Source organism: Methylobacterium brachiatum, assembly GCF_020523825.1.
Lineage (GTDB): Bacteria > Pseudomonadota > Alphaproteobacteria > Rhizobiales > Beijerinckiaceae > Methylobacterium > Methylobacterium brachiatum.
On the sequence record NZ_JAJALK010000008.1, the window covers coordinates 112,849 to 168,824 of the forward strand.

The window sequence follows — 55,976 nt, forward strand, 5'->3', positions numbered from 1 at the left end:
GCGAGAGCGCCATCCAGCCGGCATCGGTGATGATCCAGCCCTTATCCCGCTGGTGACCGATCACCGTCGTCAGGACGCTGAGCGCGATGTCGTCGATCGTGCAGGAGCCGATCCCGGCCTGGAACAGGTCGCCGATCATGAACACGCCGGCGCGAACTTCGGTGATGCCGTCGAGATTGTCCGCGTAGCGCGCCGTCGGGGTCGAGCCGACGCTGACCACCGGGCAGGGCAGGGCCGCCTCGCGCAGGATCGCGGCGGCTGCCAAAGCGGCCTGACGCTCGGCCTCGGCCGCCGCCTTCAGCGCCGCCGGGTCGCTGAGCCCGTAGCTGTCGCCCGCATGCAGGAGCACGCCCCGGAGCGTTGCGCCCGCGGCGAGCACCCGCCCGATCGCCACAAGATGATCGGCGTCGCGGGGATCGACGCCGGAGCGATGCCCGTCGGCATCGACCTCGATCAGGACCGGCAGCGTATCGCCGGCGCGACGGCTCCAGCTCGCCACGGCCTCGGCTTGCTCGACCGAATCCAGAACGATCGCGAGATCGGTACCCCAGCGCCGCCGGATCGCGCCCACCCGATCGAGCTTCTGCGGCGCGATCCCCACGGCATAGATCAGGTCACGGACGCCGCCTTCGGCGAAGTACTCCGCCTCCCGCAGCGTCGAGACGGTCGCCGGACCGGACGGGCTCGCCATGGCGATGCGCGCGACGTCGAGGGATTTGGCGGTCTTCAGATGCGGTCGCAGCGACACGCCCAGCCGGTCGAGCCGCGCCCGCATCCCGGCGACGTTGGCCTTCAGCCTGTCCGAATCCAGGAGCAGGCAGGGCGTCTCCAGCGCCTCGAAGCCATCTGCCTGCCCGATGCGCCCGTCCGTCATCCGCCCGCTCCCGCGCTCTCCACCCGGGCGCGGTTCTAATGAGGGATCGGTGCGCCGTCACGGCGCAGACTCATCTGTTCGCGAACAGGGTGACCATCATCGACCGTCCCTCGGGCGGCAGGACGAGGCCGAAGGCGGTCTCGTCACCGTTGAGCAGGCGCTCGCGCACCCAGCGACCGTCTTCGAAATGACCCTCTTCCACCGTGACGAGTTCGACGGAGCCCGGCTGCCCGAGCTTGGGCGCGAAGAGCAGGTTGGCCGAGGCGCCGGTGACGAGATACCGGTCGGGCGCGGCGCGGGCCACGATCACCCGGCCCGAGAGATCGGGGTTCCCCTGGCCGCGCTTGCCGCCATAGACCTCCTTCACCTCGCCGAAGCGGGCCACGAAATCGACCTCGTCGAACGTTCCCGGCACGTTGGCGAGGCCGTCCTCCTCGATCGCCACGCGGACTTGGCCGGCGTCACGCAGCGGCAGCAGGAAGGGGGCGATACCGCTCAGCAGGCGGTAATCGACGGCGATCGGCTCCTCCGCCGGCCGGCCGTCCTTCAACCCGGATTCCGCGCTGAGGCCGAACCGGGCGATGCCCAGCGCGTGCGGCTGGGCCAGCGTCCAGAACGCATGGCGGGCATGGGCCATCGTCGCCCCGGTCTCCGGCACGAATAGCGGATTGCCCGGAATGTCGTAGGCGCGCGCGATCGCGATATAGGGGGCGATGTTGGTGTCGTAATTGTCGACCCCGACGACGTCGATGGCGGGCGCCAGCGCGCGCCATTGCGGCAGCAGCCAGGAGACCGCACCGCCCGAGGGCGAGCTTTCCCCCGGCCGCAGAAGCCCCGGCTGCTCCCGCGGCCAGACATTGGCGTAGAGGGGAAGCGCATAGACCCGCTTCCCGGCCTCCGCGACGGCGCCGATATATTTGGCGGTGTGATAGGCCATGAAGGCTTCCGGCGCATCGACGCCGTAACGCTCGGTCCAAGTACCGGGCTTGGCGCCCGGCATGTCGGCCGGCACGGGGCCGCGGAACAGTGCTTCCGCCGCGGGGGAATGGTCGCGGTCGGCGCCCAGCGTGCCGGCCTCGTTCTCCACCTGCACCATGATCACCGTGCGCTGGGCGCCGTCGACCTCGGCCAGATGTCCCATCAGGGCGGAGAAGGCCCGCGCGTCGGCGTCACGGCTGGCGGTGGCGATCGGGGTCAGCACTTCGATGGGCGCGCCGGTTGCAGAGATGACCCTGGGGAATCGCCGGACATCGCGCTTCACCCAGGCCGGGGTGTAGCTCATGGTGGCATTCTTCCAGGTGCCGAACCAGAGCAGGGTGAGCCGGAGCTTCTGCGCCCGCGCCTCCGCCAGCAACCCGTCCACCACCGACCAGTCGAACTTGCCCTCTTCGGGCTCGATCACCTGCCAGCTCACCGGAACCATGACCACGTTGGCATGAAGCCGCGCGATCGCCGGGCCCAGCGCCTTCAGGTCCGCCGGAAAGCCGCTGGAATTGTTGAGCTGGATCCCGAGAGTCAGGAACGGCTTGCCGTCCACTTCCAGGGCCGGCTTGCCCGCATCGTTTGGGACGAGGCGACTGGTCTGAGCCTGCAGTCCGGGGGAGGCCACGACCGCAGCGGCCGCCAGGAGCAGGCCGAAGAGACTTCGCCGCCGCGTCGCCGGCCAAGCGGCCGACCCCGATGCGAACAGGCCGTGCGCGTTCATGCAGATCCCCCGATCGCCGCGATGAAGGCTGCCGCGTCCCGGCCGACATCGACCGCCGGCTTTCCGGGGCGGTAGAGATTCGAGCCCAGCCCGAAGCCCGCTGCGCCCGCCTGCCGCCAGACCGAGACGCTGTCGGGCGTGACCCCGCCGACGGCGAGCACGCGGGCGCTGGACGGGAACACGGCCCGGTGCGCCTTGAGCGCCGCCGGGGTGGCAATGTCCGCCGGGAAGAGCTTCAGGGCGGTCGCGCCGGCCGCGAGCGCCGCGAAGGCCTCGCTCGGGGTCTGGTAGCCCGGCAGCGAGACGAGCCCGGCGGCGACGGTCGCGCGGATCACCGCGGCGTCCGTGTTCGGCGAGACGATGAGGGTGCCGCCCGCCGCCGCGACCTCCGCAACCTGCGCCGGCGTCAGCACCGTGCCGGCACCGACCAGCGCGCGACCGGCGAAACGCTCGGCGAGCGACGCGATGCTCTTGAGCGGCTCCGGCGAGTTCAGCGGCACCTCGATCAGGGTGAAGCCGGCCTCGACCAGCGCATCGCCGACGGCCGGCGCCTCGTCCGGCGTGAGCCCGCGCAGGATCGCCACCAGCGGGCAGGCCGCGAAGGCGGCCTCGAAGCGGTTGAGGATCGTCATGACCGGGAGCTCCAGATGGCGTGGATGCCGGCGGTCGTGGATCCGTCCGGCACCGCGACGGCGCGGCCGCCGGCTTCGGTGATCGCCACACCGTAGAGCGTGGCCAAGGCCCCGCCGGCGAGCAGGTAGACCGGGCGCCGGCCGAGATCGCTGCGCGTCCCGACATCCGCGCCGATCATGATGCCGCTCGCATAGGCCGCCGCATCCCAGGGCGCCAGCCGGGCGAGCAGCACGCCGGCCCGGACCTCGAACAGCGCGGCGGCGAGGTTGCGCGATTCGCGACCGCGCCGGAGTCCGTCCCGGAAGGCGTCGGAATCCGCGACCGGGCCGTCCAGCATGCCGGCCAGGATGCCGTGTGACCGGACCAGGGCGAAGAGCTCCCCGGTCATGACGGTGGTGAAATCCGTGATCGCGCCGTCGACCGTCTCGATCCACTTGTTGTGCGTGCCCGGCTGGCAGAACAGGGCCGTGGACGGCGCGGCACCGGTGCTGATCGCGCCGAGCACCTGGACCTCCTCGCCGCGCATCACGTCCGGGCGGGGGCCGCTCCGCAGGGCGATTCCGGGGATGATCCGCACATCAGGCGCGACGTCGAGGCAGGCGGCAGCAAGATCCTGGAGGGTGGCGGGCGCGTCGATATAGGGCGCCTCGCGCCAGCCCCGGGTCGAGCCGACCATCCCCGCCGCGACGACGGAGTGCACGCCGAAGCGGTCGCGCAGCGCCGCGATGGCGTCGGGATAGTCGTCCTGGGTCAGCGCGAGGACGCCGCGGTCGTCCTGAAGGCTATCCACCACGGCGCCTCCCGCGGTCATCGCGTAGGCACGCCGGTTGGTGGTTCCCCAGTCCACGGCGATGTAGGCCGCTCGGCCGACCATGCGCCTCCTCCCTCTCCCGAATTTGTCTGAGTTATATGGGGCTCGCGAGGCTGGTCAAGCTCGGACCGACCCGCCGAACCGAAGGGAAAACCTTGGCCGCGCCGGCTCCGCAATCCCCGATGCCGGCTACCAGATCAGGCGCGGCAAGCATCAGCATATCATGAGCCGGGGATTGTCCCGCCGCGCCGAGCGTTTGCGATGGACTGTTCAGGGCCGGATCGGCGATATGGCAGGCAATAAATCATACGCGGGAGGGACGCGCTTGGCACGGGACGTGATCCTGGCGACCGATGGCTTGACGATGGAATTCAAGGGATTCCGGGCCGTCAACGGCGTCAAGCTGGAAGTCGAGCGCGGGACGATCCACGCGTTGATCGGCCCGAACGGCGCCGGCAAGACCACCTGCTTCAACCTGCTGACGAAGTTCCTCATCCCCACCGCCGGCACCATCCGGTACAAGGACAAGGACATCACCGGGATGCGGGCCGCCGACGTGGCGCGGCTCGGGCTCGTGCGCTCCTTCCAGATCTCGGCGGTGTTCCCGCACCTGACGGTGACCGAGAACGTGCGGATCGCGCTGCAGCGACGGCGGCGGGGCGATTCCTTCGACTTCTGGCGGCCCGAGCGGGTGCTGCGGGCGCTCGACGGCGAGGCGCTGGCCCTGGTCGAGGCGGTGGGCCTGTCCGAATTCGCGGATTCGCTGGCCGTCGAGCTGTCTTACGGCCGCAAGCGCGCGCTGGAGATCGCCACGACCCTGGCCCTCGATCCCGAGATGCTGCTGCTCGACGAGCCGATGGCCGGGATGGGCCACGAGGACGTGGAGCGGACGGCCCAGCTGATCCGCCGGGTCTCGAAGGACCGCACCATCCTGATGGTCGAGCACAATCTCTCGGTGGTCGCGTCGCTGTCGGACCGCATCACTGTCCTGGCCCGCGGCCAGGTCCTGGCCGAGGGCGATTACGCCACCGTCTCGAAGGATCCGCGCGTGGTCGAAGCGTATATCGGGGCGGGACATGCGTGAGGCCGCCGTGAAGACGCCCCTGCCGGCCGCGGCGACGGATGCCCTCCTGACCGTGCGCGGGCTGGAGGGCTGGTACGGCGAGAGCCACGTGCTCCACGGCATCGACATCGATGTCCGGGCCGGCGAAGTGATCACGCTGCTCGGCCGCAACGGCGCCGGCAAGACCACGACGCTGCGGGCGATCATCGGCATCCTCGGCCGGCGGGCCGGCTCGATCGTCTATGACGGCGTCGAGACCATCCGGATGGCCTCGCGCAACATCGCCCGCCTCGGCCTCGGCTACGTCCCAGAGGAGCGCGGCATCTTCGCGAGCCTCACGGTCCACGAGAACCTGATGCTGCCGCCCCGGGTGAAACCGGGCGGGATGTCGGTGGCCGAGATCCACACCCTGTTCCCGAACCTGAAGGAGCGTGCGGGCAGCCAGGGCACCAAGCTCTCGGGCGGCGAGCAGCAGATGCTCGCCATCGGCCGCATCCTGCGAACCGGCGCGAAGCTGATCCTGCTGGACGAGCCCACCGAAGGTCTCGCGCCGGTCATCGTCCAGCAGATCGGCCGGACGATCCAGCAATTGAAGTCTCAGGGCTACACCATCGTGCTGGTCGAGCAGAATTTCCGCTTCGCCCAGACGTTGGCCGACCGGCACTTCGTCATCGAGCAGGGCAGGGTGGTCGACATGATCCCCAATGCCGATCTTGACGCCAATATCGACAAGCTTCACGCCTATCTCGGCGTCTGAGGCGGACGACCAATACCCAATAAGCGCCGGAGAACGGCGTCGAACGCTCGGCAGGCGGGATCCGCTGCGCCGCTGGAGGATAGGAAGACCATGTTCGGACGTCTCATCGGGTCCGTCTCCCTCGCCGCCCTCGCCGGAGCCCTGATGATGGGCGGCGCGAGCGCGCAGACGAATGTGAAGATCGGCATCCTCGGCGATCGCTCGGGGGCCTATTCCGACATCAGCGGCGAGGGGTCGGTGGTCGCCGCCCGGCTGGCCGTCGAGGATTTCAAGCCGGCCGAGCACGGGCTGAAGGTCGAGATCGTCTCGGCCGACCACCAGAACAAGCCCGATGTCGGCGCGGCCATCGCCCGGCAATGGTACGACCGCGACAACGTCGACATGATCACCGACGGCGTCACCTCCTCGGTCGCCCTGGCGATCAGCCAGGTGACCAAGGAGAAGAACAAGGTCTTCATCGATACCGGCGCCGGCACCGCCGACCTCACCGGCCCGCAATGCACGCCGAACACGATCCACTGGGTCTACGACACGGTGGCGCTCGCCAACGGCACCGGCGGCGCCATGGTCAAGCGCGGCGGCAACACCTGGTTCTTCCTCACCGCCGATTACGTGTTCGGCCAGACCCTGCAGCGCGACACCAGCGCGGTGATCACCAAGAACGGCGGCAAGGTCATCGGCTCGGTCAAGACGCCGTTCCCGACCTCGGACTTCTCCTCGTTCCTGCTCCAGGCCCAGGGCTCCGGCGCCAAGGTGATCGGGCTCGCCAATGCCGGCACCGACACGATCAACGCGATCAAGCAGGCCGGCGAGTTCGGCATCACCGAGGGCGGCCAGGCGCTCGCCGGCCTCCTCGTGTTCTCCTCGGATGTCCACTCGCTCGGCACCAAGGTCGCGCAGGGCCTCGTCCTGACCGAGCCGTTCTACTGGGACCTGAACGACCAGACCCGGGCCTTCTCGGACCGCTTCGCCAAGCAGATGAAGGGCAATTCGAAGCCCACCGCCAACCACGCGGGCGTCTACTCGGACGTGCTCCACTATCTCAAGGCGATGGCCGAGCTGAAAACGGCCAAAGATGGCGCCGCCGTCGTGGCCAAGATGAAGGCGATGCCGACCGACGACCCCCTGTTCGGCAAGGGCACCATCCGCGCCGACGGGCGCAAGATCCACGACATGTACCTGTTCGAGGTCAAGAAGCCGTCCGAATCGAAGGGCGAGTGGGACCTGTACAACAAGCTCGAGACGATCCCGGGCGATCAGGTCTTCCGGCCGCTCAACGAGGGCAATTGCCCGCTGGTGAAGGGCTGACAATGCGGGTCCGGCACGGAGGACGGCCATGACCATGATCTTCGGCGTGCCGACCCAGGCCCTGTTCGGGCAGCTGCTGCTCGGCCTGATCAACGGCTCGTTCTACGCGATCCTGTCGCTCGGGCTCGCGATCATCTTCGGGCTCCTGAACATCATCAACTTCGCCCACGGCGCGCTCTACATGATGGGCGCGTTCGTGGCCTGGATGCTGCTGACCTATGTCGGGCTCGGCTACTGGTGGGCGCTGGGCCTCGCACCGCTGGTGGTGGGCGCCTTCGGCATCCTGCTGGAGCGGGTGCTGATCGCCCGGCTCTACAAGCTCGACCACCTCTACGGCCTGCTTCTGACCTTCGGCCTGGCGCTGATCATCCAGGGCCTGTTCCGCAACCAGTACGGGGTCTCGGGCCTGCCCTACGCGATTCCGGCCGAGCTGTCGGGCGGGCAGCGCCTGCCGTTCATGTTCCTGCCGAACTACCGGGCCTGGGTGGTGGTGGCCTCGCTCACCGTCTGCATCGCCACCTGGCTGGTCATCGAGAAGACCAAGCTCGGCGCCTATCTGCGGGCCGCCACCGAGAATCCGACGCTGGTCCAGGCCTTCGGGGTCAACGTGCCCCTGTTCCTGACCCTGACCTACGGGTTCGGCGTGGCGCTCGCGGGCTTCGCTGGGGTGCTCGCGGCGCCGATCTACTCGGTGAACCCCAACATGGGTGCCGACATCATCATCGTGGTCTTCGCCGTGGTGGTGATCGGCGGCATGGGCTCGATCATCGGCTCGGTGATCACCGGCTTCGCGCTCGGCCTGGTCGAGGGTCTGACCAAGGTGTTCTACCCGGAGGCGTCGGCGACCGTGATCTTCGTGATCATGGTGCTGGTGCTGCTCGTCAAACCCGCCGGCCTGTTCGGGCGCACGGCCTGATAGAGATCTGAGGCTCGATCCCCATGGCCGACACCGCCGCCATCGACGCTGCACCGATCGCCGCCGCGCTGCCGACGCGCCGCGACGACAAGGCGCTGCACCGGATGATCTTCGTCGGCATCGCGGTGCTGCTGATCGCGGCGCCCCTGGTGCTCTATCCCGTCTACCTGATGAAGGTGCTGTGCTTCGCGCTGTTCGCGCTCGCCTTCAACCTGCTGCTGGGCTACGGCGGCCTGCTGTCGTTCGGCCACGCCGCCTATTTCGGCATGGCGAGCTATCTCTGCGCCTACACGGCCAAGAGCCTCGGCTTCACCCCGGAACTGGCGATCCTGTCGGGCACCGCCACGGCGGCCCTGCTCGGGCTCGTCTTCGGCTCCCTGGCGATCCGGCGCCAGGGCATCTACTTCTCGATGATCACCCTGGCGCTCGCCCAGATGGCGTTCTTCTTCTCGCTGCAGGCCAAGTTCACCGGCGGCGAGGACGGCATCCAGGCGGTGCCGCGCGGCAACCTGTTCGGGGTGTTCAGCCTGGCGGACGACCGGGCGATGTACGCCGTCGTCTGCGTGGTCTTCATGGCCGGGATGCTGCTGATCTACCGGATCATCCACTCGCCGTTCGGCCAGGTGCTGAAGGCGATCCGGGACAACGAGCCCCGGGCGATCTCGCTGGGCTACCGGGCCAACCAGTACAAGCTCGCGGTCTTCGTCCTCTCGGCGACGCTGGCCGGGCTCGCCGGCTCGACCAAGGCGATCGTGTTCCAGCTCGCCTCGCTCACCGACGTCCACTGGTCGATGTCGGGCGAGGTGGTGCTGATGACGCTCGTTGGCGGCATGGGCACGGTGTTCGGGCCCATCGTCGGCGCGCTGGTGATCGTCACCATGGAGACGTACCTGGCGCAGTTCGGCGCCTGGGTGACGATCATCCAGGGCTGCGTCTTCGTGCTCTGCGTGCTGCTGTTCCGGGAAGGCATCGTCGGGCTGATCGCCCGGATCATCCGCAAGCCGCTGTGACGGGCGGCCGCAGGCGGCCGGCGCCGGCGCGTTGACGGATCGTTAACCACGGCGGCTCAACCTGCAGTTCCCAGGCTGACAGGTTTGAAGATGACGAAGACCCAGCCGCTGAGCATTGACGATCCCGCGGCGGATTGCCCGATCCCGGTCGAGACCGTCGGCCGATTGATCAAGGCCGACGCCGACGCGGCGACCTACATCCTGGACGGCATCCCGGAGGCGACACGGGCGCGTCTTGCGGTCTGGTTGTACGGCCGCAGCCACACCCACGAGATCGGCGTGCGCGTCGCGGCGACCTGCGACGGCGCCACGCTGCGCCGCACCGCCGGCCTCGTCGGCACCGCCCTCTACGACGCGTCCCGCCGGCCCTACAAGGCGCCGAGCCACGGCGCCCGGCCCGCCGGCAGCCGCATCTCGCTGGGCGGTTCGAGCCGCCGGGCCTGAGCGCCGCGGCTTCGCGACACGGTCCCTGTCATCCGGTACGCTAGGAGCGCCGCCGTCCGCCGGCTATCGTGCGCCCCAATGTCCGCCCCTCAACCCGTCATCCGCCGCCTGGACCCGATCCTCGTCGACCGCATCGCCGCGGGCGAAGTGGTGGAGCGCCCGGCCTCGGCCGTGAAGGAGCTGGTCGAGAACGCGATCGATGCCGGGGCCCGCACCATCGACGTGGTGGTGGAGAATGGCGGCCGCCGGTTGATCCGGGTCATCGACGACGGCCGCGGTATGAGCCCGGAGGATCTGGCGCTGTGCGTCGAGCGCCACGCCACCTCGAAGCTCCCGGGCGGCGACCTCTCGGCCATCGACACGCTCGGATTCCGCGGCGAGGCTTTGCCCTCGATCGGCGCGGTGTCGCGGCTCGCCATCACCACCCGCCCCGAGGGGGCCGAGGCCGGGGCGAGCCTGACCGTCGAGGCCGGGCTGAAGGGCGCGGTCCGGCCGGCCCCGGCCCAGCGCGGCACCCGGATCGAGGTGACCGAGCTGTTCGCGGCGACGCCGGCCCGGCTGAAATTCCTCAAATCCGACCGGGCCGAGAATTCGGCCATCGCCGAAACCTTGCGGCGGCTCGCGGTGGCCCAGCCCGGGATCCGCTTCACCCTGCGGGCCGATGCGGGCCAGCCGCTGCTGCTGCCGGCGGAGACCGGCCCTGAGGGCGAGCTGCGCCGGCTGACTGCGGTGCTCGGCCCCGATTTCGCCGCCAACGCGCTCCCGGTCTCCCTCGCCCGGGAGGGGTTCTCCGTGACCGGCCATGTCGGCCTGCCGACCTATCACCGCGGCGCCGCCGGCTACATCCACCTCGTGGTCAACGGCCGTCCGGTACGCGACCGGCTGCTGCTCGGCGCGGTGCGCGGTGCCTATGCCGACACCCTGGCCTCCGACCGCCATCCGGTGCTCGGGCTCGCCATCGCGTGCGATCCCGACCTAGTCGACGTCAACGTCCACCCGGCCAAGACCGAGGTGCGTTTCCGCGAGCCCGGCCTGGTGCGGGCGCTGGTGGTCAGCGCGATCCACGACGCCCTGCGCCGGGGTGGCGCCCGCTCGGCCACCACGGGGGCCAGCCGGACCCTCGACGCCCTGCGCCCCGCCGGCCCGGCGCTCGCCACCCATACCGGCGCGGCCGCGCCGAGCCTGTTCCGCTCCGCGCGGCCGAGCTTCTTCCCGGCCGGCACGCCCTCCGTGGCGGCGCCGTCGGGCTACCGCCGGACCGAGAGCTGGCGCCCGGCGCCGGAGCCGGCCGAGGCGGCCCCGGTCTTCGGGGAGCCGGAGGGCTTCGGCGAGGCGGCGCAGGCCCCGTTCGAAGGGCCGGCGGATCTCGCGGCGCCGCCCCAGGCGGATGTCCGCCTTTCGTCCGAGGCGGCTGAGGCCGTCGACCATCCGCTCGGCGCGGCACGCGCGCAGATCCACGAGACCTATATCCTGGCCCAGACCCGGGACGGCCTCGTCATCGTCGATCAGCACGCCGCCCATGAGCGCCTCGTCTACGAGCGCATGAAGGCGGAGCGGGCGCGCGGCGGCATCGCCCGCCAGGGCCTGCTGATCCCGGACGTGGTCGAGATGAGCCCCGACGCCGCCGAGCGCCTGGTCGCCGCCGCCCCGGATCTCGACCGGCTCGGCCTGTCGATCGAGGCGTTCGGGACCGGCGCCGTGCTGGTGCGTGAGGTACCGGCCGCCCTGATCGGCGCCTCGATCCGCGATCTCGTCACCGATATCCTCGACGCGCTGGAGGCGAGCGGCGACGAGGAGGGCGGCGCCCCCGCCACCGAGGGCGGCCCCCTCGGCCGGCGCCTCGACGCGGTGCTCTCGCGCATGAGCTGCCACGGCTCGGTCCGCGCCGGGCGGCGCCTGCGTCCGGAGGAGATGAACGCGCTGCTCCGCGAGATGGAGGCGACGCCCAATTCCGGCCAGTGCAACCACGGCCGTCCGACCTCGATCGAGTTGAAGCTCTCCGACATCGAGCGGCTGTTCGGCCGCCGGTGACAAAGCGGTGCGGCTCGAACGGGAGGGATGCTCCTTGAAACGACCGTGCCAATGGCGTACCATAATCGCTGGGATCGAAGCGTCGTAACCTTCGAATTCCGCGATGACGGCGTCACGGGCGGCGACGTCATCACGGTGACGATGGCGACACCGGCCGGGGCGCTTCACCTCATGGCCGAAGTCGCTCTCGAGGATGAGGGACGCAGGTTGCGGCTCTTCGGGGTCCACATGCATTCTGAGAGCGGCAGCGGTACGATCGGGCCGGCCAATCTCCGGCGTCTGGCGCGCTGGGCCGTCGAGGAGACCGGCTTCGATGAACTCATCGTTGAGGGAGCGGCTCGCACGTCTGGGGCCCGTCCGGGACATATCCCGCGTCACATCCGGGTTGCCCGCTGTGATCTCTCTGACCCCGGTCGAGAACGTCCAGCAGGTCCTGGCGATCCCCGCGGCACTCGCCCTGGCAAAGCGCGGGATTAGCCTTCTCCGGGCGAAGCGCGTCGTCGAGGAGGTCCTCTCCCGGGGCTACGCGGTGGTCGAGCTTCCCACGGTCGAGGATGCGAGCGTACTGGCGGACGATCTGCGCCGAGCCGGATGCAAAGCCGCTGAGGTGAACCGCGGCGTGGTCGATGTCCGGGATCTTCGCGAGCGCCTGGGGCTGACGCAGGAGCAGTTCGCCTTGCGCTACGGTCTCGATGTGTCGGCCATTCGCAATTGGGAAACCGGCCGACGCAAGCCCGACCCGGCGGCGCTCGGCTATCTCCACGTCATCGACCGGATGCCCGAAGAGGTCCGATCGGCCCTGGAGAAACCGCTCGCCTCCGCCACTTCATAGCCGGCCGCGCCTGCGGGTTGGACGCGACACGAGTCCGCGCCTGTCCCACGAACGGATCATATCCGACGTGCTTTGTCTGGACCGAAGACCTGATACCCCGACTCTAGCGCATCACCTTCCCTGACCCGCACCGCGCCGCCGCCGGAGCCCGCGACCATGGATTTCACCATCTCTAGCCGCGTCGAGGATTACCGCGTGCGGATCGCCGCCTTCGTGGATGCGCAGATCCTGCCGGTGGAGGCGGACCGGTCGGCCTACGACGCGCACGGGAATATCGGCCTGGCCGAGCTGGCCCGGCTGCGCGCGCTGGCCAAGGCGGAGGGGCTGTGGTGCCTGCAGCTCAAGCCCGAGACCGGAGGGGCCGGGCTCGACAAGGTCGGCATGGCGGTCTGCTACGAGGCGATGAACCGCTCGATCTTCGGGCCGGTGGTGTTCAATTCCGCCGCCCCCGACGACGGCAACATGATGGTGCTGGAGAAGGTCGCCACCCCGGCCCAGAAGGAACGCTGGCTGGCGCCGATCGTGCGCGGCGAGGTCCGCTCGGCCTTCGCCATGACCGAGCCGCATCCCGGGGGCGGCTCGGATCCCGGCATGATCCAGACCCGGGCCGAGCGGCGGGGCGACACCTACGTGGTCACCGGCCGCAAATGGTACATCACCGGGGCCGAGGAGGCCGCCCACTTCATCCTGATGGCCCGCACCTCCGACGATGCCCGGAAAGGGCTCACCGCCTTCCTGTTCCACAAGGACCAGCCCGGCTGGGAGATCCTGCGCCGGATCCCGATCATGGGCCCGGAGGAGCATGGCGGCCATTGCGAATTGCTGTTCGACGGGCTGGAGATCCCGGCCGAGAACGTCCTGATGAACGAGGGCGACGGCCTCAAGCTGACCCAGATCCGCCTCGGCCCGGCCCGGCTGACCCATTGCATGCGCTGGCTCGGCCTGTCGAAGCGCTGCGTCGAGATCGCCCGGGCCTACGCGGCGGAGCGGCACGGCTTCGGCATCCGCCTCGCCGACCGGGAGAGCATCCAGCTCATGCTGGGTGACTTGGCCATGCGGATCGAGATCGGCCGGTTGCTGGTGATGAAAGCGGCCTGGGCGCTCGACCAGGGGAGCTTTGCCCGCAAGGAGGTCTCGATGGCCAAGGTCCACGTCGCCAACCTGATCCACGCGGCGGCCGACATCGCCATCCAGATCAACGGCGCCCGCGGCTACTCCACCGACACGCCGCTGGAATGGATCTACCGCTACGCCCGCCAGGCGCGGCTGGTGGACGGGGCCGACGAGGTCCACAAGATGGTGCTCAACCGCAATCTCGAGGCCGAGGGCGATTCGTTTTGGACTTGGGGGGTCGAGACGTGATGGGTGTTGTTCCACCTTAAAAAGCGAACATCCAGCCCAACCCCCTCATCCTGAGGTGCGTCCACGCAGCGGACGCCTCGAAGGAGGCCTCCCGGAATCGGGCGGCTGGCTGGAAGTCTCCTTCGAGGCCCAGCGATCTTCGATCGCCGGGCACCTCAGGATGAGGGCGTGGGTGGGATGATTGATTCTGTACGCCGCCCGTAATGAAGAACGAAAGCCGGCTCTGCGAAAGCATGGATCGGTGACCGTCCAAGGTGAGGAAAGGTCCGAAAAAGATGACCGATGTCGTGATCACCGGTGCGGTGCGCACCGCGATCGGCACCTTCGGGGGCTCGCTCGCCGCGATCCCGCCGGCCGAGCTGGCGGCCCGATGCGTGGCGGAGGCGCTCACGCGCGCCAGGACCGCGCCCGAGGCGGTCGGCCACGTGGTTCTGGGCAACGTCATCCCCACGGAGCCGCGGGACGCCTATATCGCCCGGGTCGCGGCCATCGAGGGCGGGGTGCCGAAGGAAGTGCCGGCGCTCACGGTCAACCGCCTGTGCGGCAGCGGCCTGCAGGCGATCGTCTCGGCCGCCCAGGCGATCATGCTGGGCGATGCGGATGTCGCGGTCGCTGGCGGCGCCGAGAGCATGAGCCGCTCGCCGCACCTGCTGAGGACCGGCCGCTTCGGACAGCGCATGGGCGACGCCGCCCTGGTCGACTACATGGTCGGCGTGCTCAACGACCCGTTCGGCCACGGCCATATGGGCGTCACCGCCGAGAATGTCGCCGAGCGCTACGGCATCTCCCGCACCATGCAGGATGACTTCGCCGCCGAGAGCCAGGCCAGGGCCGCGCGCGCGATCCGCGAGGGCCGGTTCCGCGACCAGATTCTGCCGGTCGAGGTCCAGCGCAAGCGCGAGACCGTGGCGTTCGACACCGACGAGCACCCGAAGGCCACCAGCGCCGAGGATCTCGCCAAGCTCCGCCCGGCCTTCTCCAAGACCGGCAGCGTCACCGCCGGCAACGCGTCCGGCCTCAACGACGGCGCCGCGATCGTGGTGCTCGCGAGCGCGGCCGCCGCCGAGCGGGACGGGTCGAGGCCGCTCGCCCGCATCGTCGGCTACGCCCATGCCGGCGTCGATCCCTCCGAGATGGGCATGGGTCCGGTGCCGGCGGTGCAGCGCCTGCTGGAACGCACCGGCCTGCGCGCCGCCGATTTCGACGTGATCGAGTCGAACGAGGCCTTCGCGGCCCAGGCCTGCGCGGTCTCCCGCGCCCTCGACCTCGACCCCGACAAGGTCAACGTGAATGGCGGCGCCATCGCGCTCGGCCATCCCCTGGGCGCCACGGGGGCGATCGTCACCGTGAAGGCGCTCTACGAGCTGGCCCGGGTGAACGGCCGCTACGGGCTCGTCACGATGTGCATCGGCGGCGGCCAGGGCATCGCCATGGCGATCGAGCGGCTGCACTGAGATGGCGGGCCTGTTCGATCTCACCGGCCGGCACGTTCTGGTCACCGGCGCATCGAGCGGCCTCGGCCGCCACTTCGCCGTCACGCTGGCCAAGGCCGGCGCCCGCCTGTCGCTCGGCGCCCGCCGCGCCGACGCCCTGGCCGAGACCGTCGCCCGGGTCGAAGGGGAGGGCGGCGAGGCGCACGCCATCGTCCTGGACGTGACCAAGGCCGCGAGCGTCGAGCAGGCCCTCGACGCCGCCGAGGCGCGGTTCGGGCCCGTTTTGGTCCTCATCAACAATGCCGGCGTCACCGCAACGAAACCGGCCCTCGACCTCGACGAGGCCGCATGGGATTTCGTGCTCGACACGAATCTGAAGGGTGTCTGGCTGGTGGCGCAGGCGACCGGGCGGCGGATGGTCCGGCACGGGGCCGGCGGCAGCATCGTCAACATCGCGTCGATCCTGGGCCTGCGGGTCACCGGCGGCTTGGCGCCCTACGCCGCCTCGAAGGCCGGCGTCGTGCAGCTCACCAAGAGCCTGGCGCTCGAATGGGCCCGCCACGGGATCCGGGTGAATGCGCTCGCGCCCGGCTACATCGCCACCGAGCTGAACGATGCGTTCTTCGAGTCCGAGCCCGGCAAGGCGCTGATCAAGCGCGTGCCGCAGCGTCGGCTGGGCGAGGCGTCCGAGCTCGACGGGCCGCTCCTGCTGCTGGCGTCGGATGCCGGGTCGTACATGACCGGCAGCGTCGTCGCGGTCGACGGCGGCCACCTCGTGTCGGGTCTTTAGCCGATGGAACAGGCGCGGCTGCGTGACTGGCTCGCCGAGCATCTCGGCTGTCCGGACCTCGCCATCGAGGAAATTCGGCCGCTGGGGGGCGGCTCGATTCAGGAGAACCGGCTCGTTCAGTGCCGGATCGGCGACACGGCGCGGGCCTTCGTCCTGCGCATGGACGCCGCCGCGACCATCGCGTCGAGCCGTTCGCGGGCGGAGGAGTTCCGCATCCTGGAGGCGGTCTGGCGGGCCGGCGTGCGCGTGCCGGAACCGGTCGGGTTCTGCGACAATCCCGCCGTGGTCGGCGCGCCCTTCGCGCTGATGGGCTTGGTCGAGGGCGTGGGTCTCGGGCCGCGCATCGTCAAGGATCTCGCCCTCGGCGGCGACCGGGAGGTTCTGGCCGAGACGCTCGGCCGGGAACTAGCCCGGATCCACGGTGCTCTCGACCCGCGGGAGCCGCCCGCTGCGCTGGCCTTCCTGGGGGTCCCCGAGGCGCAGCCGGCGCACGCTGAGATCGCGCGCCTGCGCGCCAGCCTCGACGGGATCGGCGCCAAGCGCCCGGCGATCGAGTGGGGGCTGCGCTGGGGCGAGGTCCGGGCGCCGGATTGTCCGTCGCCGGCCTTGGTGCATCGGGATTTCCGTACCGGAAACTACATGGTCGACGGATCCGGGCTCACCGCGATCCTCGATTGGGAGTTTGCCGGCTGGGGCGATCCCGCGCAGGATCTCGGCTGGTTCTGCGCCGCCTGCTGGCGCTTCGGGCGGCCGGATCTCGAGGCCGGCGGCATCGGCTCCCGGGCGGCGTTCTACCGGGGCTACACGCAGGAGAGCGGGCGCGCGATCGACCCTGAGAGCGTCGCCTATTGGGAGGTGCTGGCGCATCTGCGCTGGGCGGTGATCGCCCTGGAACAGGGCGCCCGCCACGTGTCGGGCCGGGAATTCTCCCTGGAGCTGGCCCTCACCGGCCGGATGGTGCCGGAGCTGGAACGCACGATCCTGCGGGCGACCGCCCCGGAAAGCTGGAGCTGAGCATGCAGGACGAACCCTCCGGCGCCGCGCTCCTCGACGCGGCCCGCCGGGCGCTCACCGAGGAGGTCGTCCCGGGCCTCGCCGGCCGGCCGCGCTACGTCGCCCTGATGGTCGCCAACGCGATCGGCATCGCCGCCCGCGAGCTCGCTCAGGCGGATCGTCTGAAGGACGCCGGCGCGCAGGTCCTGGGCAGCGCGGGCGATGACGCGCTGGACGATCTGGTCCGGGCGATCCGGGCCGGCGCGCGCGACGCCGACCCGGAGTTGCACGATGCGCTCAGCGCCGCCGCGGACGCCGCCGCCGACATCTGGAAGCCGTCGAAAGCGCGCGCCTGACGTCTCAGAGCCCCCGGGCCTGCTCGCGCAGGACGAATTTCTGGATCTTGCCGGTCGAGGTCTTGGGCAGGGGGCCGAACACCACCGTCCTGGGCACCTTGAACCGCGCCATCCGCTCCCGGCAGAAATCGATCAGGTCCTGATCGCTGGGGGACGCCGCGCCCGGCTTCATCTCGAGGAACGCGCAGGGGCTCTCGCCCCAGGTCGCGTCCGGGCGCGCCACCACGGCCGCCAGCATCACCGCGGGGTGGCGCATCAGCACCTCCTCGACTTCCAGGCTGGAGATGTTCTCCCCGCCCGAGATAATGATGTCCTTGGCCCGGTCCTTGATCTCGACGGCGCCGTCGGGGTGCCAGACGGCGAGGTCGCCGGTGCGGTACCAGCCGCCGGCGAGCGCCTTCGCGGTGGCGTCGGGGTTGCCGAGATAGCCCTTCATGACCGTGTTGCCGCGCAGGCAGATCTCCCCAACGGTCAGCCCGTCCTGCGGCACCGGACGGTCGGTGTCCGGGTCGACCACGATGGCGGCTTCGAGGGTGGCGAGGGGGACGCCCTGGCGGGCCATCCGGGCGTAGCGGTCGTCGTCCGGCAGGTCGGCCCAATCGGGCTGCTCCAGGCAGACGGTCGCCGGGCCGTAGCTCTCGGTGGCGCCGTAGAGATGCGTCACCTGGAAGCCGAGCTCCTCCATCGTGCGGATGATCGTCGAGGACGGAGCCGCGCCGCCGACCGCGCAGCGCACCCGCTGCGGAAACGGCACGCGATCCGAGGCCGGGGCGTGGGCGATGATCGAGAGCACGATCGGCGCGCCGCAGAGATGCGTCACCCCATGCTCGGCGATCAGCGAAAAAATCGCCGCCGGCTCGACCTTGCGCAGGCAGATCTGCGTCGCACAGGCCGCGACGCTCGCCCAGGGATAGGACCAGCCGCTGCAATGAAACATCGGCAGGGTCCAGAGATACACGCTCTCGCCCGTGAGCCCGAAGGTGACGGCGTTGCCGAGCGCCTGGAGATAGGCGCCGCGATGGCTGTAGACCGCACCCTTCGGGTCGCCGGTGGTGCCCGAGGTGTAGAGCAGGCAGAGCGATTGCCATTCGTCGGCAGGACCCGGCCAGGCATAGTCCGGGTCGCCCTCCGCGAGCAGCGCCTCGTAGGGGATCGCGCCGGCGATGCCGCTGGCGCCGATCTCCACCACCAGGATCGGCCCGGCCCGGTCGGCGAGCGCCCGGGAGGCCAGCGCGCCGTACTCGGCCTCGACGATCAGCACCCGGGCGCCGCCATGGTCCAAGGAGAACGCGATCGTCGCCGGATCGAGGCGGGTGTTCAGCGGGTTCAGCACGGCGCCGAGCATCGGCACGGCGAAATGCGCCTCGATCATCTCCGCCACGTTCGGCGCGAGGATCGCCACCGTGTCGAGCCGTCCGATCCCGCGCGCAGCCAGCCCCGAGGCGAGGCGGCGGCAGCGGCGATACAGGTCGGCGTAGGTCAGCTGCCGCGCCCCGTCGATGACCGCGATTCGGGCCCCGACCGAGGCGGCAGCCCGGGCGAGCAGGCTGGCGGGGGAAAGCGGGACGTCATTCGCGGGGGTCCGGTCGAGGCCGGTCTCGAACGGATGACGGGCGGATTCCTGGGCGCCCGCGCGGGGCGGATCTGTCTCCGTCATCTCTCGGCCTTCTGATCGGGCGTCTGGCGTGGCGTGCGCGTGACCAAGAGATGACGTCGCGCCGCGCCGGACTGTCAATCGCCGCGCTGGTTACAGGCGGGGCCTGTCATCATCCCCTTGCACGGATGCGGAAACCTGTCGGGCCGATCGGTTGTTCTGTCAGACCGCGGCGGTTGACGAGGCCGCCGCCCTGGCGGATGCCGGGGTGCTGCCCGTCGCGGCGGCGGCACGGTCGAAACGCGGGAGAGGCTTGTGAAGGACGACAACCTGCCGATGGTCTCGCCGCAGGCCGGGCGCGATCTCGCCGAAGGCAGCCTCGCCCGGGTCCGCGAGGCCTACGAACATTTCGCGGAGGCCGGCGAGATGGCGCTCAACGCCTTCGAGACCTCGATGGCGCAGAGTTTCGAAGGTTGGCGCTCGGTCATGGGCTCGAGCCGGGAGACGGCGCACCAGCTCTCCGACAGCAACGTCGCGGGCGCCCGGAGGATGCGCGAGCAATGGGATGCCGCCGGCGCGCGGCTCTACAACGCCTTCGAGGACAATGCCGGGCACACGATGGCCGCCATGCGGGAGATCGGGCACCGCATGCTGGTCGCCTCGGACACCAATGTCCGGGCCTCCCTCGACTTCGCCGAGCGGCTGGCCAAGGCGGCCGATGCCCGCGAGATGGCGGCGCTGCACGTCACGTTCATGCAGGAGCAGTCGCGTCGCCTGACCGACCAGATGGTCGACCTGCACCAGACCACCAGCCGCCTCGCCCGCGAGGCCGCGTCGCGCACGGAAACCCCGTGACCGCGCTGGCTGCCGAGCGCGTGGCGGCACCCGAATCCATGCCGCGGCTCGACGACCTCAGCCGCGCCGACGTGCCGTTCCGGACCGGCCATTTCGCGGCCTACGCGCCCCACGATTTCCACCGCATCGCCTATGTCGAATGGGGCGACCCGGACAGCCCGCACGTGGTCGTCTGCGTCCACGGTCTTAGCCGGCAGGGCCGGGATTTCGACCCGCTCGGCTACAAGCTGGCGAAGATGGGCTACCGGGTCGTGTGCCCGGACCTGCCCGGGCGGGGCTTGAGCGGCTGGCTCAAAGATCCGGAACTCTACGGCCTGCCCCAATACGCCGCCGATATGGCCGCGCTGATCGGGCATCTGCGGATCAGCGGGAAGATCGACTGGGTCGGCACGTCGCTCGGCGGCCTCACCGGCATGGTGCTGGCGGCCGCGGCCAACACGCCGATCCGCCGGATGGTCATCAACGATATCGGGCCGTTCCTGCCCTGGGCGCCGATCCGCCATATCGGCACGCGGCTGCGCGATGCGCCACGCCTCCACCACAACCTAGCGTCTGGCGAATCGCGCCTGCGGACCGTGCTGTCGGATTTCGGCCCGCTCACGGACGAACAGTGGCGCCACATCGCCAGGCACAGCTTCTTCCCGGAGCCCAACGGCGGCTGGCGGCCCCATTACGATCCCGGCATCGGCGACGCCTTCCGGCCAGGGCGGGTCTACAGCGTCAGCATGTGGCGCGACTGGGACGCGATCACCTGCCCGGTCCTGCTGCTGCGGGGCGAGCATTCGGAACTGCTCCTCGCCTCCACGGCGGACGAAATGACCCGCCGCGGACCGCCCACCGAGCGCGTCGAGATCCCGGATTGCGGGCACGCACCGGCTCTGCTCGACGCGGATCAACTTCGCATCGTCACCGATTGGCTCGGTCCCGCCGCCTGAGCGGAGGGCCCGGCACAGATCGAAGTCCGGTCGATGGGGCGCGCGCCAGTTTAGACGAAAGCGAATCACTTGGGCCGCAGGCAATCGTGCGCAGTGGATCATTCCCGGAAAGTCCCGACCGGCCTAGTCGTTTTCCTCAAAATTGGTCGGTCGCCGATCTGTGTGTCGATCGCCTTGGCACGATTGCGAAACCGAGGTGGCTATGTTCGCTCTGCATGGTGGCACAAGCGTGACCATTCGTTGCGCACTCGGCTGCACTATGGCACTAACATGCGTCACGTTTGGACCTTAGCCGCGTGATGTTGCACCTTTGGGTTGTGAACGGCGGCCAAGGTCTGACGACCACGATTGCCGCAACCTGAAGAAGTTCGGACTTTTCATCATGTCCAACCCCACCCCCAAGCCGAAGCAGACCACGGCCATCGATCACGGGGTCGGCAGCCGGATCGCGTTCCTGCGGGCGGCCAACGGGCTGAGCCAGTCCGCCCTGGCCAGTGCATTGGGCGTCAGCTTCCAGCAGGTTCAGAAATACGAGACCGGCAAGAACCGCGTCGGGGCCGGGCGCCTCCAGGCGATCGCCGAGCGCCTCGGCGTTCCGGTGTCGAGCTTCTTCGAGCCGGAGCCGGAAGCGTCGAGCGAGAACGGCCCGGCCCTGCTCCGGGTCGCCGGGGCCGTGGAACTGCTGCGGGCCTACAATCAGATCGGCGACGACCAGATGCGCCGCGATGTCATCGCGCTGGTGAAGTCCGCGGCCCGGATCGGGCATGCCACCGCCCCCGCGGACGGCGCGGCGCAGAAGGCTTCGACCAACGGCGCTGCGCCGTCAGCCTGAACCCGGCAGCCGCCGCCGGTTGACCGGCACCACTCCCCGCCACACGTCGTCTTGCGATCCCGATTCGAGAGGCGACGGCGATGGCGGCTCTGCACCTGACGAACCTCTACGCCGATCTCGACCTTGGAGCTTCCGAGGAGGTCGTCACCATCCTGCACGCGGCACCCGGCTTGCGGGTCGAGCGCATCGTCTCGACCGGGCAGGCGAGCCCCCCGGGTTTCCATTACGATCAGCCCCATGCCGAATGGGTGGCGGTGCTGGCGGGGTCCGCCGAGTTACGCTTCGCCGATGAGGCCGCGCCGCGCACGCTGTTGGCGGGCGATAGCGTGCTGATCGAGCCCCATCGTCGGCACCGGGTCGAGCACACCGATTCGCCGACAATTTGGCTGGCTATCCATTTCGGCCCTGAGGTCGAGGCGGAGCCTCAACCCTGACGCGCTGTCAGGCGGAGAAGCGCGCCATGGCAACCGCTGTGTCGCCGTAGACCCGACGCTCCAGCACGGTGAAACCCTCGGGCCATGTGAGCTGGACGCCCTCAGCCTCTTCCACGACGGCGAGGGCACCCGGCGCGAGCCAGGCCCCGGCGGCGGCGCTCGCCAGCGCCTGGGGCGCCAATCCGCGATTGTACGGGGGATCGCAGAAGACAATCGAGAACGGCGCCGTGGTGCCGACCGGCCCGAGGCGGGTCGCGTCGCGCCGGAACAGCCGGGTCACGCCTTCCGCGCCGAAGGCCTCGATGTTCGATCGAATCACGGCGCGCGCCTCGGCGCCCTCATCGACCAGGAGGGCGTAGGAAGCGCCGCGGGACAGCGCCTCGAAACCCAGCGCGCCGGTGCCCGCGAACAGGTCGAGCACCCGCGCGCCCACGACCACGTCGTCGTAGGCATGGGTCAGGACGTTGAACAGGGATTCGCGCAACCGGTCCGAAGTCGGGCGGATCGCATCGGTGCGCGGCGTCGCCAGCTTGCGGCCGCGCCACGCACCGCCGACGATCCTCATCGGCCTCCGCGCGGCGGACGCCCGCCGCCAGCGCCACCCGGTCTCGCGCCACCGGGCTTGCCACCGCCCTTGAAGCCGCCCGGACGTCCGCCGGGCTTGGCGCCCGGCCCCTTTCCGGCAAAGCCGCCGGATGCCTTGCCGCCGAAGCCGCCGCCGCTCTTGCCGGCGAAACCGCCGGGCTTGCCGCCCGGGCGCGATCCACCGCCGGGCTTCGCGCCGCCGAAAGCGGGCTTGCCCCCGGGGCCGGACCGCTCGCTGCGGAAGCCCCCGCCACCCCGCGGGGCGCCCTCGGCCGATGCCCCGGCGAACGGGCGATCCCGGCGTCCGGCCGGCTTCGCGTCGCGGCGATCGTCGCGCCGTGCGTCGTCGCGCGGACCGGACGCGCTCCGCGCCGAATCGCGCGGTCCCGAACGGTCCCCGTAGCTCGGCCGCTCGCCCGGACCGCGATCGCTCCGTGGCGACGGTCCGCCTCTATCCCAGCCGCCACGTTCCGGACGGCCCGCCGCGCTGCGCTGGCCGCCCTCGGGGGCGCCGCGATCGGCGTAACGCCGACGCGGCTTCTCCTCTTGGACCGGCTCGACCGGGCTCGGAGCGAGGCGCTCGACGACGACCCGGCGGTCGCCCTTCTGGAACGAACCGACCCGCTCATGGCCGCGCTCGGCCGCGGCCGCCTGCGACGCGCGGGGATCGGCGCCCCGGCGCGGGACACGGGCAGCCCGCGGCTTACCGGTCTCCTCCTCGGCCCGCCAGGCGGATTTGCGCGGACCGGAGCCGACCCCGCCGGTCGAGACCCGGGGTGCCGGCGCGGGGCGCGCGGCGTTGCGGGTGCCGGCGGGCGCCGGGGCGCGCTCGGCCTTCTTGGGGCTGCCGAAGGCGCCGATCGGCTCGCGGACCGGGCTCTCGAAATCCACTCCGGCCTGCTCCGCGAGCGCCTTGCCGAGCTGGTCCTTGAGGACGCGCATGCGCACTTCCTCGACGAGGCCGACTTCCAGATCGCCCAGCTGGAACGGACCGAAGGAGAGCCGGATCAGCCGGTTCACCGACAGGCCCAGATGTTCGAGGATCCGCTTGACCTCGCGGTTCTTGCCCTCGCGCAGACCGAGCGTCAGCCAGAGATTGTCGCCCTGGACCCGGTCCAGCGTCGCCTCGACTGGGCCGTACTCCATCCCGTCGATGGTCACGCCCTTGGCGAGCTTGTCGAGTTGCGCCTGATCGGTGTCGCCGTGAGCGCGGACGCGGTAGCGGCGCAGCCAGCCCGTGTCGGGATGGGCGATCACTTTCGCGAGACCGCCATCGTTGGTGAGCAGCAGCAGGCCCTCGGTGTTGATGTCGAGCCGGCCGACCGCCACCACTCGGGGCAGATCCTCCGGCAGGACCTCGAAGACCGTCTGGCGGCCTTCCGGATCGCGCGCCGTGGTGACGAGGCCGCGCGGCTTGTGGAAGATCCACAGGCGGCTGCGCTCGCGCGCCGGCATGCGCTCGCCGTCGATCAGGATCGTGTCGTCGTCGGTGACGTTGCGCGCGGGCGAGGTCAGCGTCTCGCCGTTGACGCTGACGCGCCCGGCCAGGATCATCGCCTCGGCGTCGCGCCGCGACGCGATGCCGGCCCGGGCCATCGCCTTGGCGATGCGCTCGCCGGGCGGTGTGGCCGCTTCGCCATCGGCCTCCGCAGGCTCGGACACGGGCTCGGCCGGGACGGAGGGCCGGGGCGGTTTCGGCTCGCTCTCGGACGGATGGCCCTTCGGCGGCGTCGCGGATTCGCTGCCCGCATCGGTCGCGGGCGTCCAGCGCTCGGTTCGCGTGGTCTCAGCGTCCGGCTGGGCGGAAGCCCCCGGACCGTCGTCTTTCGGCAAGTCACTCATGCGCCGGCCTTACCAGAGCCGGCCCGGACAGGCGAGACGGGTTGAACGGCGGCAAAGGAATATGCCCCGCCCGAACGCCAAAGGGCGGCCCAGATGGACCGCCCCGGCTCACGCGCCTTTCGGCGCGTGGTTTCAGATTTGCGTCGTTCAGAGTCTCGGAGACCGCCCGCGCATCACGCCGAACACGGCGGAGATCAGGAACAGGGCGATCGCCACGAAGAACACGATCTTGGCCGCCTCGACGGCCGTGCCGGCGATGCCGCCGAAACCCAGGAGCGCCGCCACGAGAGCGACGACGAGAAACGTGATAGCCCAACCGATCATGGCATCCTCACGAAGTTCAGCCGGTTCAGGATCGAAACCCGCCGGCGGCGGATTCCGATCCCGTCGGGTCAGCGAATTCAGATCTTGTCGGTCGCCGACTTCACGGCGCTCTTGGCATCCCCGACGGTGCCCTGGGCCTTGCCCTTGAGCTCCTGGGCGGCGCCCTCGGTCTTCAGCTTGTCGTTGTTGGTCACGTCACCCAGGCCCTGCTTGGCCTTGCCGAGGGCCTCGTTGGCCGCGCCCTTGATCTTGTCGGTGGTGCTGCTCATGGCGTTTCCTTCCGTCCAATCATCTCGCGGCGGCGCCGCAATCGATATGGCAACATCGGTGCTGAGCGGAATGTTCCAGGCATTAACATTGACCTGGATCAGTGTCCGGCGCCGGTCGGTGCCTGTCCCGGCGATGGGGTGATAAACACAGTGGCGGCCGAACCGATCCACCGAGCGGAGCACGAATCCGCGGGCGCCGAAGGGGCGTTCGACCGGGCTTTTGCCGCTGCGCGGGCGGCGGCCGCGGCCGGCGAGGTGCCCGTCGGCGCCGTCGTGGTCCGCGACGGCCGGGTGCTGGCGGTCGCCCATAACCGGCCGCGGGCGCTCCACGACCCGACCGCGCATGCGGAGATCCTGGCGATCCGCGCCGCCTGCGCGGCCCTCGGCGACGAGCGCCTGACCGGCTGCGATCTCTACGTCACCCTGGAGCCCTGCCCGATGTGCGCCGGCGCGATCTCCTTCGCCCGGATCCGGCGGCTCTATTACGGCGCGGCCGACCCCAAGGGCGGCGGGGTCGAGCACGGGCCGCGGGTGTTCAACCAGCCGACCTGCCACCACGCCCCGGAGGTCTATGGCGGCTTCCGCGAGACCGAGGCGGCCGAACTCCTGCGCGCCTTCTTCGCGGAACGCCGCGCCTGAGGGCTTGAAGACGCGGGCCGTCGCGGCATCCTCAGAGGATCGAACGGAGCGTCCGCCCATGACACCGATCTATTCGCGCGCCCTGATCGTCGGGGCAGGCTCCGGCCTCAGCGCCTCGCTCGCCCGGCTCCTGGCGGCGGACGGGCTGAGGGTCGGACTCGCGGCCCGCAACGTCGAGAAGCTGTCGGCCCTCGCGGCCGAGACCGGCGCGGCCATCCATGCCTGTGATGCGAGCGACCCGAGCGACGTCGAGGCCCTGTTCGCGCGCCTGGAGCCGGCGCTCGGCGGGTCGCCCGACGTGGTCGTCTACAACGCGAGCGGCCGGCTGCGCGGACCGTTGGTCGATCTCGATCCGGCGGCGGTAGCCCAATCCCTGATGGTCTCGGCCTATGGCGGCTTCCTGGTGGCGCAGGCCGCCGCGCGCCGGATGCTGCCGCACCGGCACGGGGCGATCCTGCTCACCGGCGCCTCGGCGAGCGTGAAGGGCTTTGCCGGCTCGGCGCCCTTCGCCATGGGGAAATTCGCGCTGCGGGGCCTCGGCCAGAGCCTTGCCCGCGAATTGCAGCCGCAGGGCATCCACGTCGCCCACGTGGTGATCGACGGCGCGATCCGGAATCCGGCCCGGGGCGGCGAGCCGCCGGACGCCCCGGACAGCCATCTCGACCCGGACGCGATCGCCCGCGCCTACCGCGACCTGCTGCGCCAGGACCGCAGCGCCTGGACTTCGGAGCTGGAGTTGCGCCCCTGGGTCGAGCGCTTCTGACGCGGTCAGGGATTGACCCGCAGGCCGACCAGGAAGGTGTTGTCGCGGAAGCTCGAGCCCACCGACGTGCTGTCGATCTGCTGGTAGATGTAGGTCCCCCGCAAGGTCAGCCACCGGGTGAAGCGGTAATCGAGCCGCGCGGTGGCGGAGAAGCCGTTCTCCCGGATGGTGCTGCCCTGGTAGTCGTTCTTCAGGAACGAGCCGCCGAACACGATCGACAGGTTGCGCAGCAGATCGTGCTGGAGCTCGACGGTGGCGACCTCGGTGAGGATGCCACTCGAGCCGAGGATCGTGGTCTCGGTCACGCCCGTCGCCGCGGTGAACCGGACGGTGGTGAGCGGGCTCAGCGACCAGACCAGCGCGGCGTTGACCAGCGGCGCGTCGATGTCCCGCAAGGAGGGATCGACGTAGGAGCGGTGCTGGATGCCGGCCGAGATCTCGCCGGTGATCGAGCGGGCGAGGCCGAAGCTCGCCCCGACCATGAGGGCGATGCCGTCGGAATCGCGGCGGATACCGTTGGTGTCGCGGCGCAGGTCGTAGATTCGGGTATCGCCCAGCAGGTCCACGAAGGGGCTCAGGTCCGGGCTGACCTCGTAGGCGGTGCGCAGCTGCAGGCTGTACTGGTTCAGGTTTCGGTCGGCCTGGTTGATGGTCTGGCCACTCGAAAGCTGAGCGTTGTCGAATTGCGAGCGGTCGACCGAGCCGCGCAGGGTCACGGAGAGCCGGTTGAACGTCTCCGTGGCGCCGAGCGACGCGCCGTAGACGGCGAGCAGCGGCCGGCTCGTGGCTGCCGCGGCCTGAAGGTTGGGGCTCGACGTGCGCTGCGTGTCGACGAGGAAGCGGCCCTCCGCGTCGACATGCAGGTCGCGGTTGACGTCGATGCGCAGCCGGACGGTGCCGTCCGCGGCCGGCCGGCTGGCGGCCTCGTTCTGCGGCGTCTCCAGGTATGAGCCGCGCAGCGCGCCCTGGAGCGAGCTGGAGGACCAGTCGCTGCGGAAATCCACCGCGGCCTCGGTGCGCAGGGCCACCGATCCCCGGGCGGCCTGCCGGTTGGTCTGGTCCGGGTTCGAATCGTAGCCGATGCTCTGCGCGAAGCTCGGCAGCACCGTGAAGGTGCCGATCCGGTAGCCGATCGGCGCGTAGGCCGGATCGGTCGGGATCGGCCGAGCGAGGTCGGTGCCGAGGATGAATCCCGGCGTCAGCAGACCCAGGGCCGGGGTGATCGCGAAGAGCGGCAGGACGGGGCGCGACGCCAGGACCGGCTGCACCGGCACGCCGACGACGGCCTGCTGGATCACCGGGGTGAGGCGCAGCGCCGGCGCCGGCACCTGCGTGACCTCCTGGGTGACCCTGCGGGTCGGGGAACCGATGCGCCGGGGCGGGGCGGCCCGGGAGCGCAGCAGGCTCGACGGCGTGCGGTTGCTCGGCGCCGTGGTCGATCCGCCGGTGCGCTGGCCGCTGCCGGTGATGCGGGTCCCAAGCTGCGAGAGGCCCGGCTGGCTCTGCGTGGGGATTGCCGGCGAGAGCGGGGACCGCAGGCTGTCGCCCCCGGTCTGCTCGCCGCCCGTCGCGTCTCCCCCGGAGGAAGTACGGCCGTCATCCCGGGACAGGCCGTCGGGGACGCGCCGCCGAAGGGCCGGAAGACCGTTCGGCCCGGTATCCTGGCCGATCCCGGGATTGTCCGGCTGGCCGGTGACCGGGCTGGTCGCGTCGAAGCGCTGGCCGAGGGCAGGCGATGCGGCGAGCGCGAGCGTCAGGGCCGCGAGGGCGAGCCTGATGTCCTGCCGTCCTCGCCGATCGGCGCCCGCCATCCGCACCTGATCTTGGCCTCCACCTACGCATCGCGGCCCATGAGGCCGGATCTACAGATCACGCCGGCGCCTCCGAGGTCGTCGGTATGGTTAACGTAAGCTAGCGTCGGCATGGTTAATGCGCCGTCAACGCCGAACCAGCGCGGCACGTCCAGCCGACGGCCAGTCGCTCTTAAATTTCGTTTGCGTGCAAAAGTAGCGATTGAGCTTTTCTCGCAAATCCGGTAGCGTCTGGCAGAATTCGATACGATCCTTACGGGATTGAGCGAACCGGATAGTTGCTACGTCAGAGGTTCAACGTGAGCGATAGCGCTGAAGCTGAGCAGGCCGAACACATTGAGCTGGCGGTCGATATCATCGCGGCCTATGTGTCGAACAATTCGGTGCCGCCCTCGGAACTTCCGGGTCTGATCGGCGGCATTCACGCAGCCCTGAACAGCCTTTCGGCTTCGGGGACGGGGTCTTCGACCGTTGTGGAAAAGATGAGCCCGGCGCAAATCCGGAAGTCTATCACGCACGACCACATCGTCAGTTTCGAAGACGGCAAGCCCTACAAGACCCTGCGGCGTCACCTGACGTTGCGCGGGCTCAGCCCCGAGGCCTATCGCGAGAAATGGGGCCTGCCGCGGGACTACCCGATGACGGCGGCGAGCTATTCGGCGCAGCGCTCCGAGCTGGCCCGCGCCCTCGGCCTCGGCCAGCAGCGTCGCAAGTCCCGCGGTGCGGCAGCGGCCCCCGTGGAGGAAGCCCCCGCCGCCCCCGCGCCGAAGACGCGGGGCCGCAAGAAGGCGCCGGTGGAGTAGAAGCCCGCGCCGGTCGCGGCGGATCCGTTTGACAGGACCCGCCCGGAAGCGTGACACGGCGGACGGAGAGCTCAACCTAAGAGCGTCATCTGCCGCAGCGATACACGCCGATCATGGTCTCGAAGCGCTACCCGACGTCGATCGAGGTCGCCCGCCTCGCCGGGGTCTCGCAATCGGCGGTGTCCCGCACCTTCACACCGGGGGCGAGCGTTTCGGCCCGGACGCGTGAGAAGGTCCTGGCCGCGGCGGAGACCCTCGGATTCCAGCCGAGCCTGATCCCCAAAATCATGCTGACCGACCGGTCCGGCCTCGTGGCCCTGGTGGTCGGCGGCCTGGAGAATGCGTTCTACGCGCGGGTCGTCCAGAGCCTCGCGGCATGCCTGCGGGAAGCCGGCAACCAGATCGTGCTGGTTCCGGTCGACAGCGATTACACCCTCGACGCCGTCGCGGCCCGCCTCGCGCAGTACCGGGTCGACGCGATCGTCAGCGCCCTGGCGGTCCTCTCCCAGGAGGCCGCCGAGACGCTCTCGGCCTCACGGATCCCGGTCGTCTCGTTCAACACCCCGGTGACGGCCGCGCGGGTCGGCTCGGTCGGCTCCGACAACGCCCTCGGGGGGCGGCAGGCCGCCCGCCTCCTGCACGCCCGCGACGTGCGCCATCCCGCCTTCGTGGCCGGTCCCGCCATCAGCCCCGCCAGCACCGAGCGGCTGACCGGCTTCCGCGAGGCCCTGCGCGAAGCCGGTAGGCCCGAGCCGCGCGTTGCCGGATCGGCCTATACCTACGAGGGCGGCGCGGAGGCGGCGACACAGCTCTGCGCCGAAGGTCCGGTCGACGGCATCTTCTGCGCCAACGATCTCTGCGCGCTCGGCACAATCGACGCCCTGCGGCGCGCGGGTCGGCGCGTGCCCGAGGATGTCCGGGTGATCGGCTACGACGACATCCCGGCGGCGGGATGGGGCGGCTATGATCTGACCAGCTTCGACCAGGACGTCCCGGCCTTGGTCGAGGCCACGCTGGCGATGCTCGCCCGGATGTCCGCGACGGATGCGGCCGCGGGCGAGCGCGTCCTGATCCCGCCGCGCCTGACCGAGCGCTGCAGCACCCGGGCCTGAGCAATCCGAACGGTTCAGCCAAGGCCTCCTTGCACGCGGCGCAACCGTGCGTCGCGTCTGCATCGCTATGCAAAAGCGCGATGCGGCCCATCCTTACGGCATGCTGCGCCGCACAATGCGACGCCTGTCTCCCGTTCGTAGGAGGTCGCCGTGCCCCCCTTGCCGATCCTCGCCCTCGCCGTCGCCTCGTTCGGAATCGGCACCACCGAATTCGTCATCATGGGCCTCCTGCCCGAGGTCGCCCAAAGCTTCGGCGTGACCATCCCGCAGGCGGGTTATCTCGTGTCCGGCTACGCCATGGGCGTGGTCGTGGGCTCGCCGATCGTCGCGATCGCCACCGCGCGGCTGCCCCGCAAGACGGCGCTGCTCGCCCTGATGGCGGTATTCCTCATCGGCAATATCGGCTGCGCCCTGGCGCCGACCTACGGCCTGCTGATGGTGGCCCGCGTCGTCACCGCCTTCGCGCATGGGGCGTTCTTCGGCATCGGCGCCGTGGTGGCGCGGGATCTGGTGCCGCGCGAGAAGCGGACCCAGGCGGTCTCCCTGATGTTCGCCGGGCTGACCCTCGCCAACGTGCTCGGCGTCCCGCTCGGCACCGCCCTGGGCCAGGTCGCCGGATGGCGCTCGACCTTCTGGGCCGTGGTCGCGATCGGGGTCGCCGCCGGCCTGGCGATCCAGACTTTTGTGCCCTCCGGCCTGCCCGGCACACGCGGCGGCCTCGTGAAGGAGTTCCGGGCGCTCGGGCGCTGGCCCGTGCTCCGGCCAATGCTGATCTCCACCCTGTCGTCGGTCAGCTTCTTCACGGTGTTCACCTACATCACGCCGTTCCTCACCGGCGTGACCGGGTTCTCGCCGCAGGGCGTGACCGGCGTGCTGTTCGCCGCGGGAATCGGCCTGACCGTGGGCAACCTCGCCGGCGGCCACTTCGCCGACCGGGGCCTGATGGCGACGATCATCGGCGGGTTCATCGGCATCGTGGCGGTGCTGCTGGTCCTGGCGGGGGTCGCCCATCACGCGATCCCGACCGTCGCCGTGCTGGTCCTCTGGGCGGGCCTCGCCTTCGCGCTGGTCTCGCCGCTGCAGATCTGGGTGGTCGAGGCCGCGAGCGACGCCCCGAACCTCGCCTCGACACTGAACCAGGGCGCGTTCAACCTCGGCAACGCCACCGGCGCCTGGCTCGGCGGCACGGCCCTGACGCTGGGTGCCGGTTACGGCCAGCTGCCGCTGATCGCCGCCGCCGTCTCGATCCTCGGCCTCGGCCTGACCGTCACCGCCGTCAGTCGGACCAGCAGCCGGCTGTTCTCGGCCTCTGCGCCGGGCGCGTAGCGAATGATTCCGCGAGTCGGGCGCACGCTTCGGGGCGCCGGGATCGCGGTGTCCGATTCAGGCTCTGACGCATCGTGGCTTGCAGGGCGCGCCACCCGGCCCGCGCCGCTGTGAGGGTTCCACATCGTTGTCTGTGGGATGCGCCCGGCTCCCTCACCCGTGCGGGAGAGGGGACCCGTGCCTCATTCGGAATGGGGGTAAAGCCGGCCGCTTAGGCCGGCGCCCATTCGCCTAATCCGCCCGCACCAGATCCCCGAGCAGGCTCGCCGCCACGGTCGCCTTCGAGACCGTCAGGCCCGAGGCGCTGATCGCGTCCACCGCGTCGCGGATGCGGACCAGCGGCGCGCCGCGGGCCTTGGTCCAAGCCTCGACCGCCTCCGGGCCGGCCCCGAGATCGGCCACCACCTCGGCGGTGAGCTTGCGGTGGGCGGCGGCGATGCCGGCGACCGCCCGCTCCAACGCGACCCGGTCGAACGTGTCGGCCACCGGCACGGTCCGGGCCGCGGCGGCGAGCTCGTCCAGCCGGAACGCGTGTTCCAGGGCGAAATGGGTCGCCGCCACTTCCTCGACCGGGCGGCCGCTGGCCTCGGCGACGCGCACGATATCCGGCGCGGAGATCAGGGCGTTGAGCGAGGCGAGGCGCCGGGCCTGCTCCCGGGCCATGCCGTGACCTTCGAGCACCGTCGCCCGGTCGCCGATGGCGGTGAGCGCCTCGGCATCGAGCACCTTCGGCAAAGCCGCCTCGACCGCCGCGACGCCGTCGCGGTAGCGCGCCACCAGCGGGGCGAGGCCGCCAGTCAGGTCGAGGTTGCGGATGAACCAGACGATCCGGTTGGTCAGCAGGCCCTGCACCTCGGCGTAGAGGCCCAGCTGTTCCTGCCCGGACAGGCCGCCGCCCAGCCCGTCGATGGCGAGGTTGAGCTCCATCAGGCCGAAGGCGTCCCGGGTGATGGCGTAGGCCTTGGCGATGGTCGCGGCATCCGCCCCGGTCCCGTCGACGAGCTGCGTGACCAGGGACGGGCCGCCCCGGTTGACGATGATGTTGGCCAGAGCCGTCGAGATGATCTCGCGGCGCAGCCGGTGGCCCTTCACGGCGTCCGGGAACTGCTCGCGCAGGGCTTTCGGGAAGTAGCGCTGCAATTCGCGGTCGAAATACGGGTCGTTCGGCACCGTGCTCGCGAGGATCGCGTCGTGCAGCGACAGCTTCGCGTAGGCGAGCAGCACCGCGTATTCCGGCCGGGTCAGCCCTTCGCCGCGGCGCATCCGCTCGGTGATCGCCGCATCGTCCGGCAGGTACTCGACCGCCCGGTCGAGCCGCCCCTCAGCCTCCAGCGCCTGCATGGTGCGCATGGCGAAGCCGGTCTCGCCGAGGCCGCCGCGCTGCGCGAGCGACAGCGCGAGGGTCTGCAACTCGTTGTTGCGCAGGACCAGCCGCCCGACCTCGTCGGTCATGGCGGCCAGCAGCCGGTTGCGCGCATCGTAATCGAGCCGCCCGTCGCGCTCGGGGACCATCAGGGCGATCTTGATGTTCACCTCGACGTCGGAGGTGTTCACGCCGGCGGAATTGTCGATCGCGTCGGTGTTGAGCCGGATGCCGGCCCGCGCCGCCTCGATGCGTCCGCGCTGGGTCAGGCCGAGATTGGCGCCCTCGCCGATCGCCTTCACCCGCAATTCCGGGCCGGTGATCCGCACGGCGTCGTTGGCGCGGTCGCCCGCATCCTCGTCGGTCTCGGTGGTGGCGCGGATATAGGTGCCGATGCCGCCGAACCAGAGGAGGTCGGCCGGCGCCTTCAGGATCGCCTGCATCAGCTCGGTCGGCGTCGCCTCGTCCCGGTCGAAGCCGAGGGCCGCCCGGGCCTGCTCCGAGAGCGGAATGGTCTTCAGGCTACGCGAGAACACCCCGCCGCCCTCGGAGATCAGGGACCGGTCGTAATCAGCCCAGGAGGAGCGGCCTAGATCGAACAGGCGCCGGCGCTCGGCGAAGCTCTTCGCCGCGTCGGGATTGGGGTCGAGGAAGATGTCACGGTGGTCGAAGGCCGCGATCAGCCGGAGGCTCTGCGAGAGCAGCATGCCGTTGCCGAACACGTCGCCCGACATGTCGCCGACGCCCACCACGGTGATCGGGTCCGTCTGGACGTCGATGTCGATCTCGCGGAAGTGGCGCCGCACCGCCTCCCAGGCGCCCCGGGCGGTGATGCCCATGCCCTTGTGGTCGTAGCCCTGGCTGCCACCGGACGCGAAGGCGTCGCCGAGCCAGTGGCCCTTCTCCAGGGAGAGGGCGTTGGCGATGTCCGAGAAGGTGGCGGTGCCCTTGTCGGCCGCCACAACCAGGTAGGCGTCGTCGGGATCGTGCCGCACCGTGTCGGGCGGCGGCACGATCGCCTGGTCGACGATGTTGTCGGTGAGCTCGAGCAGCGTGCGGATGAAGATCCGGTAGCTCTCGGTGCCCTCCTGCATCCAGGCCGCCCGATCGGAGGCCGGCGGCAGACGCTTGGGGAAGAAGCCGCCCTTGGCGCCCACCGGCACGATGACCGCGTTCTTGACCTGCTGCGCCTTCACCAGGCCCAGGATCTCGGTGCGGAAATCCTCCGGCCGGTCGGACCAGCGCAGGCCGCCGCGGGCGACGTAGCCGAAGCGAAGATGCACGCCCTCCACCCGGGGCGAATAGACGAAGATCTCGAAGAACGGCCGCGGCAGCGGCATCGCCGTCACCTTGGCACAGGCGAACTTGAAGCTGATCGTCTCCCGGGGGCCGCCATCAGCGGCCTTCTGGAAGAAGTTGGTCCGCACCGCCGCCTCGACCAGGTTGACGAACCGGCGCAGGATCCGGTCATCGTCCAGGCTGGTGACGTCGCCCAAGGCCTCCTCGATCAGGGAGCGGGTCTCCGCTTCCTGCGCGGCCCGGTCGCCCTCGGTCTGCGGATCGAAGCGGGTCCGGAACAGGTTGACGATCGCCCGGGCGATACCGGGATGGCGGCTCAGCGTGCCGGCCATGTAATCCTGGCCGTAGCGGATCCGCAGCTGGCGCAGATAGCGCCCGAGCGCCCGGAGCAGGGCCGCATCCCGCCAGGGGAGGGCGGCTTCCAGCACGAGTCGGTTGTAGCCGTCGGATTCCGCCGCGCCGTCGGCCAATGCCAGCATCGCCTCCTCGAGGGGCTGCTCCAGCGTGGCGAGATCGATCGCAGCGCCGCTGGCGCGCTCGAGCCGCATGTCGTGCAGCCAGATCCGGGCGGACTCGTCGAGCCCCGCCGGCCGGACCCGGTAGGTTCGCTCGTCAATGACGCGGAACCCCAGATTCTCCAGCACAGGCACCCGGTCGGACAGGGCGATGGCGGTACCGCGGGAGAAGACCTTCAGGCGGACTTGCGCGTCGGAATCACCGGCCCGGCGCCCGAGATGCACGGCGCGCGGCCGTGCGTCGCTCAGCGCCTCGAGGATGGCGATGTCGGCGACCGCCGCGTCCGGCGGGAAGTTGTCCCGGTAGGCCGCCGAGAACGCCTCGGCGTAGCGCGCCGCCAGCTGGCGGGCCTGGCCGCCATCATGCGCCTCCGCCAGGGCCGCGCCCAGGGCGTCGCCCCAGGTGCGGACCAGCGCGGCGATGCCGGCCTCCAGGACGGCGGGGTCCTGCTCCGGCGCACCCTCGTCGGGCAGGCCGATGATGTAGTGGGTCCGGGCCAGGGGACCTTCGGGCAGCTCCGAATAGGCCGCACTCGGCCGGCCGCCGTAGGCCTCGGCCAGATAGGCGGCGATCCGGGCGCTCACGGTCGAATCGAACCGGTCCTTCGGCACGAAGACCAGCAGCGACACGAAACGGCCGAACCGGTCCGGGCGCGACAGCACCCGGATCCGCGGCCGGTCGGCGAGGTTGGCGATCGCCAGGGTGAACCGGTACAGGCGCTCGATATCGATCTGGAACAGCTCGTCCCGCGGGTAGGTCTCCAGCACCGCCAGCAGGCTGCGCCCGGCATGGCTGGTCGGGTCGAGGCCGGCCCGCTCGGCCACCGCCTCGACCTTGCGGCGCAGCACCGGCACCTCGCGCGCCGGGCTGGTATAGGCGGCGGCCGTGAACAGGCCGACGATCCGCACCTCGCCCGAGAGCTTGCCGGTGGCCGAGAACAGCTTCACGCCGATATAGTCGAGATACGACACCCGGTGGACGCGGGACTTCGCGCTCGCCTTGGTGATGATCAGCGCCTGCGGCTCCTCCAGGAAGGCGAGGATTTCCGGCGTGTAATCCACCGGCGTCCGGCCCCGGCGCAGGGGCGTGGTCCCCGGATCGCGCAGCACACCAAGGCTCGACCCCTCGATCAGCGGATGCGCGTCGCCGGCGATGCCGTGCTGGCGCATCCCCAGCACTAGGAACTGCCCGTCCCGCAGCCAGTCCAGGAAGGCGCGCGCCTCGGCGATCTCGGCCTCCGGCAGCGGGGAGGGGGCGCGGCCGAGGCTGTCGGACAGCTCGGCGATCCGGGCCAGCATGGCATCGTGGTCGTCGCTCGCCAGGGCCACGTCCCGGTAGACCTGGGCGAGGGCGTCCACCAGCCGCTCGCGGGCCTCGCCGTCGAGGCGGCCGAGATGGAGATGGATGAAGCTCTCGCGCGCCAGGCTGCCATGGGCGTCGGCGGTGGTCTCGCCGACCACGCGCACCAGCGCGCCGGACGCGTCGCGCTCGACCCCGAGAATCGGGTGGGCGACGAGATCCGGTGTCAGGCCCTGCTCGGTGAGCTCGGCGAGGGTCGAGTCCAGCAGGAACGGGCGGTTGTCGTTGACGATCTCGACGATCGTCATCTCCCGGGGCCGACCGTCGCGCACCAGCGCGACGTCGCTCAGATGCACCCGGGCCGGATCGCCGGGCCTGCGCGGCTCGGACAGGAGGGCGCGCGCCCGGACCGCGAGATCGGCGACCGCATCGGCCGGGTAGGGGGCCAGATCTTCGGGGGTCACGCGCCCGAACAGGTCGCGGACGAAGCCGCCGGGGCCGCCCTGCTCGGCGACGGTCTCGGCCGCGGCCTCGATGAGCCCTGTCCGGGCCGACTTCTGTTCCGAGGATGACAACGCCGTGGCGGTTTCCAATGTCATCGCGCCTCTCACGAACCGGGAGCCTGCCGGCGCAGCGATAGCAGGGTGATCCGCCGTGTCGATGACAGGCGGCCGCAATTCCCGGTTCTCGCGTGTCGAACCGGACGAACCGTCAGGCCCGGCTTGTCCGCGCCGAAATACGTGCATATACACGCATCGTGACCATGGATCCTCCGACCGAGCCCTGCACCTGCGTCGCGCTTCGCCAGGCGACCCGTGCCCTCACGGCGTCCTACGACGCGGCCCTGCGCCCGGCCGGGCTGCGGGTGACGCAATTCTCGATCCTGCGCCGCCTGGAGCGGCTCGGACCGACGCCGCTGACCCGGCTGGCCGTCGAGGCGGTTCTGGAGCGGACCACCATGGCCCGCAACCTCGACCCGCTGGAGCGGCGCGGCCTCGTGAGGATTGGGCCGGGCCAGGATGCGCGCGAGCGCATCGTCGTCCTGACGGATCTCGGCCGCGAGGCGGTCGCGGCGGCGACGCCGTACTGGCGGGCGGCCCAGGCCCGGATCAACGCGCAGGTCGATCCCAAAGCCGTCGCCGCCCTGGCGGAAGCCCTCATCGCCGCCTCCTGACCGATCGTCTCGCACCCCGGAGCTTAGACATGGCCGCACCCGTCGAGACGCTTCCCGCGCCCCCCGTGCCGCGCCTGCATTACGCCTGGATCGTGGTCGCGGTGACCTTCCTGGTGCTGCTGATCGGGGCCGGGGTGCGGGCGACGCCGAGCATCCTGATCGTCCCGTGGGAGCGGGAATTCGGCTGGACCGCCGCCACGATCAGCGTCGGCATCGCGCTCAACATCTTCCTCTACGGCATGATCGGGCCGTTCGCGGTGGCGATCATCGAGCGGTTCGGCCTGCGCGCCTCGGTCTGCGGCTCGCTCTTCGTCCTGGCCGTCGGCACGGCCGCCACCAGCCTGATGACGGCGCCGTGGCAGATGGTGCTGCTCTGGGGCATCGTGGTCGGCTCGGGCTCCGGCATGGTCGCCAACGTCCTCGGCGCCACCGTGGCGGGCCGCTGGTTCGGCAAGCGCCGCGGCCTCGTGGTCGGTCTGCTCACCGCGAGCAGCGCGACCGGGCAGCTGATCTTCCTGCCGGCTCTGGCCTCGCTCGCGGTCGGGCAGGGCTGGCGCTCGGTGTCGCTGCTGGTCGCCGCTGTGACCCTGGCCCTGATCCCGGTGGCCGCCCTGTTGCTGCGCGACCGTCCGGCGGATCTCGGCCTGCCCCGCTACGGCGAGACCGCGGTGACCCCGGCGCCCACCTTCACCGAGAACCCCGCCATCCGGGCCCTGCGCGGCCTGCGGACCGGCCTGAAATCCAAGGATTTCTGGCTCTTGTCCGGTACCTTCTTCATCTGCGGCGCCTCGACCAACGGGCTGATCGGCACCCACCTGATCCCGGCCTGCATCGATCACGGCATCGCCGAGGTGACGGCGGCGGGCCTCCTCGCGGTCATGGGCATCTGCGACCTGATCGGCACCACGGCCTCGGGCTGGCTCACCGACCGGTTCGATTCGCGCAAGCTGCTCGCTTGGTATTACGGCCTGCGCGGCCTGTCGCTGATCTTCCTGCCCTACTCGTTCGATCTGAGCTTCTACGGGCTGTCGCTGTTCGCGGTGTTCTACGGGCTCGACTGGATCGCCACCGTGCCGCCCACCGTGCAGCTCGCCGGAAAGTCCTTCGGCGAGGAGAACGCCGCGCTCATGTTCGGCTGGATCGCCGCGTCCCACCAGATCGGCGCCGCCTCGGCCGCCTGGCTCGCCGGCATGGTCCGGACCGATACCGGGAGCTATCTCGGCGCTTTCGTGTCGGCCGGTCTGCTCTGCCTGGTCGCCGCCCTGATGGCGGGCTTCGTCGGGCGCAATCCCCGGGCGCCGGCCCTGCACCCGGTGCCGGCCTGAGCTGCATCGCGCAGGCGCGACGGCCATAAGCGTGCCGCGAAGGGGGCGCCTCGCTCGGGCAATCCCTTCGCAGCACGAGTGCCCATTGTGACAGTCGCGATCCGGCCCAACCCGCCGGTCCACGAAGCGCGCGCCCCGCAGACGCGCTCGGGGCCGGGCTTCACCGAGTTCGTCGCCATCATCGCGCTGATGATGGCGGTAACCGCCATCTCGATCGACAACCTGCTTCCGGCCTTCCCGGCGATCGAGGCCCGGTTCTCCGTGCCCGATCCGAACCGGCTGCAGCTCCTCGTCTACGTGTTCATGGCCGGGTTCGGCGTTGCCCAGCTCGCCTACGGGCCGATCTCGGACACGTTCGGGCGCCGGAAGGTGCTGCTCACCAGCCTGGCGATCTACGTGGTCGGCTGCGGGCTCGCGATGGTGGCGCCGAGCTTCGGCTGGCTGCTGGCGGCCCGAGTCATCCAGGGCATCGGCGCGGCCGGCGGGCGCGTGCTCTCCGTGGCCATCGTGCGCGACCGCTTCGCCGGGCGCGAGATGGCGAGCGTGATGTCGCTCACCATGATGGTCTTCCTGATCGTTCCGATGATCGCCCCGGCGATCGGCGGCCTGATGCTGGCGCTGGGCTCCTGGGTCTACGTGTTCGTCTCAATGCTGGCGCTGGCCTTCTGGCTGACCGTCTGGTTCTCGCTGCGGATGCCGGAGACCCTGCATCCGGAATATCGCCGGCCGCTCTCGCTCGGGGCGACCTGGGACGCGGTGCGCACCACCGTCACGACCCGGGTCTCCATCGGCTACGCCTCGGCGCTCGGCCTGCTCACCGGCTGCATCATGGGCTATGTCGGCTCGGCCCAGCAGGTGTTCGATACCGGCCTGTACCATCTCGGGCCGCTCTTCCCCCTGGCCTTCGGGCTCGTGGCCGGCGCCATGGGGGCGGCGACGCTGATCAACGCCCGGATCGTGCGGCTGCTCGGGATGCGGGCGCTGTCGCATGCCGGCATCATCGCCTTCACGCTGGTGGCGATCGCCCAGGTCGGCGTCGGCCTCGCCTATCACGGCCACCCGCCCCTGGCGGCGTTCCTGACGATCCTGGCGGCGAACCAGTTCCTGATGAGCTTCGCCCTGCCGAACTTCAACGCCCTGGCGCTGGAGCCGCTCGGGGCCATCGCGGGCACGGCCTCGTCGTTCGTCGGCTTCTATACGACGATCCTTGGGGCGTTCTCCGGCTACGTGATCGGCCAGGCCTTCGACGGGACCGTGATGCCGGTCGGGATCGGCTACGCCGCCCTCGGCGGCCTGGCCGTCCTGGTGGTGCTCTGGACCGAGCGCGGCCGGCTGTTCCGGGGCGGGGTCGCGGGCTGAGCATCGTCCCGAAAGGTGGAGGCCGGCTTTCGGACAAAGACGATGCGCCCTTGAAACAGCGGACTTAACCCAGCCTTCAAGAGAATCCGCCACCCTCCGGTCAGCCCTCACAGCCGACCGGATTCGACCATGATCGCCCGCGCCCAGGACGGAACCCTTCTCGCCGCGCGCCTGCTCCTGGCCGCCGCGCTGCTGCCGACCGGGATCGCCCGGGCGCTCAACGTCTCGGGCTTCGCGCTGACGCTCGCCGGCAGCGGCATGCCGTTCCCGAACGGCGTCGCCACCGCCGCCGTGGTGGTGCAGGTTTTCGGTCCCCTGGCCCTGATCCTCGGCGTCCTGCCGCGCCTGACCGGGTTGGCGCTCGCCGTGTTTGCGGCGGTGACGGCGGTGATGCTGCACGCCTTCTGGCAATTCGTCGGGCCGGCGGCGGTGGCCGAGCGGACGCTGATGCTGGCCGATCTCGGCCTGGCGGGCGGCTTCCTGATCTATGCGCTCACGGGCCCGGGCGCCTGGAGCTGGCAGGGCTGGCGCGCCGGGCAGGCGGGCGAACGTCCGGCCCCGCAGCGCGCGCCGGCCAAGGCCGCCGGCAAGAGCTCACCCGCCCGCGGTGCCGGCGCCAAGAAGGCCGGCGGACGCGCCCCGGCCCGCGCCGCAGCCTGACCGTCTCAGCTCGCCCGGGGCTTCAGCTTGGGCGAGGCCGGCGGGGTCGCGGAGACCATCCGGCGGCCGGAGATCTCGGCGCCGGCATCGGGCGTCAGCTTGCGGAAGGCCAGCACGGAGAGGGCCGACAGCACGGCGACCGCGAAGAAAGCCGGCCCGAAATCGCCGGCCTCGATCCGGGTCCGGCCATGGAGCCCGGCGGTGCCCTCCAGCGCCAGCGCGCCCAGGGTGACCCCAAGGCTCAGCGACAGCTGCTGGCAGACGCTGGCGAAGCTCGTGGCCGCGCTCATCTCCCGGGATTCGAGGTCGGCATACGCGATGGCGTTGACGCAGGTGAACTGCACCGAGCGCGAGCAGCCGCCGATGAACAGCAGCGCGATCATGATCCAGTGCGGCGTGTCGGCCGTATAGAGCCCGTTCACCGCCAGGAAGGCCGAGGCCAGCACGGCATTCGAGACCATCACGGTGCGAAAGCCGAGGCGGCGCAGGATCTTGGGTGCCAGGGCCTTCACGAACATCGCCCCGGCCGCCGCCGCGAAGGTGATCAGCCCGGAATGCAGGGCGTCGAGCCCGAACCCGACCTGCAGCATCAGGGGCAGCAGGAACGGGATCGCCCCCGTCCCGACCCGGAACAGGCTGCCGCCGAGGATCGCGACCCGGAAGGTCGGGCGGTTCATCAGGTCGAGCCGCACGATCGGGTGGGCGACCCGCCGCGCATGGACGAAGTAGAGCGGCAGCAGCACCGCGCCCGCCGCCAGGCATCCCCAGGACACCGAGGCGGGCAGGAGGTGGCGCCCCATCGAGGCGAGCCCCAGCATCAGGGCGGCGAGGCCGGTGCCGAGCAGGAAGAAGCCGGCGATGTCGAGCGGCGGCCGCTCCGGCTCGCGGATGTCCTCGAAGTAGAGGCTGGCCAGCACGATCCCGGCGCAGCCGATCGGCAGGTTGATGAAGAAGATCCAGCGCCAGTCGAACCAGGTCGTGATCAGCCCGCCGAGTGGCGGCCCCATCACCGGGCCGACCAGGGCCGGGAAGGTCAGGTAGGCGAGCGCGGTCACGAGCTGCGATTTCGGAACGCTGCGCAGCACCACGAGGCGGCCCACCGGCACCATCATGGCGCCGCCCATGCCCTGGAGGAACCGCGCGGCCACGAACCAGGCCAGGCCGTTGGCGGCCGCGCAGGCCAGCGACCCGATCATGAACACGACCAGCGCGGCCCGGAACACCGTGCGCGAGCCGTAGCGATCGGCCATCCAGCCGCTCACCGGGATGAAGATCGCTAGGCTGACGAGATACGAGGTCAGCGCCAGCTTCAGGGCGATCGGATCCTCGCCGAGGCTCGTCGCGATGCTGGGCAGCGCCGTGGCGATCACCGTGGAATCGGTGTTCTCCATGAACAGGGCGGTCGCCACCGTCAGGGGGACGATCCAGAACGGTTTTTGGGTCGGGGCGGGCATCGGACAGCAGACGCGTAGCGCGCCGGGACGGTTGCACGGCGGGGCCGCGATCTCGCACGGTCGTGTTTCGCGCCTGTATCCGCAACGCAACAGGGGTTGCATCGTGACCGAACACCACCTTTTGTGCGGGTGGTCCAATGGCTACGTTTGCGACGAGCGGTCTTCCGGCCGTCGATACCGGCGCGGTGCCGGCCACGAGACAATCGATGCAGCCCAGTCCGAGTAAGCGCCGTTCCCTGTCGCGGATCGCCGTCGCCGTCGCGCTCCTGTCGACGGTCGCGGCCTGCGGCACCGTGCTGCTGAACGATCGCGGTTCGCTCACGCGCTACGACCGGCTGAAGGCGAGCAGCGCGGTGGCCTCGGCCTCGCGGCTCTACGTGGACCGTCCGGCTCTGGCCAAGGCCCGCACCGTGCGGATCATCCCGACGGCGTTCCACGCCGATGTCGAGGGCGCGGCGCCGCTGACGCAAGTCGAGCGCCGCCTGATCGCCAACGCCGCCGACCGGGCGCTCTGTTACGACCTGTCGCTGCGCTACGACATCGTGGCCGGCCGCGACGCCGACCTGACCGTGCGGGCGCAGGTCACCCGGGTGGAACCCACCGACCTCCTGGGTGCCGGAGCCACCATCGCGGGCTCGGCCGGCGTCACGGTCGCCTCGCAGCTCGGGCTGAGCGTCGCCGAGGGCGTCGGCCGCATCCCGATCCCGCGGATCCCGATCGGCCTCGGCAGCCTCACGGTCGAGGCCGAGGCGCTGGACCGTCGCCGCGAGCAGCGCGCCGCGATGGTCTGGGGCGGGGCCGCGAACTCGTTCACCAGCCAGCCGCGCTTCTCCCGCGCCAGCGACGCCTACGACCTCGCGGGCGAGTTCGGTCAGGATTTCGGCTTCATGCTCGCCACCGGCGACGATCCGTTCAACGCCCCGAACACCCTGCCGACCTGGGACCGCATCCGGGTGACCACGCTGGGCGAGGCGCCCCTGGACCCGGATTGCGAGGCCTTCGGCCGGGCGCCGGGCATCGACGGCATCCTGGGCGACTATGTCGGCCTGCCGCCGGAATACACCGACAAGGGCCCGACCCCCGCGCCGCGCTGAGCCGCGCCGCTGTCACGAAAAAGCGGGGGAGCCATGCGCGATTTCCCCCCGCGGCGCGGCGACGGCGCATTGGCGCGGCCGCGGACCCCATGATACTGGCACTTGCCAACCCGATCCCGCTGCGCACCCCCTCACAGCGCGGCCGTCCGAGGAAAGTTGGCACATGGCCCGAGTAGATTCCGCAACGATCATCGAGGGCCTGACCTTCGACGACGTGCTCCTGCGGCCCGCCGCCTCCTCGGTAATGCCGACCGAGGTCAACGTCGCGACGCGGCTCACCCGCACGATCCCCCTGAACCTCCCGATCCTCGCTTCCGCGATGGACACGGTCACCGAGGCGCCGATGGCCATCGCCATGGCGGCCAACGGCGGGATGGGCGTGATCCACCGCAACCTGGAGCCGCCGGAGCAGGCCGAGCAGGTCCGTCTCGTGAAGAAATACGAGTCCGGCATGGTGATGAACCCGATCACCATCCACCCGGACGAGACGCTGGCCGACGCCTTCGAGGTGATGAAGCGCAACCGGATCTCCGGCATCCCGGTGGTCGAGCGCGGCCCCAACGGTTCCCGGGGCAAGCTGGTCGGAATCCTGACCAACCGCGACGTGCGCTTCGCCACCAACTCCGCCCAGCCGGTGGCCGAGCTGATGACCCGGGACCGGCTGATCACCGTCCGCGAGGGCGTGACCCAGGACGAGGCCAAGCGCCTGCTGCACCAGTTCCGGATCGAGAAGCTGCTGGTGGTCGACGACCATTACCGCTGCATCGGCCTGATCACCGTCAAGGACATCGAGAAGCGCGTCACCTACCCGTTCGCCGTCAAGGACGAGCAGGGCCGCCTGCGGGTCGCCGCCGCCACCACAACGGGGGACAGCGGCTTCGAGCGGGCCGAGCGCCTGATCGATGCCGGCTGCGACGTGATCGTGGTCGACACCGCCCACGGCCACTCGATCAAGGTGCTCGACGCCGTCGCCCGGGTGAAGCAGCTCTCCAACGCCGTCCAGGTGATCGCCGGCAACGTCGCCACCCGCGAGGGCGCCAAGGCCCTGATCGATGCCGGCGCGGACGCCATCAAGGTCGGCATCGGCCCGGGCTCGATCTGCACGACCCGCATCGTGGCGGGCGTCGGCGTGCCCCAGCTCACCGCCCTGATGGAGGCCGTCGAGGCCGCGGGCGAGGCCGACATCCCGGTCATCGCCGATGGCGGCATCAAGTATTCCGGCGACCTCGCCAAGGCGATCGCGGCCGGCGCCTCGGTGGCGATGCTCGGCTCGCTGCTGGCGGGCACCGACGAGGCCCCCGGCGAGGTGTTCCTGTACCAGGGCCGCTCGTACAAGTCGTACCGGGGCATGGGCTCGGTGGGCGCCATGGCCCGCGGCTCGGCCGACCGCTACTTCCAGGCCGAGGTCAACGACACCCACAAGCTCGTGCCCGAGGGCATCGAGGGCCAGGTCCCCTACAAGGGCCCGGTGGGCAACGTCCTACATCAGCTCGCCGGCGGCCTGCGCGCCGCGATGGGCTATGTCGGCGGCGCGACCATCCCGGACTTCCAGGAGCGCGCGCAGTTCATCCGCATCACCAATGCCGGCCTGCGCGAGAGCCACGTCCACGACGTGACCATCACCCGCGAGAGCCCGAACTACCCGTCGCGGACCTGACAGGAAGTCTCATGACCGAACCGAGCTGGATATCGCTCGCACGGCACAGGCCCGTTTTCGATCTGCCGCGCGACGATCTCGGCGGCCGCTCGGACGCGGGCCTGCGTCATCGGCAGGAGGACGGCCTGAAGGAGACGAACGACCTTCAGGCCTCCGACGCCGTGGCTTTGGTCCGCACGATCAGGGCGAAAGCTCTTCGCCAGCCGCTGCCCGACAGTACACCGATGATCAGGGCTGACCGAGACGGACGATGATCGTCATCGATGCCTGCGTCGCCGTGAAGTGGTTCCTGCCGGAGCCGCAGAGCGATCTGGCGGAGGCGGTGCTGATGGAGGATGAGGTCCGGATCGCGCCCGAGCATGTTCTGGTCGAGGTCGGGAACACGCTCCTGGGCGCTCACCGAGCCAACGCGATCACGCTCGACCATGCGCGCGCGGCAATCTCGGCGTTGGAGAAGCTGATTCAGCTTCGCCCCATCCATGAGATCGCGGACGCTGCGTTGCAGATCGCCAGTGTCATCGGATGCACCCACTACGATGCGCTCTATGTCGCTGCCGCGGGCCGATGGGATGCCGCGCTCGTGACGGCGGACGCCAGACTGGTACGGCAACTACAGGCCGCGCCGTGGAACGGTGCTGTCCGCCTTCTCGGAGCTTGATCTGACGCCCACGCTCCATCACGAAACCGAACGCCGATAAACATTTCCGCTCGGAGATTTGAGATGCGCACGCTGATCGTCGGAGCCGGGGCGACCGGCGGCTATTACGGGGCGCGGCTCGCGGAATCGGGGGCCGACGTGACCTTCCTGGTCCGGCCGGCCCGGGCCGAGAAGCTGGCGGCGAACGGGCTGGTGCTGCGCTCGCCGCTCGGCGACCTGCATCTGGCCGCCCCGCCCACCGTCACGGCCGATACCTTGGCACAGGCCGGGGCGTTCGACCTCGTGCTGCTGTCGTGCAAGGCCTACGACCTCGACAGCGCCATCGCCGACCTGGCGCCCGCGGTGGGGCCGCAGACTGCGATCCTGCCTCTGCTCAACGGGATGTCCCATCTCGACGCGCTCGATGCCACGTTCGGTCCGGAGCGGGTGCTCGGCGGCTCCTGCGCCATCGCGGCGACCCTCGCGCCGGACGGGGCGATCCGGCACATGAGCGAGCTGTGCAGCATCACCTACGGCGAGCGGGACGGATCGCGCTCGGCTCGGATCGAGGCGATCGACGACCTGATGCGCGGGCTCAAGTTCCAGGCTCGCCTCAGCGACGTGATCCTTCAGGAGATGTGGGAGAAGTGGGTGTTCCTCGCCACGCTGGCGGGGGCGACCACCTTGATGCGCGCCGCCGTCGGCGACATCGTGGCGGCGCCCGGCGGCGCGGCCTTCGTCGCTGCCTTGCACACCGAATGCACGGCGGTCGCAGCGGCGAGCGGCTTCGCGCCGCGCGGCGTGGTCGCCGAGCGGGCGCGGGCGCAGCTCACGGCCGCGGGCTCGACCTTCACCGCCTCGATGCTGCGTGACATCGAGAATGGCGGCCGGATCGAGGCCGACCACGTCATCGGCGACCTGATCGACCGCGGGCGGCGGCTCGCGCCGGAGGCAGCCTTCCCGATGCTCGAGCAGGTCTATGCCGGGCTCAAGGCCTACGAGGCCCGGCGGGCGCGGGAAGCGGCCTGAGGGGGCGGCGCAGCCACCTCGAAGGAGCCCTCCAGGGATCGCACGGCTGGCTGGAGGCCTCCTTCGAGGCGGCTCCGCTGCGCTCCGGCGCCTCAGGCTGAGCGCTCCGGGCGGATCAGCCTGAGTTCGACGCCCGATCTCAGTAGCGGCCGGGCGGCGGCGGGGGCGGGTTGCCGTATTCGAGTTGCGTCTTGGCATCCACCGGCCGGCGCGGCGGCGGGGTGAGGTCGGGGGCGGCGGCCGGGGCGCTCGCACAGGCGGCGAGGCTGGCGGCGACGAGGCCGGCAAGGATGCCGGAAAGCGTGACGCGAACGACAGAAGACATGAGCTGAGGCACTCCCGGCCATGCCCCCGGGGCGGAACGCACTGGCCCGCAGCGGGAGGATGCCATACGACACGGGCGAGCCCCGCGCCGCGGGACCGCCCACGATCCGGTCTGAACCGGGATCGTGCTGGAAGCTCGGCCGTACCGTGGCGGCATCGTGGGCCAAGCGTGGCCGTTTCGCGTCGGCCTCGACGCAGTCAAAAGGATCCGGACCCTGACCCCCGCCGCCCGTTGCTCCGCCGCCATCGAAGTCCTGACCGATATCGCGGAGCGCCGCCGCCCGGCCGCCGACGCGCTGAAGGATTGGGGCCTGGCGCACCGCTTCGCCGGGTCCGGCGACCGGGCCGGGATCGCCAGCCTGGTCTACGACGCCCTGCGCCGTCGGGCCTCCGCCGCCTGGATCATGGGTTCGGACGCGCCGCGCGCCGTGCTGATCGGCTCCCTGCGGCTGCAGCAGGGTCTCGCCGCGGCGTCCGTGGCGGCCCTGTTCTCCGGCGAGCGCTTCGCCCCGGCGCCGTTGAGCGACGACGAGCGTGGCCGCCTCGAATCCGGCACCCTGGAAGAGGCCCCGCCCGAGGTCGCGGGCGACGCCCCGGCCTTCGTCCTGCCCGAGCTCACGGCCGCGCTCGGCGGCGACCTCATCCCCGAATTGAAGGCGCTCGCCCGGCGCGCGCCCCTCGACATCCGCGTCAACGCCCTGCGCGGCGGCCGCGACGACCTGATGCCGGCGCTGGAAGCCCACGGGGCCGCCCCGACCCCGCATGCCCCGATGGGCGTGCGGATCCCGATCGGCGCCGACGGCCGCGGCCCGGCGCTTCATGTCGAGGCCGAGTTCCTCGACGGCTGGTACGAGATCCAGGACGAGGGCTCGCAGCTCGCCGCCCTGCTGGCCGATCCGCAGGCCGGAGAGACCATCGTCGACCTCTGCGCCGGCGGCGGCGGCAAGACCCTGGCGCTGGCCTCCCAGACCCGCAACGGCGCGCGCCTGATCGCCACCGACGGCGATCCGCGCCGGCTCGCGCCGATCCACGACCGCCTGCGCCGGTCCGGTGCCGCGGCCGAGGTGCGCACCCCGCGCAGCGGCAAGGCTCGGGCCGACGTGCTCGAGGATCTCGACGGCACGATCGACCGGGTGCTGGTCGACGCGCCCTGCACCGGCTCGGGGACCTGGCGGCGCAACCCGGATGCCAAGTGGCGGCTGCGCCCCGGCAGCCTGGCTTTGCGCGTCGCCGAGCAGAGCCAGGTGCTCGACCGGGCGGCCAAGCTGGTCCGGCCCGGCGGCCGGATCGTCTACATCACCTGCTCGCTCCTGCCCGCGGAGAACGACGCCGCCGTGGCCGGCCTGCTGTCGCGCTGGCGCGGGCGCTTCGACGCCGTCCCGACCGAGTCGGTGCTGGCGGCGGGACCGCCGGGCCTCGCCTCGGCCGTCCGCCAGACCGCGCACGGCCTGCAGATGACGCCGCTGCGGACCGGGACCGACGGGTTCTACGTCTCCGTGATCACTCGGCGCAGCTGAGAGCGCGCCGCTCCGGAACCGCCCCCGCGCCCTGTGACGTTGGGCGAGGGATGTTTCAGGAGAGCACCATGCCCGAGCCCGTCCGTCCCGCGCCCCGGGCCCGGTCCTGAGCGACGCCCGGGACCGGTTCATGCATCTCGACCGCCGCCTGCTGCTCGCAGGCCTGAGCACGCTTCTCGGCCTGCGCGCCGCCAAGTCTCAAGAGAAACCGCCGGAGCCGGCGCCGCACGAGGCGATCCGCGCCCTGCCGCGCTCGCTGCCGGGAGCCGATCTCCAGGTCATCGACCTGTGGCCCGGCGAGCCGCCGGGGGGCGGCAGCGGGCCCGATTCGGATGGCTACCGCTACGTCGAGGGCGTCTTGGGCGACGTCACCCGAGTCCAGAAACCCTGCCTGCTGGCGATGCGGCCGGCCAATCCCAACGGCGCGGCGATCATCGTGGCGGCCGGGGGCGGCTACCAGTTCATCGCGCTGGGCAACGAGGGCGTGCCGGTCGGGCGCGTCCTGAACGCGGCCGGCATCACGGTCTTCCTGCTGGTCTACCGCCTGCCCGCGGAGGGTTGGGGCGCGGGCCCCGACGCGCCGCGGCAGGACGCGCAGCGGGCCCTGCGGCTGGTGCGGGCGCGGGGCGCGGAATACGGCGTCGATCCGGCCCGGGTCGGCGTGCTCGGCTTCTCCGCGGGCGGGCACCTGATGGGCGAGACCGCGGTGGGCACCGCCAACGACCTCTACGCGCTGGTGGACGAGGCCGACGCGCAGCCGGTGCGACCGGTGCTCGCTGGACTGATCTACCCGGTCATCACCATGCGCAAGCCGTTCGACCGCACCGCGACGCGCCGGATCCTGGTGGGCGACGAGGTCACCCCGTTCGAGATGAAGACCTATTCGGTGGACCTCCAGGTCGGGCCTGAAACGCCCCCGACCTTCCTGGTCCAGGCGATCGACGATCCGGTGGCGGTGGCCGACCATCCGCTGCTGATGTTCACGGCGCTCCGCAAGGCGCGGGTGCCGGCGGAGCTGCACCTGTTCGAGCGCGGCGGCCATGGATTCGGGCTGGGCGCGCCGGGCACCCCCGCCGCCGCCTGGCCGGGCCTCTTCCTAGCCTGGATCCGGCTACACGGTTTCCTGAACCGGTGACCTGAGGATTACTCCTCGCGCAGCCGATGGAGCTTTGCCACCTTCGGGCGGCTGGTGCGGAACTGGCCACGCTCCACCGCCACGAACACCACAACGGCGATGGCGATGATGCTGAGCCACCAGATCGCCGTCAGCCCGACCCCGAGGCAGGCCACCGTGAAGGCGGCGGCGAAGCAGCCCATCGCCCCCGGGATCAGGGCTGGGATGTCCCGGCCGCCCCGGCGGATCGAGGCGTAGAGCGCGAAGGCGGCGGCCAGCGCGCCGACGATGCCGAGCTCGTACCAGAACTCGAACAGGGCCGTGGTCGGCGCGTTCACCGGCAGCAGCCCGACGAGGCGCCCGCGCAGGGCCGTCTCGAAACCGTGGCCGGTGATGAGCCGCACCGGATCGGTGGTCACGACCTTCTGCCAGCTCTTGAGCGACAGCACCGCGGGCGAGAGCGGCCCGAGCAGGGCGGCGCCGACCGGGCGGGCCAGGAACGGCAGCAGCGGCGCGACGGCCAGCAGCGCGGCCGAGATCGTCGCGGTGAGCATCACGCCGAGCTTCGGGCGGTAGCTCGTCACGGCGAAGGCCAGCGCGCCGACCGCCAGGGCAGCGATCTGCGTGACGTCGGGCTGGACCGTCAGCGCCAGGGCGACCAGCAGGGCGAGACCGAGCGCCTCGCGGTCGCGCCGCCGGGACCGGAGCCAGGCTAGAGCCGGCCAGACCAGCAGGATCAGCAGGATCAGGCCGCGGTCGAGGGCGCCGTCGTCGTCGATCCCGGGCGGCGCCAGGTGGGCGCCGAACAGCCCGAGCACGATCGCCACGATCGAGCCCGCGACCACCCCCAGCGGCAGTAGATAGAGGTTGGCCGAGCGCATCCGGTCGGGCAGGGCGAAATAGCCGAGCAGGGCCAGCCCGATCGTGGCCGCGAGATTCGCGAGGCGTTCCACCGCCGGCCCGAGGAACGGCGTCCAAGTCAGCGACAGGACCGACCACAGTACCACCAGCATGCCGGCGAGGAAGGCCGGCGCGGTGAGCAGCCGGGTGACGGCCGGGCGCACCGGGCGCTGGCGCCGGTCGATCGCGCTGGCGATGATCAGCAGCACCACGGCGATGGGCGCCAGGATCACAGTCGCGCGCCGGGCGACCTGGGCCAGCACCGGCAGGATCACGAACAGCCCGAAGAAGCCGATGCGCCGCAGCAGGGCGGCGGCGTCGAGCGCCGGATCGATCGTGGTGGGGTTCGACGCGCGGGGCATCTTGCGCCTTCTGCCGGACCGAGGCGGCCGGATCACGCTCGATACGCAAGCTCCGCGCAAGCCGCTGTAGACCCTGAGCAACACTCCCGGGTCCGCGCGCGCCGAGCCGACGGCGGTTCAGGCCGTCCGGGTCGTCGTGCGCGGGCGCCGGCGCACCAGCCGCAGGCCGAGATCCGACAGGACGCGCGCGCCGCCCCAGGCGGTCAGGAACCCGATCAGGCCGGCGGCGAGACCGTCGGCGCTGGTCGGAACCGCGGGGCTGAAGTCCCGGTAGGCGGCTTGCGCCACCGGCACGTCGGGGTCGCGCAGCATCGCCACCACCTTGCCGAGCGGGCTCGTCGCCGAGGTCAGGGCCTGCTGCTGGGCGCTCAGCTGGGCAAGCCGGGCGATGTCGGCCTGGGCGGCCTCGCCCCGCCGGGCGACGAGCTGGTCGGGATTGGTGCGCAGCCGGTCGACCGCGCCCTCGCGGGTCGTGCCGGAAGCCTGCGCGTCCGATTCGAGCACCGCCACCTGCCGGCGCAGCTCGTCGACCGCGCCGCCGAGCCGCTGGGCGTATTGCTGCGCGAATTCAGGGGCCTGGGCGGCAACGACGCCGCCGAGCAGGCCGAGGGCGAGGCCGAAAGTGCGGAACACGCGGAACACGTCAGACCCTCCGGTTCGAGACGGGGCGCAGCCTGACCGATGGGCTGCGGCCAAAGACCAAGACGATCAGGCCGGCAGGGTCAGCAGGCCGGCCTGGCCGTCGGCGCAGCCGAACAGCATGCGGTTGCCGCGCGCGTCCCAGGCGAGCGCCGTGATCCCGCTGCCCTGCACCGCCCGCCGCACCAGCAGCTCGGAGGCGTCGGTGAAGCGCACCAGCAGGATGCAGCCGTCCTCGTAGCCCACCGCCAGGACCGGCGCCTTCGGGTGGAACGCCACCCGCGACACCCGGGCCGGCCGGACGCCGCATTCCCGCGGCGCCTTGCCGGTGGGGCCCTCCTTGGAATCGAACGGCCAGACGATCGCCGCCTCGGCACCGCCGGTGGCGAGCCAATTGCCGTCCGACGACCACGACACCGACCGGACCTTGCCGGGATAGCCCGACATCCGCATGTGGCCGCGATCCGGCTGCAGGCGCCAGCCGTGCAGGGCATTCTCCTGCATGGTCGAGACGACGAAGCGGCCGTCCGGCGACCAGGTGACGTCGATATGCGAGCCCTTCCAGCTGACCACCTCGGCGGGGGTCTCGAGATTCGGGTACCAGAGGCTCACGCCGTTGTAGTGGGCGACGCCGAGCCGGTAGCCCTTCGGGGCGAAAACCAGGCCCCGGGCCGTGGACGGGGCCGTGAAGCTCTTCTCCCGGCCCTTGGCGTCCCGGGCGACGACCGCGCGACCCGCGGACCAGGCGACGGACCCGTCCGGGTGCAGCGCCAGCGCGTCGATCCAGGCGCCGCCCTTCGCGGCGCCGAGTTCCTGCGTCGCTCCATCGGCCCGGATCTCGACCACGCGGCCGTCGTCGCCGCCGGTGACCAGGCGGTCCGGGCTTCCGGCCGCCACCAGGATCCCGCTGTCGGGATGGGCCGCGATGCGCGCGAGGCCGTCTCCCCGCATCAGGGCGACGGTGCCGTCGCCGAGCGCCAGGGCCGGAGCCTCCTTCAGGAAATGCGCCGCGACCACGTGGGCGCCCGCCTCCAGCGGGGCGACGTGGTCGGTGAGGGACGGATGGCTGACGGAACTGCTCATGGAGACTCGACCTTCGGGGCCCGCGCGCCGGCGCGCAGGACCAGGAACGCGGTGATGAGCGCGAGCACCCCGGAAACCGCTGCCGGCGCGATCAGGGCGTAGAGGGCAAACGCGTCGTAGGCCAGGGCCCCCAGCAGGGCCCCCAGCAACAGGGACAACCAGACCAGCCCGTCGCCGATCCAACCGAGCGGGTCGCCCGTGCGGGTGAGCGCCTTGGCGATCTTCTGGCCGAGGCTGAACAGGGCACCGGTGACGAAGGTGGTGCCGGCGCGAAACCCCTGCACCTGCGCCAGCACGGCGTTCTGCGCCCCCATGGCGACGGCCACGAAGAACGCGGCGAGCCCCAGCTCGGGCGTGGCCAGGCCCAGCGCCAGGCCGCCGAGGATCAGCAGCGATTCGTAGGCGAGCACCACCGGGGTGCTCCAACGCGTCGGCACCAGGATCGCGAGCCCGCTGCCCAGGACCGAGCCGGTCAGAAAGGCCGCGATCAGGATCGCCGGCAGCAGCATCTTGTGCAGGTTCGCCTCGGCGCCGAAGACCGCGAGCTGCGTGGTGTTGCCGCTCATGAACGAGGTGTAGAGGCCGCCGAGCCGCACGAAGCCCAGCGCATCGACGTATCCGGCGAGGCCCGTGAGGAGCAGGCCGGTGCCCAGCTGCCAGGACCGGTTCACGGATCCGCCCTCCCGATGCATCGCGGTAACGCACCGTTAACCATTTCGGAGCCTCCGTTCACCTGCGCCGGGGCGGGGTTAACGGGCCGTGCACCAAGTCCGAGCAATTCGATGCAATCACGGCGAACGCCGGGGCGCAGGGGCCCGTTGCTCCTTCGATCCGGCACGGGGCTACCGCGCCCCCGCCGGGTGAGTGGGAGTTGCGTCATGATGCCGTTCGCCGCCGCCTTCGCCTGCCCGTCCATGCCCGCCCTGGACCCGGCCGCCGCGACCATCCTCGTGGTCGAGGACGAGCCGACCGTCTGCGAGCTGGCCGCCGAGGCGCTTCTCGAAGAGGGTTATCGGGTGCTCACCGCCGCGGATGCCTGGGAGGCCGAGGCGATCCTGGCACGGGAGAGCGTGGACATGCTCTTCACCGATATCGACCTCGCCCGCAACACGAACGGCCTGGCGCTGGCGCGCCGCGCCCGCAGCGTCTGCCCGGACCTGCCTGTCATCTACACGTCCGGCGGTCGTGCCTGCCTGTCGGCCGCCGACGCCGTCTCCGAATCGGTGTTCGTCCCGAAGCCGTACCGGCCCAGCCAGCTCGTCGCGCTCACGAACGACATCCTGCGCACCGCGCACCACCATCACGCCTGAACCCCACCCCCAAGGATTCCCGCCATGCGGCGCCCCCTCATCGCCACCGGTCTCGCCCTCGCCCTCACGGCCGCCGCCCTGCCGGCCCGGGCCGCGTGCGACGTGAAGGGCGCCCAGATCGAGGAGGGGATCGCCGCCAAGAAGGAACTGCAGGCGGACGCCAATGCCCAGACGGTGCGCGACCTGCGCACGCTGCGCGACGCGGCGATCGTGCTGGAGACCTACAAATTTCCGGGCGAGTGCGAGGTGCTGCTCGGCATCGCGAAGTCGCTCCTGGCCAACCCCGACAAGACGATCGTGCAGGGCGGCGACACCGACGAGGACGAGGCCGAGAGCTTGGTCGAAGCCCGCAAGCCCAAAGCAAAAGCACCGGTGGACGAGAAGACACCGGCCGCCAAAGCACCGGCCGCGAAGCCGGATTGAGCGGGGGTAAGCCCGCGCACCGACGATCGACGATTGTCCCGACAGCACCTCAGGATGAGGAAGCGGCTCGGGTTTCGGGGGGCAGCCGTCGCGGATTGAGTTCGTCGCTCCGCGACCCTCACGCGCCGGAAAGCGCCGCTACTTCTCTTCCCCGGCGCTCGCTCCGAGCTTGGCCCGGGCCAGCGCCCGGCCGAGCTTGGCGGCGATCTGGGCGCGCAGGATGTCGGCCATCTCGATATCGACGAGCCGCCAGCTCAGGCCGCGCAGCCGCAGCCGGATCCGGGTACGCTCGGCCCGGGGGGCCTCGGGCGGGATCGGGATCACCACGGCCCGGAAGCCGCGCATCTCCAGGGACGTGTAATAGGGCAGGAGCCGGCCGGTGCTGCCGATCGCCAGGCCCTCCGGCTTGAGGTCGGCGGGGCGCTCGATGTCGAGCTTGTCCGGCCAGCCATTGTCGAGCAGGTCCATGACCGTCTCGGGCGTGACCAGGGTCTCGGCCAGCGCCAGGGCGAGGCCGTAGGCGACGTCGTTGAGGCGCTGCCGGTCGCGGGGCTCGAGCTCCAGGTCGGTGTCGGAGGCGGCCCGCACCGCCCCGGTGATCTGGCGGACCAGGGACAGACGCAGCGTCCGGAAATTCACGTGGCTCTCGATATAGGCCACGTCGTGCCGGCGCACGGCCTGCGCGAGATCGTAGAGCGACCAGAGCGGGCTCACCGTGAAGGCGAGCCACGCCAGAGCGAGTGCGAGCGGGATCGCGAGCCAGCGCACCACCGTTACGATCCCGTCCGCGGCGTCACGGCCGGCTTGTCCCAGTCTCGGCCGCCCAGCCCGCGAGGCCGGCGAACGCCTCGACCACGCGCTCGTAGACCGGGCGCTTGAACGGCACGATCAGGTCCGGCAGTTCGGAGAAGCGCGCCCAGCGCCAGGCATCGAACTCGGCCTTGTGGGCGCCGCCGCCGGGGCTCAGCACGTCGATTAGGTCCTCGCTGCCGAGGAAGCCGTAGGCGAACCATTTCTGGGTCTGGCCGCGATAGCGTCCCTGCCAGGCCTGCTTCATCACGGCCGGGGGCAGGTCGTAGGCGAGCCAGTCCGGGATCTCGCCCAGCAGCCGCACCGCGTCCGGCGGCACGTTGGTCTCCTCGTAGAGCTCACGGCGGGCGGCCATCTCGGGATCCTCACCGGGATCGATGCCGCCCTGCGGCATCTGCCACATATACGGGCCGGCGACGTGCTCCGGGCCGGCATCCTTGGTCCGGCGCCCGACGAAGACGCCGCCCGAAGGCGCGATCAGCGCGACGCCGACGCATGGGCGATAGGGCAACGCGGCGCCCGGATCAGAATCTGTGGTCATCGCCGGCGACCATAGGTCAGGCGCAAGTCGCGCGGCAACGCCGCCGGCCGGGAATGCGCGCGGTCAATTGGCGACGCTGACCCGCTTCTCCGGCGCGCCGCGCAAGGCGACGCTCGCCGGCACGAGGCGGATGCCGCGGGTGTCGAGATCCTTTGCCCAGCGGGCGATCCGGTCGACGCTGAGCGCCGCGCCGCTGGCCGAGACCAGGGCGAAGCCGCTGGCCCGGGCGCGCGCCTCGGCCTGGGCGAGCGCGGCATCGATGGCGTCGGCGCGGGGCACCGCGTCGAGGACGAGCTCCGCCCGGGCCAGCGGGGTGCGGCCCTTGTTGGCCGGCGCGGGCTTCGGGCCGGTGCCGTCGTCGAGGAAGCCGAGGCCGCGGGTGCCGATCTCGCGCAGGACCGGCTCGAAGGCCGGGTCGGCCATCATCTTGGCGCCCATGAAGTTCGCCACGCCGACATAGCCGGGGAAGCGGGCGAGCGACCAGGCGAGGCGGTCGGCATTCTCCAGGCCCTTCAGGGCGGTGAGCAGGGTCTGGGGACCGGGGTCGCTGTCGGGATAGTCGAACGGCTCCATGGGCAGCTGGAGGAAGACCTCGTGGCCGGCATCGCGGGCCCGGGCGGCCGAGCGTTCGGCCTCGGCGCCGTA

55 protein-coding genes (2 of these 55 only partly in view) are annotated in these 55,976 nt (G+C 71.0%); 35 read left to right on the top strand and 20 right to left on the bottom strand.

The annotated features are described in order from the left end of the window. The 4 genes from LGR69_RS18525 to LGR69_RS18540 form a co-directional block, all read right to left on the bottom strand. Positions 1-874, bottom strand: partial view of an alanine racemase gene (locus LGR69_RS18525; RefSeq protein ID WP_230366918.1) — the 5' portion only. The gene continues 287 nt to the left of window position 1, outside the view; only the first 874 of its 1,161 coding nucleotides appear in the window; the start codon lies at positions 872-874; the stop codon falls past the left edge of the window. Between the two features lie 70 nt (positions 875-944). Beyond that, on the bottom strand, positions 945-2,579 hold the full coding sequence (locus LGR69_RS18530) for a DUF5597 domain-containing protein (protein ID WP_230366919.1): 1,635 nt from the start codon (positions 2,577-2,579) through the stop codon (positions 945-947). Next, positions 2,576-3,211 (bottom strand): 2-dehydro-3-deoxy-6-phosphogalactonate aldolase, encoded by a 636-nt coding sequence (locus LGR69_RS18535; protein ID WP_091860013.1) that lies wholly within the window; start codon positions 3,209-3,211, stop codon positions 2,576-2,578. The genes LGR69_RS18530 and LGR69_RS18535 overlap by 4 nt, the downstream gene beginning before the upstream one ends. Next, complete coding sequence (locus LGR69_RS18540) at positions 3,208-4,086, bottom strand: 2-dehydro-3-deoxygalactonokinase (RefSeq protein WP_230366920.1); 879 nt, start codon at positions 4,084-4,086, stop codon at positions 3,208-3,210. Before LGR69_RS18540 ends, LGR69_RS18535 begins: the two co-directional genes overlap by 4 nt. A 262-nt stretch (positions 4,087-4,348) precedes the next feature. Between LGR69_RS18540 and LGR69_RS18545 the strand changes: the two genes are divergently transcribed. The 13 genes from LGR69_RS18545 (at position 4,349) to LGR69_RS18605 (ending at position 17,318) form a co-directional block, all read left to right on the top strand. Continuing rightward, complete coding sequence (locus LGR69_RS18545) at positions 4,349-5,107, top strand: ABC transporter ATP-binding protein (protein WP_007558854.1); 759 nt, start codon at positions 4,349-4,351, stop codon at positions 5,105-5,107. Next, positions 5,100-5,843 carry an ABC transporter ATP-binding protein gene (locus LGR69_RS18550; protein WP_091860008.1) on the top strand — a complete coding sequence of 248 codons (744 nt, stop codon included), beginning with the start codon at positions 5,100-5,102 and terminating at the stop codon, positions 5,841-5,843. Before LGR69_RS18545 ends, LGR69_RS18550 begins: the two co-directional genes overlap by 8 nt. Before the next feature lie 90 nt (positions 5,844-5,933). Then, the gene (locus LGR69_RS18555) at positions 5,934-7,151 is read left to right on the top strand and encodes an ABC transporter substrate-binding protein (RefSeq protein ID WP_007558851.1); all 1,218 of its coding nucleotides are present in this window, start codon (positions 5,934-5,936) and stop codon (positions 7,149-7,151) included. A 28-nt stretch (positions 7,152-7,179) separates the two neighbouring features. Next, on the top strand, positions 7,180-8,067 hold the full coding sequence (locus LGR69_RS18560; protein WP_007558850.1) for a branched-chain amino acid ABC transporter permease: 888 nt from the start codon (positions 7,180-7,182) through the stop codon (positions 8,065-8,067). 23 nt (positions 8,068-8,090) lie between these two features. Further along, on the top strand, positions 8,091-9,077 hold the full coding sequence (locus tag LGR69_RS18565; protein WP_007558849.1) for a branched-chain amino acid ABC transporter permease: 987 nt from the start codon (positions 8,091-8,093) through the stop codon (positions 9,075-9,077). Positions 9,078-9,167: 90 nt separating this feature from the next. Further along, positions 9,168-9,521, top strand: coding sequence for a hypothetical protein (locus tag LGR69_RS18570; RefSeq protein WP_007558847.1), 354 nt, complete (start codon positions 9,168-9,170; stop codon positions 9,519-9,521). A gap of 78 nt (positions 9,522-9,599) precedes the next feature. Continuing rightward, entirely contained in the window at positions 9,600-11,552 is a 1,953-nt protein-coding gene (gene mutL, locus LGR69_RS18575) for a DNA mismatch repair endonuclease MutL (protein WP_230366921.1), read from the top strand. 394 nt (positions 11,553-11,946) lie between these two features. Further along, complete coding sequence (locus LGR69_RS18580; protein ID WP_230366922.1) at positions 11,947-12,384, top strand: helix-turn-helix domain-containing protein; 438 nt, start codon at positions 11,947-11,949, stop codon at positions 12,382-12,384. Positions 12,385-12,540: 156 nt separating this feature from the next. Next, on the top strand, positions 12,541-13,746 hold the full coding sequence (locus tag LGR69_RS18585; protein WP_230366923.1) for an acyl-CoA dehydrogenase family protein: 1,206 nt from the start codon (positions 12,541-12,543) through the stop codon (positions 13,744-13,746). Between the two features lie 275 nt (positions 13,747-14,021). Then, the gene (locus LGR69_RS18590) at positions 14,022-15,200 is read left to right on the top strand and encodes an acetyl-CoA C-acyltransferase family protein (RefSeq protein ID WP_230366924.1); all 1,179 of its coding nucleotides are present in this window, start codon (positions 14,022-14,024) and stop codon (positions 15,198-15,200) included. 1 nt (position 15,201) lies between these two features. Next, positions 15,202-15,969, top strand: coding sequence for an SDR family NAD(P)-dependent oxidoreductase (locus LGR69_RS18595; RefSeq protein ID WP_230366925.1), 768 nt, complete (start codon positions 15,202-15,204; stop codon positions 15,967-15,969). 3 nt (positions 15,970-15,972) lie between these two features. Next, entirely contained in the window at positions 15,973-16,983 is a 1,011-nt protein-coding gene (locus LGR69_RS18600; protein WP_230366926.1) for a phosphotransferase family protein, read from the top strand. A 2-nt stretch (positions 16,984-16,985) separates the two neighbouring features. Continuing rightward, positions 16,986-17,318, top strand: a complete 333-nt coding sequence (locus LGR69_RS18605; protein WP_230366927.1) for a DUF6285 domain-containing protein — start codon at positions 16,986-16,988, stop codon at positions 17,316-17,318. A gap of 4 nt (positions 17,319-17,322) precedes the next feature. On the opposite strand, the gene LGR69_RS18610 is transcribed toward LGR69_RS18605, so the two are convergent. Continuing rightward, entirely contained in the window at positions 17,323-18,975 is a 1,653-nt protein-coding gene (locus LGR69_RS18610; RefSeq protein WP_230366928.1) for an AMP-binding protein, read from the bottom strand. A 252-nt stretch (positions 18,976-19,227) separates the two neighbouring features. On the opposite strand from LGR69_RS18610, the gene LGR69_RS18615 reads away from it, so the two are divergent. The 4 genes from LGR69_RS18615 to LGR69_RS18630 all read left to right on the top strand — a co-directional run bounded on the left by LGR69_RS18615 (position 19,228) and on the right by LGR69_RS18630 (position 21,968). Beyond that, positions 19,228-19,767: a phasin family protein gene (locus LGR69_RS18615; RefSeq protein ID WP_230366929.1), complete on the top strand. Its 540-nt coding sequence runs from the start codon at positions 19,228-19,230 to the stop codon at positions 19,765-19,767. Further along, entirely contained in the window at positions 19,764-20,702 is a 939-nt protein-coding gene (locus tag LGR69_RS18620; RefSeq protein WP_230366930.1) for an alpha/beta fold hydrolase, read from the top strand. Before LGR69_RS18615 ends, LGR69_RS18620 begins: the two co-directional genes overlap by 4 nt. A gap of 382 nt (positions 20,703-21,084) precedes the next feature. Next, positions 21,085-21,534, top strand: coding sequence for a helix-turn-helix domain-containing protein (locus tag LGR69_RS18625; RefSeq protein ID WP_007558824.1), 450 nt, complete (start codon positions 21,085-21,087; stop codon positions 21,532-21,534). A gap of 80 nt (positions 21,535-21,614) precedes the next feature. Further along, positions 21,615-21,968 carry a cupin domain-containing protein gene (locus LGR69_RS18630; RefSeq protein ID WP_230366931.1) on the top strand — a complete coding sequence of 118 codons (354 nt, stop codon included), beginning with the start codon at positions 21,615-21,617 and terminating at the stop codon, positions 21,966-21,968. 7 nt (positions 21,969-21,975) lie between these two features. Here the strand turns inward: LGR69_RS18630 and rsmD are convergent, their stop codons facing one another. From rsmD to LGR69_RS18650, 4 genes are all read right to left on the bottom strand, one after another. Then, positions 21,976-22,533, bottom strand: coding sequence for a 16S rRNA (guanine(966)-N(2))-methyltransferase RsmD (gene rsmD / locus LGR69_RS18635; RefSeq protein WP_230366932.1), 558 nt, complete (start codon positions 22,531-22,533; stop codon positions 21,976-21,978). Further along, positions 22,530-24,395: a pseudouridine synthase gene (locus LGR69_RS18640; protein ID WP_230366933.1), complete on the bottom strand. Its 1,866-nt coding sequence runs from the start codon at positions 24,393-24,395 to the stop codon at positions 22,530-22,532. Before LGR69_RS18640 ends, rsmD begins: the two co-directional genes overlap by 4 nt. 147 nt (positions 24,396-24,542) lie before the next feature. Beyond that, complete coding sequence (locus LGR69_RS18645; protein ID WP_007558816.1) at positions 24,543-24,719, bottom strand: DUF1328 domain-containing protein; 177 nt, start codon at positions 24,717-24,719, stop codon at positions 24,543-24,545. A 77-nt stretch (positions 24,720-24,796) separates the two neighbouring features. Beyond that, complete coding sequence (locus LGR69_RS18650) at positions 24,797-24,988, bottom strand: CsbD family protein (protein WP_007558814.1); 192 nt, start codon at positions 24,986-24,988, stop codon at positions 24,797-24,799. A gap of 150 nt (positions 24,989-25,138) precedes the next feature. On the opposite strand from LGR69_RS18650, the gene LGR69_RS18655 reads away from it, so the two are divergent. Beyond that, complete coding sequence (locus LGR69_RS18655) at positions 25,139-25,627, top strand: nucleoside deaminase (RefSeq protein ID WP_230366934.1); 489 nt, start codon at positions 25,139-25,141, stop codon at positions 25,625-25,627. Positions 25,628-25,685: 58 nt separating this feature from the next. Further along, positions 25,686-26,390: an SDR family oxidoreductase gene (locus tag LGR69_RS18660; protein ID WP_230366935.1), complete on the top strand. Its 705-nt coding sequence runs from the start codon at positions 25,686-25,688 to the stop codon at positions 26,388-26,390. Positions 26,391-26,395: 5 nt separating this feature from the next. Here the strand turns inward: LGR69_RS18660 and LGR69_RS18665 are convergent, their stop codons facing one another. After that, a complete protein-coding gene (locus tag LGR69_RS18665; protein WP_230366936.1) occupies positions 26,396-28,201 on the bottom strand; it encodes an outer membrane beta-barrel protein in 1,806 nt (601 codons plus the stop codon). Between the two features lie 299 nt (positions 28,202-28,500). Between LGR69_RS18665 and LGR69_RS18670 the strand changes: the two genes are divergently transcribed. The 3 genes from LGR69_RS18670 (at position 28,501) to LGR69_RS18680 (ending at position 31,442) form a co-directional block, all read left to right on the top strand. Further along, entirely contained in the window at positions 28,501-29,004 is a 504-nt protein-coding gene (locus LGR69_RS18670) for a Ros/MucR family transcriptional regulator (protein ID WP_230366937.1), read from the top strand. 113 nt (positions 29,005-29,117) lie between these two features. Beyond that, the gene (locus LGR69_RS18675; RefSeq protein WP_230366938.1) at positions 29,118-30,116 is read left to right on the top strand and encodes a LacI family DNA-binding transcriptional regulator; all 999 of its coding nucleotides are present in this window, start codon (positions 29,118-29,120) and stop codon (positions 30,114-30,116) included. Between the two features lie 150 nt (positions 30,117-30,266). Then, a complete protein-coding gene (locus LGR69_RS18680; RefSeq protein WP_230366939.1) occupies positions 30,267-31,442 on the top strand; it encodes an MFS transporter in 1,176 nt (391 codons plus the stop codon). 231 nt (positions 31,443-31,673) lie between these two features. On the opposite strand, the gene LGR69_RS18685 is transcribed toward LGR69_RS18680, so the two are convergent. Beyond that, positions 31,674-36,518 carry an NAD-glutamate dehydrogenase gene (locus tag LGR69_RS18685; RefSeq protein ID WP_230366940.1) on the bottom strand — a complete coding sequence of 1,615 codons (4,845 nt, stop codon included), beginning with the start codon at positions 36,516-36,518 and terminating at the stop codon, positions 31,674-31,676. Between the two features lie 164 nt (positions 36,519-36,682). On the opposite strand from LGR69_RS18685, the gene LGR69_RS18690 reads away from it, so the two are divergent. The 4 genes from LGR69_RS18690 (at position 36,683) to LGR69_RS18705 (ending at position 40,437) form a co-directional block, all read left to right on the top strand. Then, entirely contained in the window at positions 36,683-37,093 is a 411-nt protein-coding gene (locus LGR69_RS18690; protein ID WP_230366941.1) for a MarR family winged helix-turn-helix transcriptional regulator, read from the top strand. A gap of 29 nt (positions 37,094-37,122) precedes the next feature. Further along, positions 37,123-38,418 (top strand): MFS transporter, encoded by a 1,296-nt coding sequence (locus tag LGR69_RS18695; protein WP_122158893.1) that lies wholly within the window; start codon positions 37,123-37,125, stop codon positions 38,416-38,418. Between the two features lie 87 nt (positions 38,419-38,505). Next, the gene (locus LGR69_RS18700) at positions 38,506-39,777 is read left to right on the top strand and encodes a multidrug effflux MFS transporter (RefSeq protein ID WP_230366942.1); all 1,272 of its coding nucleotides are present in this window, start codon (positions 38,506-38,508) and stop codon (positions 39,775-39,777) included. Between the two features lie 129 nt (positions 39,778-39,906). Further along, positions 39,907-40,437, top strand: coding sequence for a DoxX family protein (locus LGR69_RS18705; RefSeq protein ID WP_230366943.1), 531 nt, complete (start codon positions 39,907-39,909; stop codon positions 40,435-40,437). Positions 40,438-40,442: 5 nt separating this feature from the next. Here LGR69_RS18705 and LGR69_RS18710 read toward each other — a convergent pair whose 3' ends face one another. Continuing rightward, positions 40,443-41,891, bottom strand: coding sequence for an MFS transporter (locus LGR69_RS18710; RefSeq protein ID WP_230366944.1), 1,449 nt, complete (start codon positions 41,889-41,891; stop codon positions 40,443-40,445). A 206-nt stretch (positions 41,892-42,097) separates the two neighbouring features. Here LGR69_RS18710 and LGR69_RS18715 point away from each other — a divergent pair, with 206 nt between their 5' ends. The 5 genes from LGR69_RS18715 to panE all read left to right on the top strand — a co-directional run bounded on the left by LGR69_RS18715 (position 42,098) and on the right by panE (position 46,308). Beyond that, positions 42,098-42,985 carry a DUF3313 domain-containing protein gene (locus tag LGR69_RS18715; protein ID WP_230366945.1) on the top strand — a complete coding sequence of 296 codons (888 nt, stop codon included), beginning with the start codon at positions 42,098-42,100 and terminating at the stop codon, positions 42,983-42,985. A gap of 163 nt (positions 42,986-43,148) precedes the next feature. Next, positions 43,149-44,642 carry an IMP dehydrogenase gene (guaB, locus tag LGR69_RS18720; protein ID WP_230366946.1) on the top strand — a complete coding sequence of 498 codons (1,494 nt, stop codon included), beginning with the start codon at positions 43,149-43,151 and terminating at the stop codon, positions 44,640-44,642. Positions 44,643-44,653: 11 nt separating this feature from the next. Next, positions 44,654-44,896, top strand: a complete 243-nt coding sequence (locus LGR69_RS18725) for a hypothetical protein (protein WP_230366947.1) — start codon at positions 44,654-44,656, stop codon at positions 44,894-44,896. Further along, a complete protein-coding gene (locus LGR69_RS18730) occupies positions 44,893-45,300 on the top strand; it encodes a type II toxin-antitoxin system VapC family toxin (protein WP_007568259.1) in 408 nt (135 codons plus the stop codon). Before LGR69_RS18725 ends, LGR69_RS18730 begins: the two co-directional genes overlap by 4 nt. 63 nt (positions 45,301-45,363) lie before the next feature. After that, on the top strand, positions 45,364-46,308 hold the full coding sequence (panE, locus tag LGR69_RS18735; RefSeq protein ID WP_230366948.1) for a 2-dehydropantoate 2-reductase: 945 nt from the start codon (positions 45,364-45,366) through the stop codon (positions 46,306-46,308). A gap of 139 nt (positions 46,309-46,447) precedes the next feature. Here the strand turns inward: panE and LGR69_RS18740 are convergent, their stop codons facing one another. Further along, positions 46,448-46,633 carry a hypothetical protein gene (locus tag LGR69_RS18740; protein ID WP_007568255.1) on the bottom strand — a complete coding sequence of 62 codons (186 nt, stop codon included), beginning with the start codon at positions 46,631-46,633 and terminating at the stop codon, positions 46,448-46,450. A gap of 157 nt (positions 46,634-46,790) precedes the next feature. Here LGR69_RS18740 and LGR69_RS18745 point away from each other — a divergent pair, with 157 nt between their 5' ends. Continuing rightward, positions 46,791-48,149: an RsmB/NOP family class I SAM-dependent RNA methyltransferase gene (locus tag LGR69_RS18745; RefSeq protein ID WP_230367021.1), complete on the top strand. Its 1,359-nt coding sequence runs from the start codon at positions 46,791-46,793 to the stop codon at positions 48,147-48,149. Between the two features lie 130 nt (positions 48,150-48,279). Next, complete coding sequence (locus LGR69_RS18750; protein WP_230366949.1) at positions 48,280-49,284, top strand: alpha/beta hydrolase; 1,005 nt, start codon at positions 48,280-48,282, stop codon at positions 49,282-49,284. A gap of 8 nt (positions 49,285-49,292) precedes the next feature. Here the strand turns inward: LGR69_RS18750 and LGR69_RS18755 are convergent, their stop codons facing one another. From LGR69_RS18755 to LGR69_RS18770, 4 genes are all read right to left on the bottom strand, one after another. Continuing rightward, entirely contained in the window at positions 49,293-50,525 is a 1,233-nt protein-coding gene (locus tag LGR69_RS18755; protein WP_230366950.1) for a peptide ABC transporter permease, read from the bottom strand. Between the two features lie 117 nt (positions 50,526-50,642). Further along, positions 50,643-51,167, bottom strand: a complete 525-nt coding sequence (locus LGR69_RS18760) for a DUF2937 family protein (RefSeq protein ID WP_230366951.1) — start codon at positions 51,165-51,167, stop codon at positions 50,643-50,645. A gap of 66 nt (positions 51,168-51,233) precedes the next feature. After that, positions 51,234-52,247: a WD40 repeat domain-containing protein gene (locus LGR69_RS18765; RefSeq protein ID WP_230366952.1), complete on the bottom strand. Its 1,014-nt coding sequence runs from the start codon at positions 52,245-52,247 to the stop codon at positions 51,234-51,236. After that, positions 52,244-52,918 (bottom strand): YoaK family protein, encoded by a 675-nt coding sequence (locus tag LGR69_RS18770; protein ID WP_091860522.1) that lies wholly within the window; start codon positions 52,916-52,918, stop codon positions 52,244-52,246. The genes LGR69_RS18765 and LGR69_RS18770 overlap by 4 nt, the downstream gene beginning before the upstream one ends. Positions 52,919-53,125: 207 nt before the next feature. Between LGR69_RS18770 and LGR69_RS18775 the strand changes: the two genes are divergently transcribed. Together LGR69_RS18775 and LGR69_RS18780 are read left to right on the top strand one after the other, a co-directional pair. Further along, positions 53,126-53,557, top strand: coding sequence for a response regulator (locus LGR69_RS18775; protein WP_007568241.1), 432 nt, complete (start codon positions 53,126-53,128; stop codon positions 53,555-53,557). A 24-nt stretch (positions 53,558-53,581) separates the two neighbouring features. After that, complete coding sequence (locus tag LGR69_RS18780) at positions 53,582-53,980, top strand: photosystem reaction center subunit H (protein WP_091859950.1); 399 nt, start codon at positions 53,582-53,584, stop codon at positions 53,978-53,980. A gap of 138 nt (positions 53,981-54,118) precedes the next feature. On the opposite strand, the gene LGR69_RS18785 is transcribed toward LGR69_RS18780, so the two are convergent. The 3 genes from LGR69_RS18785 to LGR69_RS18795 all read right to left on the bottom strand — a co-directional run. Next, positions 54,119-54,748 (bottom strand): DUF2939 domain-containing protein, encoded by a 630-nt coding sequence (locus tag LGR69_RS18785; protein WP_370881356.1) that lies wholly within the window; start codon positions 54,746-54,748, stop codon positions 54,119-54,121. A 25-nt stretch (positions 54,749-54,773) separates the two neighbouring features. Beyond that, positions 54,774-55,331: an RNA pyrophosphohydrolase gene (locus tag LGR69_RS18790; RefSeq protein ID WP_230366954.1), complete on the bottom strand. Its 558-nt coding sequence runs from the start codon at positions 55,329-55,331 to the stop codon at positions 54,774-54,776. A 63-nt stretch (positions 55,332-55,394) separates the two neighbouring features. Next, on the bottom strand, positions 55,395-55,976 hold the final stretch of the coding sequence (locus LGR69_RS18795) for a divergent polysaccharide deacetylase family protein (protein ID WP_230366955.1). Its footprint extends 654 nt past the window's final position; 582 of the gene's 1,236 nt are visible here — the last part of the coding sequence; its start codon lies beyond the right edge, outside the window — the gene reads right to left on this strand; it ends in the stop codon at positions 55,395-55,397.

Bases quoted from the DNA above. Each gene is read 5' to 3' on its own strand.
- LGR69_RS18530 (WP_230366919.1), bottom strand. From the start codon at position 2,579: ATGAACGCGCACGGCCTGTTCGCATCGGGGTCGGCCGCTTGGCCGGCG.
- LGR69_RS18535 (WP_091860013.1), bottom strand. From the start codon at position 3,211: ATGACGATCCTCAACCGCTTCGAGGCCGCCTTCGCGGCCTGCCCGCTG.
- LGR69_RS18540 (WP_230366920.1), bottom strand. From the start codon at position 4,086: ATGGTCGGCCGAGCGGCCTACATCGCCGTGGACTGGGGAACCACCAAC.
- LGR69_RS18550 (WP_091860008.1), top strand. From the start codon at position 5,100: ATGCGTGAGGCCGCCGTGAAGACGCCCCTGCCGGCCGCGGCGACGGAT.
- LGR69_RS18555 (WP_007558851.1), top strand. From the start codon at position 5,934: ATGTTCGGACGTCTCATCGGGTCCGTCTCCCTCGCCGCCCTCGCCGGA.
- LGR69_RS18560 (WP_007558850.1), top strand. From the start codon at position 7,180: ATGACCATGATCTTCGGCGTGCCGACCCAGGCCCTGTTCGGGCAGCTG.
- LGR69_RS18565 (WP_007558849.1), top strand. From the start codon at position 8,091: ATGGCCGACACCGCCGCCATCGACGCTGCACCGATCGCCGCCGCGCTG.
- LGR69_RS18570 (WP_007558847.1), top strand. From the start codon at position 9,168: ATGACGAAGACCCAGCCGCTGAGCATTGACGATCCCGCGGCGGATTGC.
- mutL (WP_230366921.1), top strand. From the start codon at position 9,600: ATGTCCGCCCCTCAACCCGTCATCCGCCGCCTGGACCCGATCCTCGTC.
- LGR69_RS18585 (WP_230366923.1), top strand. From the start codon at position 12,541: ATGGATTTCACCATCTCTAGCCGCGTCGAGGATTACCGCGTGCGGATC.
- LGR69_RS18590 (WP_230366924.1), top strand. From the start codon at position 14,022: ATGACCGATGTCGTGATCACCGGTGCGGTGCGCACCGCGATCGGCACC.
- LGR69_RS18595 (WP_230366925.1), top strand. From the start codon at position 15,202: ATGGCGGGCCTGTTCGATCTCACCGGCCGGCACGTTCTGGTCACCGGC.
- LGR69_RS18600 (WP_230366926.1), top strand. From the start codon at position 15,973: ATGGAACAGGCGCGGCTGCGTGACTGGCTCGCCGAGCATCTCGGCTGT.
- LGR69_RS18605 (WP_230366927.1), top strand. From the start codon at position 16,986: ATGCAGGACGAACCCTCCGGCGCCGCGCTCCTCGACGCGGCCCGCCGG.
- LGR69_RS18610 (WP_230366928.1), bottom strand. From the start codon at position 18,975: ATGACGGAGACAGATCCGCCCCGCGCGGGCGCCCAGGAATCCGCCCGT.
- LGR69_RS18625 (WP_007558824.1), top strand. From the start codon at position 21,085: ATGTCCAACCCCACCCCCAAGCCGAAGCAGACCACGGCCATCGATCAC.
- LGR69_RS18630 (WP_230366931.1), top strand. From the start codon at position 21,615: ATGGCGGCTCTGCACCTGACGAACCTCTACGCCGATCTCGACCTTGGA.
- rsmD (WP_230366932.1), bottom strand. From the start codon at position 22,533: ATGAGGATCGTCGGCGGTGCGTGGCGCGGCCGCAAGCTGGCGACGCCG.
- LGR69_RS18640 (WP_230366933.1), bottom strand. From the start codon at position 24,395: ATGAGTGACTTGCCGAAAGACGACGGTCCGGGGGCTTCCGCCCAGCCG.
- LGR69_RS18645 (WP_007558816.1), bottom strand. From the start codon at position 24,719: ATGATCGGTTGGGCTATCACGTTTCTCGTCGTCGCTCTCGTGGCGGCG.
- LGR69_RS18650 (WP_007558814.1), bottom strand. From the start codon at position 24,988: ATGAGCAGCACCACCGACAAGATCAAGGGCGCGGCCAACGAGGCCCTC.
- LGR69_RS18660 (WP_230366935.1), top strand. From the start codon at position 25,686: ATGACACCGATCTATTCGCGCGCCCTGATCGTCGGGGCAGGCTCCGGC.
- LGR69_RS18665 (WP_230366936.1), bottom strand. From the start codon at position 28,201: ATGGCGGGCGCCGATCGGCGAGGACGGCAGGACATCAGGCTCGCCCTC.
- LGR69_RS18675 (WP_230366938.1), top strand. From the start codon at position 29,118: ATGGTCTCGAAGCGCTACCCGACGTCGATCGAGGTCGCCCGCCTCGCC.
- LGR69_RS18685 (WP_230366940.1), bottom strand. From the start codon at position 36,518: ATGACATTGGAAACCGCCACGGCGTTGTCATCCTCGGAACAGAAGTCG.
- LGR69_RS18690 (WP_230366941.1), top strand. From the start codon at position 36,683: ATGGATCCTCCGACCGAGCCCTGCACCTGCGTCGCGCTTCGCCAGGCG.
- LGR69_RS18695 (WP_122158893.1), top strand. From the start codon at position 37,123: ATGGCCGCACCCGTCGAGACGCTTCCCGCGCCCCCCGTGCCGCGCCTG.
- LGR69_RS18705 (WP_230366943.1), top strand. From the start codon at position 39,907: ATGATCGCCCGCGCCCAGGACGGAACCCTTCTCGCCGCGCGCCTGCTC.
- LGR69_RS18710 (WP_230366944.1), bottom strand. From the start codon at position 41,891: ATGCCCGCCCCGACCCAAAAACCGTTCTGGATCGTCCCCCTGACGGTG.
- LGR69_RS18715 (WP_230366945.1), top strand. From the start codon at position 42,098: ATGCAGCCCAGTCCGAGTAAGCGCCGTTCCCTGTCGCGGATCGCCGTC.
- guaB (WP_230366946.1), top strand. From the start codon at position 43,149: ATGGCCCGAGTAGATTCCGCAACGATCATCGAGGGCCTGACCTTCGAC.
- LGR69_RS18725 (WP_230366947.1), top strand. From the start codon at position 44,654: ATGACCGAACCGAGCTGGATATCGCTCGCACGGCACAGGCCCGTTTTC.
- LGR69_RS18730 (WP_007568259.1), top strand. From the start codon at position 44,893: ATGATCGTCATCGATGCCTGCGTCGCCGTGAAGTGGTTCCTGCCGGAG.
- panE (WP_230366948.1), top strand. From the start codon at position 45,364: ATGCGCACGCTGATCGTCGGAGCCGGGGCGACCGGCGGCTATTACGGG.
- LGR69_RS18740 (WP_007568255.1), bottom strand. From the start codon at position 46,633: ATGTCTTCTGTCGTTCGCGTCACGCTTTCCGGCATCCTTGCCGGCCTC.
- LGR69_RS18750 (WP_230366949.1), top strand. From the start codon at position 48,280: ATGCATCTCGACCGCCGCCTGCTGCTCGCAGGCCTGAGCACGCTTCTC.
- LGR69_RS18755 (WP_230366950.1), bottom strand. From the start codon at position 50,525: ATGCCCCGCGCGTCGAACCCCACCACGATCGATCCGGCGCTCGACGCC.
- LGR69_RS18765 (WP_230366952.1), bottom strand. From the start codon at position 52,247: ATGAGCAGTTCCGTCAGCCATCCGTCCCTCACCGACCACGTCGCCCCG.
- LGR69_RS18775 (WP_007568241.1), top strand. From the start codon at position 53,126: ATGATGCCGTTCGCCGCCGCCTTCGCCTGCCCGTCCATGCCCGCCCTG.
- LGR69_RS18780 (WP_091859950.1), top strand. From the start codon at position 53,582: ATGCGGCGCCCCCTCATCGCCACCGGTCTCGCCCTCGCCCTCACGGCC.
- LGR69_RS18790 (WP_230366954.1), bottom strand. From the start codon at position 55,331: ATGACCACAGATTCTGATCCGGGCGCCGCGTTGCCCTATCGCCCATGC.